Annotated in this window: 40 protein-coding genes and 1 pseudogene (1 of these 41 only partly in view); 22 read left to right on the plus strand and 19 right to left on the minus strand. The window is 72.0% G+C overall.

Going from position 1 to position 44,041, the window contains the following annotated elements; genetic code table 11:
- The 4 genes from Aau02nite_RS27115 to Aau02nite_RS27130 form a co-directional block, all read left to right on the plus strand.
- On the plus strand, nucleotides 1-820 hold the 3' portion of the coding sequence (locus tag Aau02nite_RS27115; RefSeq protein ID WP_212991398.1) for a carbohydrate ABC transporter permease. It extends 110 nt beyond the left edge of the window; 820 of the gene's 930 nt are visible here — the last part of the coding sequence; its start codon lies off the left edge, out of view; the stop codon is at nucleotides 818-820.
- Nucleotides 817-1,650 carry a carbohydrate ABC transporter permease gene (locus Aau02nite_RS27120; protein ID WP_212991399.1) on the plus strand — a complete coding sequence of 278 codons (834 nt, stop codon included), beginning with the start codon at nucleotides 817-819 and terminating at the stop codon, nucleotides 1,648-1,650. The genes Aau02nite_RS27115 and Aau02nite_RS27120 overlap by 4 nt, the downstream gene beginning before the upstream one ends.
- Complete coding sequence (locus Aau02nite_RS27125; RefSeq protein WP_212991400.1) at nucleotides 1,647-2,636, plus strand: zinc-dependent alcohol dehydrogenase family protein; 990 nt, start codon at nucleotides 1,647-1,649, stop codon at nucleotides 2,634-2,636. The genes Aau02nite_RS27120 and Aau02nite_RS27125 overlap by 4 nt, the downstream gene beginning before the upstream one ends.
- A gap of 80 nt (nucleotides 2,637-2,716) precedes the next feature.
- Nucleotides 2,717-4,057, plus strand: a complete 1,341-nt coding sequence (locus tag Aau02nite_RS27130) for an APC family permease (RefSeq protein ID WP_212991401.1) — start codon at nucleotides 2,717-2,719, stop codon at nucleotides 4,055-4,057.
- On the opposite strand, the gene Aau02nite_RS27135 is transcribed toward Aau02nite_RS27130, so the two are convergent.
- A complete protein-coding gene (locus Aau02nite_RS27135) occupies nucleotides 4,047-4,550 on the minus strand; it encodes a hypothetical protein (RefSeq protein WP_246595464.1) in 504 nt (167 codons plus the stop codon). The two genes, Aau02nite_RS27130 and Aau02nite_RS27135, sit on opposite strands and share 11 nt — an antisense overlap.
- Before the next feature lie 46 nt (nucleotides 4,551-4,596).
- Between Aau02nite_RS27135 and Aau02nite_RS27140 the strand changes: the two genes are divergently transcribed.
- Both Aau02nite_RS27140 and Aau02nite_RS27145 read left to right on the plus strand, forming a co-directional pair.
- Nucleotides 4,597-4,770: a hypothetical protein gene (locus Aau02nite_RS27140; protein ID WP_212991403.1), complete on the plus strand. Its 174-nt coding sequence runs from the start codon at nucleotides 4,597-4,599 to the stop codon at nucleotides 4,768-4,770.
- Between the two features lie 97 nt (nucleotides 4,771-4,867).
- A complete protein-coding gene (locus tag Aau02nite_RS27145) occupies nucleotides 4,868-6,469 on the plus strand; it encodes an alpha/beta hydrolase (RefSeq protein WP_212991404.1) in 1,602 nt (533 codons plus the stop codon).
- Here Aau02nite_RS27145 and Aau02nite_RS27150 read toward each other — a convergent pair.
- Nucleotides 6,466-7,401 (minus strand): NAD(+)/NADH kinase, encoded by a 936-nt coding sequence (locus Aau02nite_RS27150; protein ID WP_246595465.1) that lies wholly within the window; start codon nucleotides 7,399-7,401, stop codon nucleotides 6,466-6,468. The genes Aau02nite_RS27145 and Aau02nite_RS27150 overlap by 4 nt on opposite strands.
- A gap of 241 nt (nucleotides 7,402-7,642) precedes the next feature.
- Here Aau02nite_RS27150 and Aau02nite_RS27155 point away from each other — a divergent pair, with 241 nt between their 5' ends.
- From Aau02nite_RS27155 to Aau02nite_RS27170, 4 genes are read left to right on the plus strand one after another with little or no spacing between them, the layout of a single operon-like run.
- Nucleotides 7,643-8,230, plus strand: coding sequence for a TMEM165/GDT1 family protein (locus Aau02nite_RS27155; RefSeq protein ID WP_212991405.1), 588 nt, complete (start codon nucleotides 7,643-7,645; stop codon nucleotides 8,228-8,230).
- 14 nt (nucleotides 8,231-8,244) lie between these two features.
- Nucleotides 8,245-9,192 (plus strand): cyclase family protein, encoded by a 948-nt coding sequence (locus Aau02nite_RS27160; RefSeq protein ID WP_246595466.1) that lies wholly within the window; start codon nucleotides 8,245-8,247, stop codon nucleotides 9,190-9,192.
- Nucleotides 9,189-9,752, plus strand: coding sequence for a tetratricopeptide repeat protein (locus Aau02nite_RS27165; protein ID WP_212991406.1), 564 nt, complete (start codon nucleotides 9,189-9,191; stop codon nucleotides 9,750-9,752). The genes Aau02nite_RS27160 and Aau02nite_RS27165 overlap by 4 nt, the downstream gene beginning before the upstream one ends.
- Nucleotides 9,753-9,797: 45 nt before the next feature.
- Nucleotides 9,798-10,517: a tetratricopeptide repeat protein gene (locus Aau02nite_RS27170; RefSeq protein WP_212991407.1), complete on the plus strand. Its 720-nt coding sequence runs from the start codon at nucleotides 9,798-9,800 to the stop codon at nucleotides 10,515-10,517.
- Here the strand turns inward: Aau02nite_RS27170 and Aau02nite_RS27175 are convergent.
- Genes Aau02nite_RS27175 through Aau02nite_RS27185 form a run of 3 tightly spaced genes read right to left on the minus strand, consistent with a single transcriptional unit; the run spans nucleotide 10,483 to nucleotide 13,256 of the window.
- A complete protein-coding gene (locus Aau02nite_RS27175) occupies nucleotides 10,483-11,511 on the minus strand; it encodes a lysylphosphatidylglycerol synthase transmembrane domain-containing protein (protein ID WP_212991408.1) in 1,029 nt (342 codons plus the stop codon). The genes Aau02nite_RS27170 and Aau02nite_RS27175 overlap by 35 nt on opposite strands.
- Nucleotides 11,512-11,553: 42 nt before the next feature.
- Nucleotides 11,554-12,729: a TolB family protein gene (locus Aau02nite_RS27180; protein WP_212991409.1), complete on the minus strand. Its 1,176-nt coding sequence runs from the start codon at nucleotides 12,727-12,729 to the stop codon at nucleotides 11,554-11,556.
- Nucleotides 12,726-13,256, minus strand: a complete 531-nt coding sequence (locus tag Aau02nite_RS27185) for a SigE family RNA polymerase sigma factor (protein WP_212991410.1) — start codon at nucleotides 13,254-13,256, stop codon at nucleotides 12,726-12,728. The genes Aau02nite_RS27180 and Aau02nite_RS27185 overlap by 4 nt, the downstream gene beginning before the upstream one ends.
- A 328-nt stretch (nucleotides 13,257-13,584) precedes the next feature.
- On the opposite strand from Aau02nite_RS27185, the gene Aau02nite_RS27190 reads away from it, so the two are divergent.
- Nucleotides 13,585-14,535 (plus strand): sporulation protein, encoded by a 951-nt coding sequence (locus Aau02nite_RS27190; protein WP_212991411.1) that lies wholly within the window; start codon nucleotides 13,585-13,587, stop codon nucleotides 14,533-14,535.
- A gap of 5 nt (nucleotides 14,536-14,540) precedes the next feature.
- On the opposite strand, the gene Aau02nite_RS27195 is transcribed toward Aau02nite_RS27190, so the two are convergent.
- Entirely contained in the window at nucleotides 14,541-16,343 is a 1,803-nt protein-coding gene (locus Aau02nite_RS27195; RefSeq protein WP_212991412.1) for a glycoside hydrolase family 15 protein, read from the minus strand.
- A gap of 54 nt (nucleotides 16,344-16,397) precedes the next feature.
- Nucleotides 16,398-17,165 carry an NADPH-dependent F420 reductase gene (locus Aau02nite_RS27200; protein WP_212991413.1) on the minus strand — a complete coding sequence of 256 codons (768 nt, stop codon included), beginning with the start codon at nucleotides 17,163-17,165 and terminating at the stop codon, nucleotides 16,398-16,400.
- Nucleotides 17,166-17,329: 164 nt separating this feature from the next.
- Here Aau02nite_RS27200 and Aau02nite_RS27205 point away from each other — a divergent pair, with 164 nt between their 5' ends.
- On the plus strand, nucleotides 17,330-17,971 hold the full coding sequence (locus Aau02nite_RS27205) for a TetR/AcrR family transcriptional regulator (protein ID WP_212991414.1): 642 nt from the start codon (nucleotides 17,330-17,332) through the stop codon (nucleotides 17,969-17,971).
- Nucleotides 17,972-18,002: 31 nt separating this feature from the next.
- Here the strand turns inward: Aau02nite_RS27205 and Aau02nite_RS27210 are convergent, their stop codons facing one another.
- The gene (locus tag Aau02nite_RS27210) at nucleotides 18,003-18,629 is read right to left on the minus strand and encodes a TetR/AcrR family transcriptional regulator (RefSeq protein ID WP_212991415.1); all 627 of its coding nucleotides are present in this window, start codon (nucleotides 18,627-18,629) and stop codon (nucleotides 18,003-18,005) included.
- 48 nt (nucleotides 18,630-18,677) lie between these two features.
- Here Aau02nite_RS27210 and Aau02nite_RS27215 point away from each other — a divergent pair, with 48 nt between their 5' ends.
- The 4 genes from Aau02nite_RS27215 (at nucleotide 18,678) to Aau02nite_RS27230 (ending at nucleotide 23,686) form a co-directional block, all read left to right on the plus strand.
- Nucleotides 18,678-19,670 (plus strand): DUF2867 domain-containing protein, encoded by a 993-nt coding sequence (locus Aau02nite_RS27215; protein WP_212991416.1) that lies wholly within the window; start codon nucleotides 18,678-18,680, stop codon nucleotides 19,668-19,670.
- Nucleotides 19,671-19,767: 97 nt separating this feature from the next.
- On the plus strand, nucleotides 19,768-21,093 hold the full coding sequence (locus Aau02nite_RS27220; protein WP_212991417.1) for an NAD(P)/FAD-dependent oxidoreductase: 1,326 nt from the start codon (nucleotides 19,768-19,770) through the stop codon (nucleotides 21,091-21,093).
- Between the two features lie 134 nt (nucleotides 21,094-21,227).
- Nucleotides 21,228-22,736 (plus strand): MFS transporter, encoded by a 1,509-nt coding sequence (locus tag Aau02nite_RS27225; protein WP_212991418.1) that lies wholly within the window; start codon nucleotides 21,228-21,230, stop codon nucleotides 22,734-22,736.
- A gap of 149 nt (nucleotides 22,737-22,885) precedes the next feature.
- Nucleotides 22,886-23,686 carry a LamG-like jellyroll fold domain-containing protein gene (locus Aau02nite_RS27230; RefSeq protein ID WP_212991419.1) on the plus strand — a complete coding sequence of 267 codons (801 nt, stop codon included), beginning with the start codon at nucleotides 22,886-22,888 and terminating at the stop codon, nucleotides 23,684-23,686.
- On the opposite strand, the pseudogene Aau02nite_RS27235 reads toward Aau02nite_RS27230, so the two are convergent.
- Both Aau02nite_RS27235 and Aau02nite_RS27240 read right to left on the minus strand, forming a co-directional pair.
- A pseudogene (locus Aau02nite_RS27235) lies at nucleotides 23,683-24,843 on the minus strand (glycoside hydrolase family 18 protein); the annotation flags it as partial. The gene Aau02nite_RS27230 and the pseudogene Aau02nite_RS27235 sit on opposite strands and share 4 nt — an antisense overlap.
- 76 nt (nucleotides 24,844-24,919) lie before the next feature.
- The gene (locus Aau02nite_RS27240; protein WP_212991421.1) at nucleotides 24,920-25,408 is read right to left on the minus strand and encodes a DUF6174 domain-containing protein; all 489 of its coding nucleotides are present in this window, start codon (nucleotides 25,406-25,408) and stop codon (nucleotides 24,920-24,922) included.
- Nucleotides 25,409-25,561: 153 nt separating this feature from the next.
- Between Aau02nite_RS27240 and Aau02nite_RS27245 the strand changes: the two genes are divergently transcribed.
- From Aau02nite_RS27245 to Aau02nite_RS47475, 3 genes are all read left to right on the plus strand, one after another.
- Nucleotides 25,562-27,667 (plus strand): alkaline phosphatase family protein, encoded by a 2,106-nt coding sequence (locus tag Aau02nite_RS27245; protein WP_212991422.1) that lies wholly within the window; start codon nucleotides 25,562-25,564, stop codon nucleotides 27,665-27,667.
- 6 nt (nucleotides 27,668-27,673) lie between these two features.
- Nucleotides 27,674-28,837, plus strand: a complete 1,164-nt coding sequence (locus tag Aau02nite_RS27250; protein ID WP_246595467.1) for a PQQ-binding-like beta-propeller repeat protein — start codon at nucleotides 27,674-27,676, stop codon at nucleotides 28,835-28,837.
- Nucleotides 28,838-29,035: 198 nt separating this feature from the next.
- Nucleotides 29,036-32,170 carry an ATP-binding protein gene (locus tag Aau02nite_RS47475; protein ID WP_281421035.1) on the plus strand — a complete coding sequence of 1,045 codons (3,135 nt, stop codon included), beginning with the start codon at nucleotides 29,036-29,038 and terminating at the stop codon, nucleotides 32,168-32,170.
- On the opposite strand, the gene Aau02nite_RS27260 is transcribed toward Aau02nite_RS47475, so the two are convergent.
- From Aau02nite_RS27260 to Aau02nite_RS27280, 5 genes are all read right to left on the minus strand, one after another.
- Entirely contained in the window at nucleotides 32,167-33,159 is a 993-nt protein-coding gene (locus Aau02nite_RS27260; protein WP_212991448.1) for an IS481 family transposase, read from the minus strand. The genes Aau02nite_RS47475 and Aau02nite_RS27260 overlap by 4 nt on opposite strands.
- A gap of 138 nt (nucleotides 33,160-33,297) precedes the next feature.
- Nucleotides 33,298-34,128: an ABC transporter permease gene (locus Aau02nite_RS27265; protein WP_212991423.1), complete on the minus strand. Its 831-nt coding sequence runs from the start codon at nucleotides 34,126-34,128 to the stop codon at nucleotides 33,298-33,300.
- Nucleotides 34,125-35,150, minus strand: a complete 1,026-nt coding sequence (locus Aau02nite_RS27270; RefSeq protein ID WP_212991424.1) for an ATP-binding cassette domain-containing protein — start codon at nucleotides 35,148-35,150, stop codon at nucleotides 34,125-34,127. The genes Aau02nite_RS27265 and Aau02nite_RS27270 overlap by 4 nt, the downstream gene beginning before the upstream one ends.
- A 45-nt stretch (nucleotides 35,151-35,195) precedes the next feature.
- Nucleotides 35,196-36,035, minus strand: a complete 840-nt coding sequence (locus Aau02nite_RS27275; RefSeq protein WP_246595468.1) for an SDR family NAD(P)-dependent oxidoreductase — start codon at nucleotides 36,033-36,035, stop codon at nucleotides 35,196-35,198.
- Nucleotides 36,032-37,462 (minus strand): flavin-containing monooxygenase, encoded by a 1,431-nt coding sequence (locus tag Aau02nite_RS27280; protein ID WP_212991425.1) that lies wholly within the window; start codon nucleotides 37,460-37,462, stop codon nucleotides 36,032-36,034. Before Aau02nite_RS27280 ends, Aau02nite_RS27275 begins: the two co-directional genes overlap by 4 nt.
- Nucleotides 37,463-37,500: 38 nt before the next feature.
- Here Aau02nite_RS27280 and Aau02nite_RS27285 point away from each other — a divergent pair, with 38 nt between their 5' ends.
- Nucleotides 37,501-38,463 (plus strand): Dyp-type peroxidase, encoded by a 963-nt coding sequence (locus Aau02nite_RS27285; RefSeq protein WP_212991426.1) that lies wholly within the window; start codon nucleotides 37,501-37,503, stop codon nucleotides 38,461-38,463.
- Here Aau02nite_RS27285 and Aau02nite_RS27290 read toward each other — a convergent pair.
- The 3 genes from Aau02nite_RS27290 to Aau02nite_RS27300 form a co-directional block, all read right to left on the minus strand.
- On the minus strand, nucleotides 38,460-39,071 hold the full coding sequence (locus Aau02nite_RS27290) for a hypothetical protein (RefSeq protein ID WP_212991427.1): 612 nt from the start codon (nucleotides 39,069-39,071) through the stop codon (nucleotides 38,460-38,462). The genes Aau02nite_RS27285 and Aau02nite_RS27290 overlap by 4 nt on opposite strands.
- 44 nt (nucleotides 39,072-39,115) lie before the next feature.
- Complete coding sequence (locus tag Aau02nite_RS27295; protein ID WP_212991428.1) at nucleotides 39,116-39,787, minus strand: DedA family protein; 672 nt, start codon at nucleotides 39,785-39,787, stop codon at nucleotides 39,116-39,118.
- A 149-nt stretch (nucleotides 39,788-39,936) separates the two neighbouring features.
- The gene (locus Aau02nite_RS27300) at nucleotides 39,937-40,290 is read right to left on the minus strand and encodes a DNA polymerase ligase N-terminal domain-containing protein (RefSeq protein WP_246595469.1); all 354 of its coding nucleotides are present in this window, start codon (nucleotides 40,288-40,290) and stop codon (nucleotides 39,937-39,939) included.
- Between the two features lie 312 nt (nucleotides 40,291-40,602).
- Here Aau02nite_RS27300 and Aau02nite_RS27305 point away from each other — a divergent pair, with 312 nt between their 5' ends.
- Both Aau02nite_RS27305 and Aau02nite_RS27310 read left to right on the plus strand, forming a co-directional pair.
- Entirely contained in the window at nucleotides 40,603-42,291 is a 1,689-nt protein-coding gene (locus tag Aau02nite_RS27305; RefSeq protein ID WP_246595470.1) for a sulfatase-like hydrolase/transferase, read from the plus strand.
- An 84-nt stretch (nucleotides 42,292-42,375) separates the two neighbouring features.
- Nucleotides 42,376-42,531 (plus strand): hypothetical protein, encoded by a 156-nt coding sequence (locus tag Aau02nite_RS27310; RefSeq protein WP_203777291.1) that lies wholly within the window; start codon nucleotides 42,376-42,378, stop codon nucleotides 42,529-42,531.
- Between the two features lie 48 nt (nucleotides 42,532-42,579).
- Here the strand turns inward: Aau02nite_RS27310 and Aau02nite_RS27315 are convergent, their stop codons facing one another.
- Complete coding sequence (locus tag Aau02nite_RS27315) at nucleotides 42,580-43,893, minus strand: alpha-amylase family protein (RefSeq protein WP_212991430.1); 1,314 nt, start codon at nucleotides 43,891-43,893, stop codon at nucleotides 42,580-42,582.
- Between the last annotated feature and the right edge of the window lie 148 nt (nucleotides 43,894-44,041).

Below are 44,041 nucleotides of genomic sequence, written 5' to 3' on the forward strand. Positions count from 1 at the left end.
GATCTTCGCCATCGTCGTGACCCAGGTGCCGTTCCTGGTCACCATCTACTTCTCCACGCTGAGCTGGAACGCGCTGCGCCCGGGTTCGAAGAAGTTCGTCGGCATCGACAACTACGTCACCGTGCTCACCGACAACCGGCTGCGGGCCGCGCTGCTCAACACGGTCGTCCTGACCGCCGGGGCGGTCATCTTCTCGATGATCCTGGGGCTGGCCCTGGCCATCCTGCTGGACCGCAAGTTCTTCGGCCGGTCCATCGTGCGGACCATGCTGATCACGCCGTTCCTGATCATGCCGGTGGCGGCCGCGCTGCTGTGGAAGCACGGCATCTACAACCCGGACTACGGCCTGATCAACGGCATCTTCGGGGGCAGCACCGCCTGGGCGACGTCGTATCCCAAGACCGCCATCATCACCACCCTGGTGTGGCAGTGGACGCCGTTCATGATGCTGATCCTGCTGGCCGGCCTGCAGTCGCAGAGCAACGACGTGCTGGAGGCGGCCCGGATGGACGGCGCCAACGCCTGGCGCATCTTCACCCGGATGACCCTGCCGCACCTGCGCCAGTATCTCGAACTGGGCGCGCTGCTCGGCTCGATCTACCTGGTGAACACGTTCGACGCGATCTACACGATCACCCAGGGCGGTCCCGGCACGGCGACGACCAACCTGCCCTATGAGATCTACCAGACCATCTTCAGCAAGTTCGAGTACGGCGAGGCCTCCGCGGCCGGCGTGGTCGTGGTGATCCTGACGATCATCGTGGCGACCTTCGCCCTGCGGGTCATCTCGGGTCTGTTCAAGGTGGAGGAGGGTCGATGAGCACCGCTACCGCCGGCGGGCGCCGGCTGCAGAACGCGGCCTGGGGCGTGGTGGCCTGGATCGCCGGGATCATCTTCGTCTTCCCGGTCATCTGGATGCTGCTGACCAGCCTCAAGCAGTCCAAGGACGTCACCACCAACCCACCCGTCTGGTTCTTCACGCCCACCTTCGAGCACTTCTCCACCGTGTTCGACAGCAACATCACGCCCTTCCTGCTGAACTCGCTGATGGCCAGCGTGTTCTCCACGCTGATCGTGGTGATGCTGGCGACCCCGGCGGCGTACGCGCTCTCGCTGCGGCCGGTGGCCAGGTGGAGCGACGCGTTGTTCTTCTTCATCTCCACCAAGATGATGCCGGTGGTCGCCGCCGTGCTGCCGGTGTACCTGCTGACGGTGAAGATCGGCATGAAGGACAACATCTGGACGATGGTCATCCTCTACACCTCGATGAACCTGCCGCTGGCGATCTGGATGATGCGGTCGTTCCTGCTGGAGGTGCCGCGGGAGGTCCTGGAGGCGGGCGAGGTCGACGGTGCGGGCCTGATCACCTCGATCCGGCGGATCATCCTGCCGATGGTGTCGCCCGGCCTGGCCGCCACCGCGTTGATCTGCTTCATCTTCACCTGGAACGAGTTCTTCCTGGCGGTGAACCTGACCGACACGAATGCCAGCACGGCGCCGATCTTCCTGCTGGGCTTCATCTCCGGCCGCGGCCCGTTCCTCGCCGACCTGTCCGCCGCCGCCGTCCTGCTCTCGCTGCCGGTGCTGCTGGCCGGCTGGGTGGCCCAGAACAAGCTGGTCCGTGGACTCTCGATGGGAGCGGTCAAGTGAAGGCAGCCGTCGTCGTCACCCCCGGCACGATCGCGGTGCAGACCGTGCCGGATCCTGCCCCGGGCCCGTACGAGGTGGTGGTCCGGCCGGCCGCGGTCGGTATCTGCGGCACCGACCTGCACATCATGGACGGCGAATTCGCGCCGGCCTTCCCGATCGTGCCGGGCCACGAGTTCGCCGGCGAGATCGTGGAGATCGGTACGCAGGTCACCGGCTACGCGGTCGGTGACCAGGTCGCGGTGGACCCGTCGCTGTACTGCGGCTACTGCTACTACTGCAAGCGGGCGCGGGGCAACCAGTGCGAGAACTGGAACGCGATCGGGGTGACCCGCAGCGGGGGAGCGGCCGAGTTCGTGGCCGCCCCGATGGCGAACCTGTTCAAGCTGCCGTCGCACCTGGCCGCCCGGGACGCTGCGCTGATCGAGCCGCTGTCCTGCGCGGTCCGCGGCTTCGACGTGCTGCCCCGCCGGATGGCCGACACGTTCCTGATCTACGGCTCCGGCACCATGGGGCTGATGATGCTGGAGCTGGCCAAGCGGGCCGGCGCGGCCACGGTGTCCGTGGTGGACCTCAACCCCGAGCGTCTGGAGACGGCCAAGCAGCTCGGCTGCAGCGCGGCCGTGACCAGCGCCGACGAGCTGGACGCGCCCCGCGGCTGGGACGTCGTGATCGACTGCACCGGCGCGGCGCCGGCGATCCGCGACGGGCTGGCCCGGGTCGGCCGGGGCGGCACGTTCCTGCAGTTCGGGGTGTCCGGGTACGACGCCCGGGTGGAGATCGAGCCGTACGAGATCTACCGTCGCGAGATCACCATCACCGGCTCGATGGCGGTGCTGCACAGCTTCGACCGGGCCGGAGAGCTGATGGCGGCCGGCGTGCTGGCGCCCGAGGTCTTCGTCAGTCACCGGTTCCCGCTGGACAGTTACGCGCAGGCGCTGGACCAGTTCCGGGCCGGGGTGGGACGGAAGATCCTCATCGAGCCGTGACGTGCCAATCTTGTCACTTTTGGTTAGTGCTCAATCACTAGTGGTTGTCAACGGCGGCCGGTGCGGGCCTGAATGAAGCGGTGCCCCCGCCTCACCCACCGGCCGCCGGGCGCCTCGGCGGCGTGTCCGTCGTCCTGCTCGCCGTCGCCGTCGCGGCCCCGGCGGCCGTGGAGGTGTCGGCCCAGCCCGCGGTCTTTCTCGGGGTGGGACTGGTGCTGCTCGTCTTCGCCACCGACTGGGTCGCGATGGCCCGGCGGATGCCGCACCCGGGACCGCTGTACGGCCTCGTCGCCCGGGGCCTCGGCCGCCCGCTCGGTCTCGGTGCGGCCGCTCTGACGCTGCTCAGCTACACCGCGATGCAGCTCGCTCTCTACGCGACGGTGGGACCGGCCGCCGCACCGCTGCTGGCCGACGGGCCCGGGATCACGGTGGCGTGGTGGGTCGTCGCCCTGTCGTGCTGGGCGATCGTCGCGATCTGCGGAGTGCTCCCGGCCCGGTTCGTCTCCTGGCTGATCGGGACGCTGGTGCTGGCGGAGCTCGTGGTGATCGGTGGCTACGGCACGGCGAACGTGCTCGCGCCGGACGGCGGCGGAGCTGACTGGGCGGCGTTGTCGCCGGAGTCCCTCGCGGACGTGCCGCGCCCGGTGCTGGGCGGACTGCTGGTCGCCGCGGCGCTGGCCTTTGCCGGCTTCGAGATCACGGCGGTCCACGCCGGACAGGCCCGGCATCCGCGCCGGGTGATGCACGTCTGCGTCATGCTGCTCGCGTTGCTGTTCGCGGCGGCGAGCTGGGCGATCGGGGGCACCACGCCGGAGGGGGCGCTGGCGGAGCGGTGGGCGCCCTGGATGGTCACCGGGCTGCTCGCGGCGCTGATCGCCCTGCATCAGGTGATCGTCCGCCACCTGGTCGCGCTGGGCCGCGAGCGGGTGCTGCCCGCGGCGCTGGGCCGTCGCGTCCCGGCGTCAGCGGTGCTGACGGTGGTCGCGGGGGCGGTGATCGGCGGACACGCGTACGCGGGGGCCGGGATCAGCCGGTGGGCGGGGGTCGCGGGCGCCACGGGCATCCTGGTGCTGGTGGCGATGACCTCGCTGGCGGCGCTGCTGTTCCTCGGCCGCAGCCCGGCCGGCGAAGGGCTCGGGCGCCGGTTCCTCGCCCCGGGACTGTCCACGATCGCGCTGGGTGTACTCGCTCACCTGGCGGTGGCCGACCTGCGGGCCGTCCTCGCACCCGCCGCCGCCGCGATCCTGCTCGGCGCCGGGTACGGTCTCGCGCTGCGCCGGGCCGACCCCGTGCGCTACGCCGGCATCGGCCTGGGCGGTACCGCGGTGGTGGTGACCCCGTCGGTGCCCGCACTGCCCCGGCAGCGGATCCCCGGCGCCCACCGGCCGGAACGGGTGCACAGCGAGGAACTCACCGGCTGAGCGACTGTGGATCCTCGTCGCCGAAGAACTCCCGGATCTGGGTGAGCGTCAGATAGCCCTGCGCGTCCACCTCGCCGGTCTCCGGCACCACGGCCTTGCAGGTGACCTCGAGCTCGCGGGCGTGGTCCGGCAGGTCCGGCAGCGGCGGCACCGGGGGCAGGGCACCGAGGCCCATCGCCTCGCGGATCACCTCGAACATGCCGGTCACCTCGTGCACCGCCAGCGGGAACAACTCCGCCGGGCGCCGGGCGCCGGGTGCCGGTGCGGCACACGTGAAGTTGGCCCGCAGCTTGCCGCTGACCTTGCAGATGTCGGCGCTGGGACGCAGGTGGTCGAACGGGCCCTCGGCGACGATCCCGAGCTCGCACTCCGGTACGCCCGCCGCGTCCCACCAGCGTTGCCAGGCCGGGTCGCCGTCGAGAGTCATCACGACATGCTGCAACGCGACCATGTACGCCTGGGATGCCCGGCCGTCCACGGTGGTGGTCCCCATGAGGGGATGGAGCCAGTCCATACCGCATCGTTACATTACGGTCATAGTGCACGGTGCATTCCGGCCCCGCGCGTACGGGTGTTCGCGCTGCGGGCCTGGCCGACGCCGCGGGCTCGCCGCCACCTCGGTCGGCCTGCACCCCACCACGGTCGTGTACGCGCTGGTCGTGGTGGTGCTCGGGATCGTCGCGCTGGCCGCTCAGCGGCTGCGCCGGGCCTGACCGACCGGCTCTTTCGTGGTAACCCCCCGGCGTGGACGGCTGTTAAGCAGTCGTTCGCGCCGGAGCATATGGGGCGAATCCCAACGAAGGGCTGGGCATGACAAGACTTCTGGCGACTGCCGCCACGTTCGCGCTGGCGCTGGGCGGGGCGGCCGTCGCCTCCGGCGCGCACGCGGAGCCGCCGCGTGGCGCTCCCGGATACCCCACGATCTCCTGGGGCGAGTGCGAGAACGCCACCCTCAAGGCCCGCAAGGCCGAGTGCGGCTTCCTCACCGTCCCGCTGGACCACGCGGCGCCCGCCGGTCGCAAGATCCAGCTCGCCGTCTCCCGGATCAGGCACACCGTCCCGGACCGGGAGTACCAGGGCGTCATGCTGGTGAACCCGGGTGGGCCCGGCGGCTCGGGACTGCCCCTGGCGGTGCTCGGCGACCTCGTGCCGGAGCGGGCCGGGGCGGCCTACGACTGGATCGGCTTCGACCCGCGCGGCGTCGGGTCCAGCAAGCCGGCTCTGACCTGCGACGCCAAGTACGCCGGTTACAACCGGCCGCCGTATGTGCCCAGCACCCGGGCGATCGAGAAGGCCTGGCTGGCCCGGGCCAAGGGCTACGCCGCGGCCTGCGCCCGGAACGGCGGCGCGCTGCTCGACCACCTGCGGACCACCGACACCGTGCGGGATCTGGAGCGGCTGCGGGTCGCGCTCGGCGTGGAGCAGATCAACTTCTACGGCTTCTCGTACGGCACGTACCTCGGCCAGGTGTACGCCACCCGCTACCCCGACCGGGTCCGGCGCATGGTGCTCGACGGCAACGTGAACCCCGGCCGGGTCTGGTACGACGCCAACCTCGACCAGGACATCGCGTTCGACCGCAACATCAAGATCTACTTCCGCTGGCTGGCCGACCACGACGACGTCTACCACCTCGGCCGGTCCGCCCGGAAGGTCGAGAAGCTCTTCTACGCCGAGCAGGCGAAGCTGGCCCGCAAGCCGGCCGGTGGGGTCATCGGCCCGGATGAGCTGACCGACGTCTTCCTGCAGGCCGGGTACTACGTCTTCGGCTGGGAGACGGTGGCGTCGGCGTTCGCGAGCTGGGTCAACGACAAGGATCCGGCGGCGCTGCGCAAGCTCTACGACGACAACAACTCGCAGGAGCCGGGCTCCGACAACAACTACGCGATCTATCTCGGGGTGCAGTGCACCGACGCGCCGTGGCCGGCGTCGTGGCGGCGCTGGCAGACCGACAACTGGCGGGTGCACCGGATCGCGCCCTTCGAGACCTGGGGCAACGCCTGGTACAACGCGCCCTGCCGGCACTGGGCCGGTGAGCCCGGCAAGCCGGTCGCGGTGGACGGGAGCAAGGCCCCGCCGCTGCTGCTGCTCAGTGAGACCCTGGACGCGGCCACCCCGTTCTCGGGCAGCCTCGAGGTCCGCAAGCGCTTCCCGCGTTCGGCGCTGATCGAGGGGGTCGGCGGCACGACCCACGCCGGCTCACTGTTCGGCAACAGGTGCGTGGACAACACGATCGCCGACTACCTCGCGACGGGCGCGCTGCCCCGGCGGGTGAAGGCCGACCGGTCGGACAAGCAGTGCAAGCCCATCGCGCCCCCGGACCCGACGCCGGCCGCGACCACGACCACGACGGAGCGCACCGGGAGCCCGGCCGCGCAGACCCGGAGGGAACTGCAGAAGCTCATCCGTTAGTCGTCCGGCACGACCTTGTGCCGCAGCTCCGCCGGGATCAGCTCCAGCAGCTGGTCCCGGCGCAACGGCAGGTCCAGCAGGCTCAGCTTGACCTGGCTGCGGTTCTGGTGCCGGTCGGGGAACAGCCGGACCACCTCGGCGGCCTTCTCCCGCAGCCCGGCCGACAGGACGTTGCCGCTGGTGAGCTCGCCGGCCGCCGTACCGTCGACGTCCACCGCGACCGGTGCGCTGTCGGCGGCCACGGTCAGCGCCACCCGGTCACCCGCGCCGAGCACCACCGACCGCCCGATGCCCGCCATCGGTGCCACCGGGGTGATCACGATGGCGGCGGCCGAGGGGGACAGCACCGGACCGCCGGCCGCGTAGTTGTACGCCGTCGAGCCGTTCGGCGTCGAGATGACCACGGCGTCGCACTTGTAGTAGCCGTACTGCCGGCCGTTGACCGTCAGGTCCACCGAGACCGCGCCGGTGCGCCCGAGCCGGGCCAGCACCACGTCGTTGAAGCCGTAGCGGGTGGTCAGCGCGACCGGGCCGGCGTCGGCCACGAGGCAGCCGTACGACTCGACCGTGAAGTCCCCGCGGTGCAGCTGCTCCAGCGCCTCGCCCAGCGTCCCGGGTGTCACCTCGACCAGGAACCCCAGGTTGCCGTGGTTGACGCCGAGCACGGGCACCGGCCGGTCGGCCACCAGCCGCATCGCGCCCAGCATCGTGCCGTCGCCGCCCAGCGCCACCAGCCCGCCGACCCGCTCGAGGAACTCCTGCTCCGGAACGATCTCGACGTCCGCGGGCACCCGCGGTGCGTCGACCGTGCGGGCCAGCACCCGGCCCCGGTGGTCCCGCGCCCAGGCGGCCAGGGTGGCCACCGAATCGGCGACCGGCTTGGTGGGGTGCAGGACCAGACCGACCGTGTCCACCGCTGTTTCCAGGCTCACAGGCCAACCCTAACCAGATCCACCGGCCGGCCCGGTAGGCTTCGGGGCGCGAAGGGGAGTAGCTCCCAACGTCGTGGTCGACATACTGGCTCTGCGGTTCGAGAGCCCGGCCACGCGGCCTCGGATCGGCAGTTTCGGATCCTGAGGCGAGCGAGACCTTCGACTTGGCCGCGTACCTCTGTCGGCCGGGTCGAGGTCGCCCTGCGCCCGAACCCCGGTCCGCTGCTCACCGGGAGTTCTCATGGACGGGTTCCTCGTCGCCACCGCGCTCAGTTTCGCGGTGATCTTCGTTGCCGAGCTGGGCGACAAATCGCAGCTCATGGCGCTCACGTTCGCCACCCGCTTCAAGCCCGTGCCGGTGCTGATCGGCATCACCGTGGCCACCGCCGTGGTGCACGCGGTGTCCGTCGGCATCGGCTACGGTCTCGGCGCCACCCTGCCGACCGGCTGGATCTCGCTGGTCGCGGGCATCGCCTTCCTGGCGTTCGGCGCCTGGACGCTGCGCGGCGACAAGCTCACCGACGAGGAGAAGACCAAGGCCGAGCGGTCGACCGGCTCGGCGATCCTGGCCGTGGGTGGCGCGTTCTTCCTGGCCGAGCTGGGCGACAAGACGATGCTGGCCACCATCACGCTGGCCACCCAGCACGGCTGGTTCGGCACCTGGCTCGGCTCCACGCTCGGCATGGTGGCCGCCGACGCGCTCGCCATCCTGGTCGGCCGCATGCTCGGCCGGCACCTGCCGGAGAAGGCCATCAAGTACGGCGCCGCGGCGCTCTTCGCTATCTTCGGCATCTGGCTGCTCGTGGAAGCCCTCATCGAGCTCAACTGACCGAAGGAGACGCGGTGCTGCAGTACCGGGCCGAGTTCGACGCCACCGTCATGTTCAGCACCGGCGGCGGCCTGCACGCCCAGGGCTTCAAGGTCGACGTGCCGCATGCCGACCCGACCGAGGCGCAGATCGCGGCGCTCTTCGTCGCGGCGTGCCGGCTGAGCGACGTGGAACGGGTCGAGCTGCGCCACGTCCGGGTCCTCGCCGAGCCGCACCTGGGGATCCCGGCGGTGGAGGCGGCTCCGCGGCGCTGGGTCGAGCTCAGCCACGTCATCACCGAGGGGCTGATCACTCTGCCCGGGCTGCCGGCCCCGGAGTTCGCCCCGCACCTGACCCGGGAGGCCTCCCGCGCGGTGTACGCGCCGGGCACCGAGTTCGCCATCGACCTGATCACCATGGTCGGCAACACCGGCACCTACCTGGACAGCCCGTTCCACCGCTACCCGGACGGCACCGACCTGGCCGGGCTGCCCCTGGAACGGCTGGCTGACCTGCCCGCCGTCGTCGTGCGCACCGCGGGCAGCGGAGTCCGGACCGTCGACGTCGACGCTCTGGAGGGCCTGGAGGTCGCGGGCCGGGCGGTGCTGCTGCACACCGGCGGTGACGTCCACTGGGCCACCCCGCAGTACGTGGTGGACGCACCCCACCTCAGCGGGGCCGGAGCCCAGTGGCTGGTCGACCACGGTGCCGCGCTGGTCGGCATCGACGCGGCGAACATCGACGCCATGACCTCGGCCGGGGAGCGGCCTGCCCACACGCTCCTGCTGGCCGCGGGCATCCCGATCGTCGAGCACCTCACCGGGCTGGCAGAGCTACCGCCGACCGGTGCCCGGTTCACGGCCGCGCCGCCCCGGGTGTCCGCCTTCGGCACGTTCCCGGTCCGGGCGTACGCGTCGGTGCCCGCTGTCGAGCCGCACGACCACCTCAGGTCCGGAGGGTGGCTGCCGACGTCAGGCGGGTGACCCCCGATCCGGACGACCCCATCGGCGCGGACGACGACGCCGACACCCGCTGTGCCGGCCTCACCACGGCCGGCCGGCACGACGATGCGGTGCACCTCGCCGGGCAGACGGTGCGGGCCGCTCCCCGCCGCGCCGCGGGCTACGACCGGCTGGCCCGGGCCCTGCTCGGCGCCGGGCGGTTCGCGGAGGCCGAGGAGGCTGTCCGTACCGCCGCTCTGCTGGCGCCCGGCGGCCCGGAGCGGCTGCTCACCCTCGCCGCTGTCCAGGCCGGGCAGGGTCGCCGCGACCAGGCCCGCCGCACGCTGCTCGCGGTGCTCGAACAGGATCCCCGGCACGGCGTGGCGGCCCAGCAGCTGGCCGGGCTGGAGGCACCCGTCCGGCGCGGGGCCCGGCGCAGTTCCGGCAACCGCGCCATGGTGGTCCCCGCGCTGGTTATGGTGCTGATCGGAACCGTGTTGCTGCTGCTGCGCCAGGCGGCCGCGGCGGCGGTGACCTGCCTGGTGCTAGCGGCAGTGCTCCTGCTGGGTGGCTTTCCCGGAAACCGCTCAGAACAGCGCTGAGGGTGCCGATGATGGCGGTGTGAGCCTTAACTCCGGAGCAAGGCGATGACCGACCTGGACGCGGCGCGGGCAAGGGTGCAGCAGCCCGGCGGGCCGGGGCTGAGCACGCCCACGGAGATCGGGGTCGCGCGGGCCGCCGCCCTCTTCGAGCGGGTGGACCCGGCGGCCGCGGCGGCCCACCTCGAGCCGGTGCTGGCCGCCGACCCGCAGTCCGCGGCCGGCTGGATCCTGCTGGCCCGGGTGCGGCTCGTGCTGGACGAGGTGGACAAGGCCCTGGAGGCGGCGAACCGGGCGATCACGCTGGCCCCGGAGGATCCCCGGCCGCTGGCCATCGCCAGCCGTGCCCTCACCCTGCTCGGCCGGCACGAGGAGGCGGTGACCATGGCCTACCGGGCCGTCATCGTCGAGCCGAAGAACCCGCTCTGGCACGACCGGGTCGCCTGGTCCCTGCTGGCCGCCGACCGGCAGTACGCCGACGCCGAGCAGGCCGCCCGCACAGCCATCGGACTGGCCCCCGACGAGGCGCACTACTACTTCACCCACGGCGTGACGCTGGACGCGCTCGGGCATGCCGACCAGGCCCGCCAGGCGTTCCTGATCTCGCTGAAGCTGGAGCCGGAGAACCCCGTCGCCCAGCACCGGCTCGCGGTGCTCAACGGCGAGAACGTCCGCGCGCCGGAGAAGAAGAAGCGGGGCTGGAAGCTCTTCGGCAAGCGCGCGGGAGCCGCCGCTACGCCGGTACGCCCCGAGGAGTACCTGCCCTAGCCCGCATGATCAGCCAGACCAGCCAGCCCGTACCGATGATGAAGCCGAAGCTGATCAGCCGGTAGAGCACCACCGCGGCCAGCGCCGAGGCGCTGGTCAGGCCGCCCGCCACCAGGCCCAGCACCAGCGCGGCGTCGACCACGCCGAGCCCGCCGGGCACGATCGGCACGCTGGCCGCGGCCATCCCGGCGCAGTACGCGATCACCAGCGGTGCCGGATGGATGCCGGTGGCCCCGACGGCGATGCAGCACATCCACAGGCACAGCGCGTCCAGCAGCCAGTTCGCCACGGCCAGCAGCACCGCGAGGGTGAGGTCGGCCGGGCGCACCCGCACCGAACGCAACTGGTCCACGAAGGTCGTCAGCCGGGTGTGCCCGCTCTCCGCGGGGCGCCGCCGGGCCCGGTTGACCCCGCTCAGCAGCCGGCGGGCCGGGCCCATCAGCCACTGCGGATGCCGCGCCACCAGCCGCACCAGGAACGCGACGATCAGGGCCCCGGCCATGTAGCACAGCAGCGTCCGCCAGCTGCCCGTGCTCCGGGTCAGGATGCCGAAGACCGCGCCGATCAGCACCAGCGCGCCCGCCGACAGCACCCCGCTGAGCGCGATGCTCCAGGAGGCCACCGCCGAGGAGGCGCCGTAGCGGCGCAGAGTCCGGAAGTTGAAGGCGGTGGAGAAGACCGGGCCGCCGGGCAGCGTCGCGCTCAGCGAGTGGGCCGCGTACGCGAGCGCCACGTGCCGGCGGACCGGGATGCTGGTGCCGGCCCCGCGTAACAGGGCCTGCTGCATCCGGGCGTAGCTGCCCATCGAGGCGATCTCGGCGATGACCGCGCCGGCGACCCAGTTCCAGGCCGGGGTGCGCAGCTGCTGGAGGGCGCCGGCCAGCGCCGGCCAGCCGATCACCAGCTCGGTGCCGAGGATGAGGACGACGACCGCCACGACGGCCGGTGGGCGGCGCCACCAGGCCGGCGGTGCGGTCTCCTGCGCAACGGCCATCGCCGCTCATCGTCGCACCGTCGGTGCCGGTGGGCAGGGCGTTCAGCGGGTGTAGGCCACCAGCGAGAGGCCCTCGAGCGCGGCCGGCTCGCGGGCCCGCAACAGCAGGGTGAAGTCGGGGGCGAACAGGGAGAGCCGGCGCTTGCCGTCCTTGACCGAGCGGACCAGCAGGTTGCCGGCCGGGTCGAAGACGGCGCCGATGATCCGGCCGGAGACCGGCAGGTCGACGATGTCGCCGGTCACCGTGTCCAGCACCGCGTCCGCGGGTGCCGCGGCCGAGTCCGTCGCTCCGGCCGGGTCCGAGGTGCCCGGCGCGAGATGCACGGTCACCAGGTCCCCGGTGGCGTCGACGCTGACCGGGCGGCAGGCGGCGCGCCCGGCCGGGTCACCGCTGTCCGGCACCGGGGTGCCGGTCTGCGCGTTCGTCTCCGCCACCCCCAGTCCGCAGCCGGCGGTCGCGTAGACCAGCGTGGAACCGTCACCGGACCAGCGGAAGTGCTGCCCGTCCAGGCCGCTGGGCAGCGGGGTCAGGGCGCCCGTGGCCACGTCCAGCACGCCCGGCTCGGTGGCGTCGATCAGCAGCCGGGTGCCGTCCGGGGACCAGGCCGGGGCCTGGGCCGCCGAGGCAGTCCCCGCGTACGCCTGCTGGGGCTCGCCGCCACCGGTGTCCGTCACCATGAGGCTGCCGTCCGCCACGTAGGCCACCCGGGTGCCGTCGGGCGAGACGCCGACCGTCGCGTACGGCTTCGAGAGCACCGTCTCCGGCTGGTCTCCCGGGGTCAGCCGGACCAGCCGCCCGTCGTCACCGGTGTCGGCGTAGAAGATGTGTCCCGGCAGGTCCGCGATGGACGTCGAGCGCGGGGTGGACGTGGAGCCGGCCGGGCGCGGCCGGTCCGGCCGGCTCGCCCGCGGGGGCGTCACCGGCTTGGTCGTGGCCGAGCTGTTCATCCGCTGGCTCACGGCGGGGGCCGGGGCGGAAGGCGCCGGCGGGGCACCGGCGACCGGGGCGACCGGCTGGGGACCCGAGCGCGGCAGCTGCCACAGGCCGCTGCCCAGCAGGGCCAGGGCGACCACCGCCGCCGCCGTGCCCACCGCGGCCTCCCGGCGGCCGAGCCGGCGCGAGCGGGCCAGCGAGCGCTCGTACAGATCGGTCGCCGCGACGGAGTCGGCCAGCTCGCGCAGCTCTGCGCGCAACGGATCGGGATCGGGTCCGGTCATCGGCCGGCCTCGTGCACGTCGGCCAGGACGCGCAGGTCGGGCACGAGCGTCCGGAGCCGGTCCAGGGCCCGGCCGCACTGGGTCTTCACCGTGCTGACCGACACCCCGAGCATCTGGGCCGCCTCGACCTCGGTGTGGTCCTCGAAGTAGCGGAGCACGATCACCGCGCGCTGCTTCGGGCTCAGCGAGAGCAACGCCCGTTGCAGGGTGATCCGGCGGACCGCGGCCTCGGCGGGGTCGTCGGTGCTGCCACCGTGCCGCTCCAGGTCGTCGCCGGGCAGGGACTCGGCGACCTTCGGCCGCCGCCACAGGGAGACCTGGGCGTGATACATGACCTTGCGGGCGTACGCCTCGGCGTTGCTCGGTTTCTCCAGCCGGGACCAGGCGCGGTGGGTGCGGGCCAGTGCCTCCTGCACGAGATCCTCGGCGAGGTGCTGGTCGCCGGTCAGCAGGAAGGCCGAGCGCAACAGGGCATGGGAACGCTCACGGACGAAATCCGCATAGGCGCAGTCGCGAGCGTCATCCATCCCCAGCTGTCCGATCGCGGTCCGGAGGGATTGGTGAGCGTACAGCGGCTGGTCAAGCGCCGCGTCAGTGCTCACGTCTCGTCTCCGAACCCGGTTTCTCCGCGTAGGTCATGGATGCGCGCCGGCCGATGCCCCCCGTACCACCGGCATCGGCTCATGCGCGTACGCCAGGAAGACGCGTTCGAGTCGATCTCCGGGTGACAGGCCGTTCGGTTGGTTCGTTCTGACCGAATGGCCGGCGCGTTCCGGTGCCGGCGCCTTCTCAGCAAGCGTTCAGCCTGACTTGTTAGCTTCTGCCCGACCTGTCAGTCCTGGTTAAGGGGTGTTCGTGGGCTTCAAGAAGATGCTGGGTGCCTTCGGTGTGGGCGGGCCGAGTGTCGACACCGTGCTGGCCGAACCGTCCGGGCGCCCCGGCGGCACGCTGACCGGAACGGTCAACCTGGTCGGTGGCAGCCATGACGTCGAGATCGAGCACATCACCCTGGGACTGGTCACCCGGGTCGAGGTCGAGGGCGGCCAGGGCGAGTACGGCGCCACCGGCGAGTTCCACCGCGTCGGTGTCAGCGGACCGATGCGCCTGGCGGAGAAGCAGGAGCTGGCGCTGCCGTTCCAGCTCGTGCTGCCGTGGGAGACGCCGATCACCGCCGCCTACGGTCAGCACCTGCGGGGCATGACGATGGGCGTGCGCACCGAGGTGGCCATCGCCCGGGCCGTCGACAAGGGCGACCTGGACCCGATCGCGGTCCACCCGCTGCCGCTGCAGGAGCGCATCCTCGACGCGTTCGCCCGGCTCGGCTTCCAGTTCAAGAACGCCGACCTGGAGTACGGCCGGATCGCCGGCGTGCACCAGACCCTGCCGTTCTACCAGGAGATCGAGTACTACCCGCCGGCCCAGTACGCGCACGGCGTCAACGAGGTCGAGCTCACCTTCGTGACCAACCCGCACACCGTCGAGGTGGTGCTGGAGTTCGACAAGCGCGGCGGCATGTTCAGCGGCGGGCACGACTCGTACGGCCGTTACACCGTCCCGCACACCGACGCGGAGACCGCCGACTGGGTGCAGGTCGTCGACGGCTGGGTCCGCGAGGCCGTCTCCCAGCGCCAGAGCTACGGCGCTCCGGCGTACGGCGGTGGCTACGGCCACGGCGGCCACGGGCGCGGTCACGGTCCCGGGATGGGCGGCATGGTCGCCGGCGTCGCGGGTGGCATGGCCGCGGGCTACGTGGCCGGCGAGGTCATGGAAGAGGTCTTCGAGGACGACGGCGGCGGCGAGGAGTAGTAGTCCTACCGGCGACCCTCGCGGGCGCGGGCCTCGGTCGCCGCGACCGCGTCCGTGAGGGTCCGGGCGGTGTCGATCAGCGGCACGTGGCTGAACGCCTGCGGGAAGTTGCCGACCAGCCGCCCGGCCTCGGTGTCGTACTCCTCGGAGAGCAGCCCGACGTCGTTGCGCAGGGCGAGCAGCCGTTCGAAGACCTCCCGCGCCTCGTCGTGCCGGCCCATCAGCGCGTAGTTGTCGGCCAGCCAGAACGTGCAGGCCAGGAACGCGCCCTCACCGGGCGGCAGGCCGTCCACATCGGTGTCCGGGTGCTGGGTGTAACGCTGCACGAAGCCGTCCTTGAGCAGGTGCTGCTCGATCGCCGCGACCGTGCCGGCGACCCGCTCGTCGTCCGGCGGCAGGAAGCCGACCAGCGGCACCATGAGCAGGGCGGCGTCCAGTTCCTCGGAGCCGTAGAACTGGGTGAAGGTGCGGCGCTCGGGGTCGTAGCCTTTCTGCAGGATGTCGGCGCGGATGGCGTCGCGCAGCGCGGACCACTCGTCCACCGGACCGTCCAGATCGAACTCCTCGACCGCCTTGACCGCGCGGTCGGCGGCCACCCAGGCCATCAGCTTGGAGTGGACGAACTGCTTGGGCCCGCCGCGTACCTCCCAGATGCCCTCGTCCGGCTCGGTCCAGTGCTCCCGTACGAAGTTCATCAGCTTCACCTGCAGTCCCCAGGCCGGGTCGTCGGCCTTGAGCCCGGCCCGCCGGCCCTGGTGCAGGGCGTCCATGACCTCGCCGTACACGTCGAGCTGGAACTGCTCGGCGGCCGCGTTGCCGATCCGTACCGGGTTGCCGTCGTAGCCGGTCAGCCAGTCGGCGCGGTACTCGTCCAGGCGGCGCTCGCCGGCCACGCCGTACATGATCTGCAGCTCGGCCGGATCGCCGGCGATCGCCCGCAGCAGCCATTTGCGCCAGGCCTTGGCCTCGCTCTGGAAGCCCGAGTAGAGCAGCGACTGGAGGGTGATGGTCGCGTCGCGCAGCCAGCAGAAGCGGTAGTCCCAGTTGCGCACGCCGCCGAGCTTCTCGGGCAGGGAGGTGGTCGCCGCGGCGACGATGCCGCCGGTCGGCGCGTAGGTCAGCGCCTTGAGGGTGAGCAGCGAGCGGACCACCGCGTCGCGCCACTCGCCCTCGTAGGTGCACGCGGAGACCCAGCCGCGCCAGTAGCCCTCGGTGGCGCCCAGCTCCTCGACCGGATCGACCGGCTCGGGCGGCGGCAGGTGCGAGGGCCGCCAGGTGAGCACGAACGGGGTCCGGTCTCCGGCCGCCACGGTGAAGTCCGCGCGGGTGGCGAGGTTCTCACCGTGGGTCTCGACCGGCGTACGCAACCAGACCGCGTCCGGCCCGGCCACCGCGACCAGGTCACCCTGCTCCCGGTAGACCCAGGGCACCACGTGCCCGTAGTCGAAGCGCAGCCGCAGCCGCATGGTCATCGGTACCCGGCCGCGGACCCCCTCGACGATGCGGATCACGTCCGGTGCCTCGCCGCGCGGCGGCATGAAGTCGACGAGCCGGACCACACCCTCGTCGGTCTCGAACTCGGTCTCCAGCACCAGCGTCTCGCTGCGGTAGCGGCGCCGTACCGCGCGCACCTCGCCGGCCGGGGCGATCGTCCAGTGCCCGTTGTCCTCGGTGCCGAGCAGCGCGGCGAAGATGGCGCCGGAGTCGAACCGGGGCACGCACAGCCAGTCGATCGAGCCGTTGCGCCCGACCAGCGCGGCGGTCTGCGTGTCGGCGATGATCGCGTAGTCCTCGATCGGCAGGGCCATCTCCTGTCCATACCCGAAGTGACGGTGTCTCTACCCAGCGGGACTGTCCGTCGGTCAGGCGATCACGCGGTCGGCGGTGAGCTTGCGGGACGTGCCGGCGAGCAGGGTGCGCAGCCGGGCAGCGGACAGCGGGGCGCCCGGATCGGGGGCGGCCAGTTGCGGGGGATTGCCGGTGCGCAGGGCTTCTGCGAGCCGTGCCCAAGCGGCCCTGATGGCGTCGGGGTCGGAGGAGTACGGCGTGACGTAGGGGTCGGTCTCGGGTTCGAAGCGCCAGCTTTCGGCCAGGGGGCCGGCGTCGACGGTGTCGAAGCCGAGCCGGCTGATCAGCTCGGCGGCGCCGGCCTTGGCCTGCGGGTGGTCGCCGGCGATGGGTAGCGCGGTGCGGTCGGCCGCGCCGGCCGGGCGCGCCAATGCGGGGATGTGGTGGTCGCTGATGCTGTTGAAGGCCTTGACGAGATGGGCGCCGGCCAGGTGCTGTTGGACGAGTTCGCTGGTGGTGATCTCACCCGTGTCGAGGGCGGGGAGGTGACCGTCGCGGGCCGCGTAGTAGTTGCTCGTGTCGAGCACCACCTTGCCGGCCAATTCAGCGGCGGGGAGCAGCTTGTATGCGGCGAGCGGGATGCTCACCACCACCCAGTCGCCGGCTCGGGCGGCTACCCGGGGGGTTTCGGCACGGGCCCGTGCGCCGAGTTGCGCCACTGTGGCGGCGAGAGTTTCCGGGCCGCGGGAGTTGGCCAGGACGACGTCGATACCCGCTGCGGTTGCCTGGTGGGCGAGTCTGGTGCCGATGGCGCCGGCGCCGATGATGCCGAGGGTGGGCATGGAGGGTCTCCTCGTTTCGCGGATGGTGTCGTGGCTCCCGAGCCGACGAATCGGAGCAGGCGCTCCGCTTCAAGTTAGCATCAAGCGGAGCGGCCGCTCCTGTTGTACGAGTCACAAACGGAGCGCATGCTCCGGAACTCGAGTCGTGTCGTACGCTGGACGTCGTGACGCTCGCCGAGCACGCCACTCCCGCGCCCAGGCCCGGCCGCCGCGCCGACGCCGAGCGCAACCGTGCCGCCATCATCGAGGCGGCCGGTGCGGTCTTCGCGGAGTGCGGCGGTGGCGTGGACGTCCGGGAGATCGCCCGGCGCAGCGGTGTCGGCATGGGCACGCTCTACCGCCACTTCCCGACCAAGGACGAGTTGCTCGCCACCGTCCTGGAACGGCAGTTCAACGCGTGGCTCACCGATGCCTACCAGCGGGCGGTGGCCACTGAGGATCCTTGGCAGGCACTTGCCGGCTTCTTCGAACAGCTGCTCGGCACCCAGGCCGGCAATCGCGCCGTCGTCGAGAGCTACGCCAGCACCGGTGGCCCCAGCGCCTCCTGCATCCAGCGCTGCTACGCCCTCATCGACCAGCTACGCACCCGCTGCGTGGACGCCGGCGTTCTGCGCCCCGGCGTCACCACTGAGGACCTGTTCCTGCTCAGCGGCTCCCTGAGCCAGGCCGTCCTGACCACCGCCGAGAGCCACCCAGGGCAGTGGCGCCGCCTGCTGCGCATCTCCCTCGACGGCCTCAGTAGCCGGAACGCCGAACCGCTGCCCGTCCGCGGCATGGGCGCGGACACGCCGGCATCGACTGACTGAGCACCGCCGACGGCGGGGGCCAGCTCGCGGCTCAGGCCCGATCCGGTGCCGATGCGGCGGTGAGCAGGAGGATGACCTGGTCGACGTAGCGTTGCCGGTCCGCCTCGGCGGTGGGCAGGGACCCGGCCGCGACGTGCGCCATCTGCGCGTGACCCAGGTACGCGGTGACCGCGAGCAGTCCCCGGTGCCGAGCCTCCGCGGCCGGCCAGCCGAGCGCGGCGAACAAGCCTGCGGTGTACGCCACCCGCCGCTCGGTGACCCGGGCGAGCACCGGGGCGACGTGCGGGTGATCGGCCGTGGCCAGCATCGCCAGCTCGATGGAACCGTCCACCGGCCGCGCGGTGGAGTGCAGGACGAGGCCGATGAGCAGCCGGAGCCGGGCCAGCGGGTCGGGCTCGGCGTCGACGAGGCCGATGACGGCCTCGGTGTGATCACGCTCCCACCGCAGCACGGCCGCCTCGATCAACGCGTCCCGGTTGGCGAAGTGCCAGTAGAAGCTGCCTTTGGTGGCGCCGAGCCGGGCCGCGAGGGGCTCGACCGCGACCGCCGCCAGGCCACCGTCGGCCATCGCTTCCAGGGCCGCCGCTGTCCAGTCGTCGGCCGTCAGCCGGGGTGCCGTCCGCTTTCCGCCACTGCCCTTGACGCGTCGCTCACTCACCACTGTACGGTAGCGTACGGAAACATACGGTCCCGTATGGAGGCGACGATGGCGGCCCTGGTGCACAACATCCACGAACGGGAACTTCCGGTCGGAGCAACCGAGGTGGGTCGGCTGGTGGACCGGATCGGCGCTGCCGACGACCCGCTCTGGCCCGTACCGGCCTGGGTTCCGGTGCGGTTCGACCGGCCGCTCGCCGTCGGCGCCGACGGTGGGCACGGTCCCATCCGCTACCACGTCACCGGCTATGAGCCGGGCCGGCGGGTCGAGCTCACCTTCCACCCGCGGACCGGCCTGATCGGCGCCCACACCCTGGAGGTGGAGGAGCGCGGCCCGCACGCCTGCGTGCTGCGGCACCGACTGAGCGCCCGGCCGGTCGGCCGCATGCGCCTGCTCTGGCCGGCTCTGGTCCGGGTCTGCCACGACACCGTCATCGAGCACCTGCTCGACAACGCGGAACGCGCCGTGACCGGCACGGTCGTCCACCCGGTGCGCTACCCGTGGCGGGCCCGGCTCGCCGTCAGCATGGAGAGTGCCCGGGTCCGCGGCGTGCCGGTTCCGGCCGCCGCGACCCTGCTGCACGGCTCGGTCGACCGTCCCGATCTGGCCGACGCCTTCGCGCTGCGGGTGCCACCCGGCACCACCACCGACCCGCAGGACTGGGCGGACGCGGTCTTCCGCAACCCGCCCCGGATCGTGGTCGCGCTGCTGCGCCTGCGCAACCGGTTGGTCGGCCCGCTCGGCATCGAGCAGGGCGACGCGTCAGCCTTCGACACGATCGCCCGCAACGAGCGCGAGGTCCTGCTCGGCACCGACGCCGGCCACCTGAACTTCCGGGCGGGAGTCCTGGTCGAGCCGGACACCGACGGCACGACGATCACCGTGGCCACCCTGGCCGCGACCCGGTCCCGCACCGGCCGGGCCTACCTCGCCGTCGTACGGCTGGTGCACCCGCTGGTGGTCAGGGCGATGCTGCGCCACGCCGGCCGCACCACCGTCGCCCCGTGGCGGTCGACAGCTCCGGTCCGGACCGCCGCCTGATCGAGCGCCGCCCCCCGTCCCCGCGTCTCGGGCGTTTCTCGTCCCGGCCAGGTCGCCTAGCGTGGATCGGGTACCGGTCCCCACGGAAGGACTCGTCATGGCTCGACCCAGGATCGTCATCGTGGGAGCCGGCTTCGCCGGTTTCCAGGCCGCCCGCACGCTGTCCAAGCTGTCCCGGGGCGCCGCCGAGATCGTCATCGTCAACCCCACCGACTACTTCCTCTACCTGCCGTTGCTGCCCGAGGTGGCCGCCGGGATCCTCGAGCCGCGGCGGGTCTCCGTCTCGCTGGCCGCCACCCTGCCCGGGGTCGAGGTCGTCCTGGGCGAGGTCGACGGCTTCGACTTCGACGCCCGTACCGTCTCCTACGCCGACCCCGAGGGCGGCAAGGGCAGCCTCGGCTACCACCGGCTGGTCATCGCGGCCGGCAGCGTCAACAAGCTGCTCCCGGTGCCCGGGGTCACCGAGTACGCGCACGGCTTCCGCGGCATCCCGGAGGCGCTGTACCTGCGCGACCACATCACCCGGCAGATCGAGATGGCCGACACCACCACCGACGAGGCCGAGCGCGCGGCCCGGTCCACCTTCGTCGTGGTCGGCGCCGGCTACACCGGTACGGAGGTGGCGGCCCAGGGCGTGCTGTTCACCGAGGCGCTGACCAGGCGCCGCGACAGCCTCAGGGGACGGCCCCGCTGGTTGCTGATCGACACGGCCGACCGGGTGCTGCCCAGCCTGGACACCCGGCTCGCCACCGCCGCGGACCGGGTGCTGCGCGAGCGCGGCGTCGAGGTGCTGCTCAACAGCTCGGTCCACCAGGCGACGGGGAACGGCGTGCACCTCAGTGACGGCTCCTTCGTGCCCACCCGCTCACTGATCTGGTGTGTCGGCGTACGCCCGGACCCGCTGGTCGCCGACATCGGTCTGCCGACCGCGCACGGCCGCCTGGTGGTCGACGAGTTCCTCAACGTGCCGGGGCATCCGGACGTCTACGCCTGCGGGGACGCCGCGGCCGTGCCCGACCTGACCCGGCCGGGCGAGATCACCGGGATGACCGCCCAGCACGCCACCCGGCAGGGCGCCACGGTCGCGAAGAACATCGCCGCCTCGTACGGTCGGGGCCGGCGCCGGGCGTACAAGCACCACGACCTCGGCTTCGTGGTGGACCTCGGTGGGCTGGACTCGGCGGCCAACCCGCTCGGCGTGCCGCTGTCCGGCTTCCCCGCCAAGGTCGTCACCCGCGGCTACCACCTGCTGTCGATGCCGGGCAACCGGGTGCGCGTCGCCGCGGACTGGCTGCTCGACGCCGTGCTGCCCAGGCAGGGCGTCCAGCTCGGACTGGTGGCGGCGGGCGCGGTGCCGCTGGACAGCGCCCTCCCGCAGGCGATGCCGGAGACGGGGGTCACCGCGGGGCCGGCACCGTCCTGACCGGGGTGCGAGTCGCGTCTCATTTCCCAGCTCAACGGGCATGTGGCGGGGTTGATCTCAGTAGGCTTTCGGCTCCCGGGTCGGTGCGTGACGGCGTTCCTGCCGACTCCGCGTACCGATGAGAGGACCGAACGATGTCCGCTGCCGCAGAAGCGTCAGGCGTGCGGCCGGAGCACGCTCCCCAGCTGCATCCGCGGCGCTGGGCCGCGCTCGGCGTGATCGCCATCTCCCAGCTCATGGTGGTGCTCGACGCCACCATCGTGAACATCGCCCTGCCCAGTGCCCGGGTGGACCTGGGCATCACCGAGGCGGACCAGCAGTGGGTCGTCACGGCGTACACGCTGGCCTTCGGCGGCCTGCTGCTGCTGGGCGGCCGGATCGCCGACTACTGGGGCCGCAAGCGCACCTTCATGGTCGGTGCCGTCGGCTTCGCGGCCGCGTCCGCCATCGGCGGTCTCGCCACCACCGGTCCGCTCCTGTTCGGCGCGCGGGCCCTGCAGGGCGTCTTCGGCGCCCTGCTCGCCCCGGCCTCCCTGGCCCTGCTCACGGTGCTCTTCACCGAGGCCCGGGAGCGGGCCAAGGCCTTCGCGGTCTACGGCGCCATCGCCGGCGGTGGCTCCGCGGTCGGCCTGCTGCTGGGCGGTGTGCTCACCGAGTACGCGAGCTGGCGCTGGTGCCTGCTGGTCAACATCCCGATCGCGCTGCTGGCCCTGGCGCTGGCGATCCCCCTGGTGCCGGAGAGCAAGGCCGACGGCGACACGTCCTACGACGTGCCCGGGACGATCGTCGTCACGCTGGGCCTGGCCTCGCTGGTCTACGGCTTCACCGAGGCGGCCAAGCCGGACAAGGGCTGGGACTCGGGCACCACCTTGGCGTTCATCGGCGCCGGCCTGCTGCTGCTGGTGATCTTCGTGCTGATCGAGCGGTCCAGCCGGAATCCGCTGCTCCCGCTGCGCATCGTGCTCGACCGCAACCGCGGTGGCGCCTATCTGACCTCGATGCTGGTCGGCGCGGGCCTGTTCGGCGCGTTCCTGTTCCTGACGCTCTACCTGCAGAACGTGCTCGCCTACACCCCGCTGGAGGCGGGCTTCGCCTCGCTGCCGACGACGGTGGGTGTGCTGATCTCGGCCACCTTGGCGTCGAACCTGCTGCCCCGGATCGGTCCGAAGATCCTGATGCTGGTCGGCCCGGTGCTCGCCGCGGCCGGCATGATCTCGCTGCGCTTCATCGACCTGGACACGTCCTTCTGGGCCCACCTGATGCCGGCGCAGCTGCTGCTCGGCCTGGGTCTGGGTTTCACGTTCGTGCCGTTGTCGAGCCTCGCGCTGGTGGGGGTGCCGAGCCACGACGCCGGTGCGGCCAGCGCGGCGCTGAACGCGACCCAGCAGGTCGGCGGGTCGCTCGGCACTGCCCTGCTGAACACGATCGCCACCAGTGCCATCTCGGCGTACGTGGCCGGTCAGCTCACCCCGGGCCAGCCGCCCTCGCAGCGGGTGCTGCTCGAAGCGCAGGTGGACGGCTACGCCGACGCGTTCACCTGGGCCGCCGGGCTGATCCTGCTCGCCGGCGTCATCACCGCACTCCTCATCAAGGTCGGCAAGGAGGACCTGCCGTCCGGCGAGGCCGCGGTCCACGTCGGCTGATCGTCGTCCGGCACCACCCGCCCCGGCCCGCTCACGGCCGGGGCGATCGTGGTTACGGGGGGAAATTAGTCCGAAAAGTCACCATGACCGGCCGACCGTTGTAGGCGGTTGGGTGACCGGTCAAATGGTTCACAAGTAATAATTCGGACATGCGATCTCGTTCTCTCGTCGTCCCCGCGGTTCTCGCCGGCCTGCTCGCCGGCTCCGTGCCGGACGCGGCCTCGGCCCATGAGCAGGTCGGCACGCCCTCCGTCGCAGTGGCGGCGGCCCGTACCGCGGCAGTCGCGGCGACGGTGACCAGGGCGGCCACCGGGGGGACCCTGGTCGCGCGGTACGGCTTCAACGGCGGCCGCGCCACCTCGATCACCGACGAATCGGGCCACGGCCACACGCTGCGGCTGATCACCGGCAACGGCGGCACGGTCAGCATCGTCCGGCACGGCCAGGGCCACGCCCTGCGCTTCCCGGCCAAGTGCACCGGCCAGAAGCGCTGCCCGCACGCCGCGCTGCAGAGCTCCAGCGCCGCCAGGCTCAACCCGGGCACCAGACCCATCTCGTACGGCGCCAAGGTGCTGTTGTCGCGCAGCCAGACCAGCAAGGGCCAGAACGTCGTGCAGAAGGGCTACTCCGCCACCAGCAGCCAGTACAAGCTGCAGGTGGACGGGGCCGCCGGCCGGGCCAGCTGTGTGCTCGTCGGCTCCCGGCCCGGGATCAAGCTGGTCACCAGCACCGTCTCGGTCGCCGACGGCACCTGGCACGCGGTCGAGTGCCGGCGCACGGCGACCGCGCTGACGGTGCTCGTGGACGGTGCGGTGCGGGGCAACCGGGCGATCGCCGCCGGGCTGTCGGTCGCCAACGACCGCCCGCTGAGCATCGGCGGCAAGGGCGCCTACTCCGACAACGACCAGTTCCAGGGCACTCTGGACGACGTCTGGGTGCGGATCGGCTAGCCGTCCCGCAGGCCGGCGGCCATCGCGCCGACCAGCTGGGCGTCCTCGGTGTCGCCGGAGAGTTCCCAGGCGAACGCGCCACCGAGGCCCCGGCTGCGGGCGTACCCCATCTTGGCCCTGACGGTCTCCGGGGTGTCGTAGCCCCACCACTGGCCGCGGCAGAGCGCGTAGGCCGTCCCGCCGACCGTCCCGGTCGGCGGGCAGGTCTCGCGCAGCACCGCGTAGTCCTCCATGCCCTTCGTGGTGCTGCCCGGGGCCGGTCCGGTCGCCCGGCCGCCCGGCGCCGCGACGCTGACCCCTGCCCACCCCCGGCCGTAGAAACCCACGCCCAGCAGCACCTTCGCGGCCGGGACACCGATCTCGACCAGCTTGCTGATCGTGGCGTCGGTGGTCGCGGTGGCGCGCGGGATGCCCGGGTACGCCGTCAGCGGCGAATGCGGCGCCGTCGGTCCCGGGCCGGCCCCGGTGCCGAAGAAGTCGTAGGTCATGGCACTGAGCCAGTCGGCACCGCGCGCCGCGGCGGCATAGTCGGTGGCCGCCAGCTTGCCGAGGTCACCCGGCACCGCGGCGGTGATCAGCGACGCCGGACCCAGCTCGGCGCGTAGCGCTGTGATCAGCGCGGCCAGGGCTCCGGGCCCGCTCGTGTCACAGACCAGGCCGCACGCGTTCGGATACTCCCAGTCGATGTCGATGCCGTCGAAGACGCCGGCCCAGCGGGGATCGGTGAGCAGCTCGCGGCAGGACTCGGCGAAGGCCGCCGGGTCGCGGGCCGCCTCGCCGAAGCCCTTGGAGCCGGTCCAGCCGCCGAACGACCAGATCACTTTGAGCTCGGGATGGCGGGCCTTGAGCTTGCGGAGCTGACCGAAGTTGCCGCGCAACCCCTGGCCCGGCGCGTCGGCCACACCGTCGACGCTGTCCGCCGCGGCGAAGGGCTTCTCGTAGTCCGCCCACTTGTCGCCGGTGCGGCAGCCGCCGTCGGTGACCTTGCCGAACGCGTACACCAGATGGGTGAGCCGGGCGGCCGCGCCGCTGGCCTCCACCTTGCGCACCTGGAAGTTGCGGCCGTAGACGCCCCAGTCGGTGAAGTAGCCGACGACACGCTGCCCACCCGCAGCCGGCGCGGGCTTCTCCGGCGCAGGTGCGTCGCAGGCCCCGGTCAGCAGCAGTGCTGCCGCCAGGACGACGGGTACGACCCGCATGCGGGCCTCCCCAGTCCCTCGCCGAGCCCCGAACCTATCGCGACGGCGACGGCGAAGAGCCACCCGTTAACCCGATCGTGTACTCCTCGATCGTGTAACAGGCCTCGTCGTCCTCGGAGTCGCGGGACGGGTCGATCGTGATTCGGGTGGGGTGGGCGTCGCGGCTGTCCCGCTCGACCTCGACCACGTCGGCGCCCTCCCGGCGGGCCGTCTCCGCCTCGGCCTCCAGCTGCCGCAGCGTCGGGACCAGGTCGGCCATCCGCAGCATGAGCGCGCGGCGGGCGCTGTCGTCGAGACCCTCGGCGCGGACCACCTTGTCGTCCTGCACGGTCACCCGGAACCGGCCGATGAGCGCCCGCTCGCCGCACTGGGAGCTGAGGACGAAGCCGTACTTGGCCGGTGGGGTCCAGGCGGTGGCGGTCGGATCCGGCGTGACGCCGGCCTGCTGACCGGCACACCCGCCGGTCAGGGCGAGCACCACGAGGGCGGGCAGAACCGTCTTGACGCGCACAGGGTCCTCCACGGAAGTCGACGCTATCCGGTCCGACGGGCGGGCCGGGCGCCCGGTTCCGCCCGTTCGGGCGAGTGGCGTTCGCTACGCGGGCGGCCGGATCCGCACCCGTTGTGCGATCGTTTTCGGGTGGCCGTAAGCACAGGGAGCAGCCCACGGGATCCCGTGCCGGTTCCCGCTGCCCGCAACCGCCGGGCGGAACTGCGTGCCCTGTTCGCCTGGCCCCGGGTCATCGACCGGGCCCGCGCGGTCTTCCGCAGCGCACTCACCACCTTCGTCGTGCTCACCTTCACCCTGTGGCTGATGCCCGGGGTACGCAGCACCGACGTCGTCGACACCCTCGGCCTGGTGCTGCTGGTCGCGGCCGTCGGCGCGGTGCTGCGCCCGTTGCTGCTGGCCGGCGTCGTCGCGCTGGGCGGCTGGGGAGCGATGCTGCTCGGGGTCACCGCCCAGGTCATCGTGATGGCGGTGGCCCTGGAGCTGGACCCGTCCAAGCGGCTCAGCGGCTGGCCCACAGTGGGCGTCGCGGCGCTGCTGGCGGTGGTCTGCGCGGCGATCCTGGACTGGATGGCCGACAGCGGCACCGAGGACACCTTCGTCAAGGAGGCCCGCCGGCTCATGCGCGGCATCCGGCGGCGGCAGGCCCGGCAGAACGGCGGCCGGCTGCTCACCCTGCGGCGGCCCGCGCCGGGCACCGAACCGGGCCTGCTGATAGTGCAGCTCGACGGGGTGAGCGAGCCCGTGCTGCGCTGGGCCGTCCGCGCCGGCAACCTGCCGACCATCGGGCGCTGGCTGCGCAGCGGCACGCACGCCATGCGCGGCTGGCACACCGGCCTGCCGTCGACCACCCCCGCGGCGCAGGCCGGCATCCTGCACGGCGCCTCCCGGCAGATCCCGGCGTTCCGCTGGTACGAGAAGGCAACCGGCCGGTTGATGGTGTCGAACCGTCCGCGCGACGCGGCGATCATCGAGCCGCGGCTCTCCGACGGCCGGGGGCTGCTGCGCGACGGCGGCGTCAGCATCGGCAACGCGTTCTCCGGCGACGCGGCGATCAGCCTGCTCACGGTCAGCCACGCCGCGCTGCCCGGCCGCTCGGCCCGGGGCTGGGCGGCGTTCATGGCCAGCCCGTTCGGCTTCACCCGGGCCTTGGTCCTCGGCGTCGGCGAGGTCTTCACCGAGCTGCACCAGGCCCGGCTGCAGCGCCGCCGTAACCTGCAGCCCCGGGTGAGCCGGTCCGGCGCGTTCCTGGCGCTGCGACCGGCTTCGATGCTGCTGCGCGACGTCAACGTGTCGCTGATCGCCGAGCAGATGGCCCGTGGCGCCCCGGCCGTCTACTGCGACCTGGTCGACTACGACGAGGTGGCCCACCACGCCGGCCCGGCCCGCCCCGAGTCGATGCGGCAGCTGGAGAGCCTGGACCGGATGCTCGGCGTGATCGAGCGGCTGGAGCCCGAAGCGGCCCGCGAGTATCAGATCGTCGTGCTCTCCGACCACGGCCAGAGCCAGGGCGCCACCTTCCGCCAGCGGCACGGCGAGACGCTGGAGCAGACGGTCGCCCGCTTCTCGGCGTGCCCGGCCGACGCGCCCTCGACCCCGGCCGAGTCCGAGGCCACCGCGGAGCCCGGCTTCCCGCCGTCGCCGATCGCGCCGCTGCTCGTCGTCTCGTCCGGCAACCTGGCCCTGGTCTACCTCACCCGGTATCCCCGCCGGGTCGACCGGGCCGCCATCGACCAGGAATATCCGCAGCTCATTCCCGGTCTGGCCGGGCACCCGGGGATCGGGCTGGTGATTGTGGACGACGGTGGGCCGGTCGTGATCGGCGCCGCCGGCAGTCACCGGCTCGCCGACGGCACGGTGCAGGGGGTGGACCCGCTGCTGCCGTACGGGCCGCACGCCCGCGAGGACCTGCTGCGGCACCAGGAGGCCGAGCACATCGGCGACCTGGTGCTGATCAGCTCGGTCGACCCGGTCACCGACGAGGTGGCGGCCTTCGAGGAGCTCGTCGGCTCGCACGGCGGGCTGGGTGGCTGGCAGACCGACGCGATGCTCGTGCACCCGGCCGAGTGGCAGATCACCCAGGCCGATCTGGTGGGCCCGGACGCGGTGCACCGGCAGCTGGTCGAGTGGCTGGCGATGCTCGGCCTGCGCACCCGGACGGCGGCCCAGGACGAGCTCGTCGCCGGTGCCGCGCTCGAACTGGCCGACCTGGCCCCGCGTGGCGTGCAGCGCGACGGCGCGGCGGCGCGACTTTCACCCAGCCGCGACGGTTAAGCCTTTGTGCGTTTCTTCCAGTTCGTACGCAGTTCGCTGCGTACCACCTCCCGTCGTCTACTGACCGTCGGCGCGGCTACCGCCGTCGTCATCGCCTCCGGGGCGGCCCCGGCGCGAGCGGTCAGCGCCAGCCCGGGCAAAGCCCCGCTGTTCAACGGCTCCGTGTACGCGATCGCCTATCGCGGCAGCACCGTGTACGTCGGCGGATCCTTCACCAGCGTCGGCTGGGGCGGGCGGACCTACGAACGGCAGCGGCTCGCGGCCTTCGACGCGTCCTCCGGCGCGCTGCTGAGCTGGTCACCGGCCGCCGACGCCACCGTCCGGGCGCTGGCGGTCACCGGCTCCTCGGTGTACGCCGGCGGCGACTTCCACCGGGTCTCCGGCGTGCGGCGCGACGCGCTGGCCCGGATCGACGCGACCTCGGGCGAGGTGGGCACGTTCTCGCACTCGGTGGCCGGGGCGCCGTACGCCCTCGCGGCCGGCAACGGCCGGCTGTACGTCGGCGGCAGCTTCACCTCCGTCGACGGCACGGCCCGGCACAACCTGGCCGCGTTCTCGCTGACCGGCGGTGGCCTGGACCGCGGCTGGCGGGCCGGCGCCGACGACTCGGTGCACGCCCTGACTCTGGCCGGCTCGCGGCTCTACGCCGGTGGCGCGTTCCACAAGGTCAACGGGGTGAGCGGCACGCTGCGCATCGCCGCCCTGTCGGCCACCAGCGGCGGCGTGTTCAGCGCCTTCCGGCCCAGCGCGCCGGCCCAGGTCAACGCGCTCGCCACGGACGCGAACGGCGTCTACGCGGCCACCGGCGGCCAGGGTGGCAAGGTGCTCGCGTATTCCGCCGGCGGCGCGGTCCGCTGGGCCCGCACGTTCGACGGCGACACCGTGGCCGTCGCGGCGCTGGGCGGCGTCGTCTACGTGGGCGGGCACTTCGACCGGGCGTGCCTGACCAACCGCAACGGCAGCCAGGGGGCGTGCAGCGATGGCGCGGTGAACCGGGTCAAGCTGGCGGCGATCGACAGCCGGGGCGGCCTGACCCCGTGGGCCCCGCAGGCGAACGGGGTGATCGGCGTCCGTGCGCTGGCGGTGGACCGGCCGCAGAGCCGGATCGCGGCCGGCGGCGACTTCACGACCATCAACGGCCAGAACCGCAAACGCCTGACGTTCTTTTAGAGGTTGGGTTTGATGGCTGTGTTTGATGGCTGTGTTTGATGGCCTCGCTTCGCTCGGCGGGGATTGCGCCCCGGGAGGTCGTTGTCGAGGACACCAAAACAGACCACGGCAGAAGGCGCCTAGTCTGTTTTGGCGCCCTCGACAACGACGGGCGCAATCCGGGGTGGGTTGCGGTCGGGACAGTCGGGGGTGGTGGCGGTGCCGGCGATCACCACTCTGGGGGTGCTGGCTGTTGATGGGAAGCCGGTGCGGGGGGAGCGGCTGGCTGCGCTGCTGCGGGAGTTGATCGGGGCTCGGGGACGGGTCGTTTCCACTGTGGCTCTGGTCGAGGCCGTGTGGCAGGGGGATCCGCCGGACGATGTAGCCGGTGCGTTGCAGGCCCTGGTGTCCCGGGTGCGCCGGCTGGGTGTGCCGGTCGACGCGGTGGCCGGCGGTTACCGGGTGCCTGCCGAGCGGGTGGACGTCGACGCGGTCGCCGTACGGATGCTGATCGACAAGGCGCGCGCCGCGACCGATCCGACGGTCGCGCGGGCCGCGGCCGATGAGGCCCGGGCGCGGTTTCCCGAGGTTCCCGAGCTGGCCTCGGCCGCGGACCTCCGGCTCTTCGCCGAGCTGGCCGCGCTGCGGGCCGAGGCCGCGCTGGCCGGGGCCGGTGCGTTCGACGAGGCGGATCTGCGCCGGCTGGTGGGGCACACCCCGCCCGACGAGCCGGCCGCCGCCCTGCTGATCAGGGTCCTGGCTGCCCAGGGCCGGGACGCCGAGGCGCTGGAGGTGTTCGAGCGGCTCCGCGCGGAGCTGGCCGACCGGTACGGCGCCGACCCCTCCCCGGTGCTCGCCGAGGCCCACCTCGCCCTGTTACGCGGTGAGCTGACGGCGGCACCGCACCGGCCGGCCGGCACCCTGCCGCGCGGCTGGCGACGACCGGCGACCGCGCTGGTCGGGCGGGAAGACGACGTGCTCACGGTGACCACCGCGCTGGCCGAGGCGCCGCTGGTGACGATCGTCGCGACCGGTGGGGCGGGCAAGACCCGGCTGGCCGCCGAGATCGCGCGGCGCTCCGCCGGGCCGGTACGGGTGATCGAGCTGGCCGGTCTGCGCGCACCGGAGGAGGTGCTGGCGGCGGTGCTGGCCGTGCTCGGCGGGGCGGAGACGGCTGCCACCGGTCCCCGGCTCACGCTGGAACGGCGGGTGCTGAGCCCGGAGGAACGATGGCGGGCGGTGGCCACGGATCTCGACGGGCTGCTCGTGTTCGACAACTGCGAACACCTGCTCGACGCCGCCGCGGCGGTCGTCGCCGATCTGCTGGCGGCGGCCGGACCGGAGCTGGCGGTGCTGGCCACCAGCCGGGCCCCGCTGGCGCTGGCCGGCGAGGTCGTGCACCGGCTGCCGGTGCTGCCGGACCCCGAGGCGCTCCGGCTGCTGCAGACCCGGGCGCGGGCCGGTGGGGCCGTGCCGACCTGGGACGAGGACCGCGCACTCGCGCTCTGCCACCGGCTGGACAATCTGCCGCTGGCTCTGGAGCTGGCCGCGGCCCGGTTGCGGCACATGCCGATCGACGACGTCCTGGCCGGGCTGTCCGACCGGTTCGCGCTGCTCGACGACGCCCTGCGCGGTCTGCCGGAACGGCACGCCAGCCTGTGGGCGATGGTCGACTGGAGCCGGGAGCTGCTCCGCCCTGACGCCCGCGAACTGCTGCAACGCCTCGCGGTCATCCCGGCCGCGTTCACCGCCGAGCTCGCCGCCGCGGTCGCCGGCCGCCCGGACGTACGGCGCGGGCTGGCCGATCTCGTCGAGCAGTCCCTGGTGCTGCTGGACGGGGAAGGCGGCACCCCGCACTACCGGATGCTCGAGACCGTCCGCGAGTACGGCGAGGCCCGGCTCGGCGCCGACCGGCAGGAGGCCGCCGCCGGGCTGACCGGCTGGGCCCGGGCGCACGCGGTCCGGCTGAACGCGCACTATCTGGGCCCGGGGCAGCTCGACGCGTTCGCGGAGTGCGCGGCCGAGCAGGAGAACCTGCTGGCCGGCCTGCGTTTCGCGATGACACGCCCCGATCAGGCCGCGGCCGTCGACATCGCCGCCGCCCTGGTCCACCTCTGGACCGTGCGCGGACTCCACGTCGAGGTCAGCGCCTGGGGGCGCGAGCTGCTGCAGGCCGACGACCCGGTCGGCCGCCGCCACTCGCCGCTGCTGCACGGCCGGTCGGCCGGTCCGCCGCTGCCCGACGCCGACCGGCTGGCCTGGCTGTGCCTGCTGATCGGGGTCAACGGCGGCATCACCGGTCCGCCCCGCCTCATCGTGCTGGCCCGCCGGGCCCTGCGGCTCCTGCTGGCGGAACGCCCCGCCGAGGTCTCCGCACGGCAGCGCGCGCTGGCGGCGGCGTTGCCCGCGTTCGACTCCTTCGATCCGGAGGAGAGCCTGGCCGGTGCCGTCGCGCTGATCGACCACCCCGACCCGTACGTGCAGGCGATCGGCTACTTCGGCCGGGCGGCGATGCGGGAGAACGGGGGGATGTTCTCGGGCTCGGTCGAGGACGCCGAGCTGGCGTACCGGCGGTTCGAGCTGGCCGGTGACCACTGGGGGATGGCGCTGGCGGCCCAGGCCGCCGGCCACTGGGTCAGCTCCCGCGATGACGCGCGAGCCGCCGTCTGGCTGGCCCGCAGCGTGCGGCACATGGAGCTGCTGGGCGCGACGCAGGACGCCCGGTCCATCCGGGTGCTGCTGGACGTCCAGCAGGCGCTGGCCGGTGACCCGGATGCCGAGCACCGCCTGCGGGCGCTGGCGACCTCCAGGCAGGCCGACGACAACGACGCCGCGCAGGCCTACCTGGGCCTGGCACACCTCGCCTGGCAGCGGCAACGCTACGACGAGGCGCTCGCCTACGGTGACGCGGTCACCCGGACCGTGGCTGCCTCCGCCGATCCCGCGCCGCAGCCGCGGGTCATCTGCCGGGTCGCGGTGGCGGTGCTGCACCTGCGGGTGGCCGAGGCCCAGCCGGCGCCGGAGGCGGATGCGTACGCGGTGACACTGTTGCGGCTCGCCCGGGACGAGGCCCTGACCAACAACGACAATCCGCTGCTGGGGACCTGGGCGTTGGGCGGGGCTGAGCTCGCCGCCGGCCGTGGCGCCGACGAGACCGCGCGTGAACTGTGGGTCCTCGGGATGCGGATCGGCGCCAACATCGGCAACCTGTCCCCGCCCGGCGAGGGCGGTCGGCTCCGTGCGGTCCTCGGCGGGGAGGACGAGCGCCAGAAGATGCTGGCCGCAATGCCGGCGCGGCAGGCGACGACCATCAGCTCCCGGATCCGGGAGCTGATGGACACCCTGCTGGCCTAGATGTGATGTCCAGCCAGGTTGTTCAACCGGGTGATCGGTGGGATCTTGCCGATGGCGGTGTGCGGCCGGTGGTGGTTGTAGTCGTGCAGGAACGCTGGTAGGGCAGCGCGGCGGGCTTTTTCGCTGGTGTAGAGCTTGGCGAAGGCCCAACCGTCGGCCAGGGTGCGGTGGAACCGTTCGATTTTGCCGTTGGTCTGCGGGCGGTAGGGGCGGGTCTTCTTCACGACGATGCCCAGCTCGGTGCAGGTGTCACGCCACAGGTGTGATTTGTAGGCCGATCCGTTGTCCGTCAGCACCCGCCGGGTGCTGACGCCGCGGTCGGCGAACCAGGCAACCGCGCGACGCAGCACACCGGTTGCGGTGATAGCGGTTTCGTCGTCGTGGATCTCGGCGTAGGCCACGCGGGAATGATCGTCGATCACGGTGTGCACGAACGCGGTGCCGAGTACGGGGTTGCGGTACTTGCTGCGCTCGGCGCCGGCGGTCGCGGCTCGGTTCTTACGGCCTTGTTGCCGGCCGAGGTAGCGCCAGCCGCCGCCGTCGGGCACGTTGCCGAGCTTCTTGACGTCGACGTGCAGCATGTCGCCGGGTTGGGCGTGTTCGTAGCGGCGGATCGCCTCGCCGGTGGTGCGGTCGAGGTGACTGAGCCGGTTGGCCTGGTGGCGGGTCAGCACGGCGTGCACGGTCGAGGCGGCCAAGCCGAGCTGGTCGGCGATCGGGACCGGACCGAGGCGGCGCTTGCGGCGCAGATGCAGGATCTTGCGGACCAAGGGCGTGGGGGTGCGGTGGGGCTGGCGGTGCGGTCGTGACGAGCGGTCGTGCAGGCCGGCTTCGCCTTCGGCGCGGTAGCGATCGGCCCACTTTTTCGCGGTGCGCCAGGACACGTCGTAGCGTTCGGCTGCTCGTGCGGGTGACCAGCGGTCTTCGACGATCAGACGCGCCAGCCGCAATCTCGCCCGGACGGTCAGCGCGGCGTTAGCGTGGGACATGAAGGCCTCCAGCCTCGTGCGGTGCTGTCTTAGCAGCTCCACTGCACTGCTGGAGGCCTTCATCTGTTCACCAGATCGATCCAAGATCCTCAGATCGAGTGGTCACAACCCCTCGACCAACGTCCCCGGACATCACACCTAGACCTTCTTCCGGTACGCCCGCAGCGCCAGCGGCATGAACACCACCACGAAGCCGGCGCACCACGCGAGGGTCCACCACACGTGGTTGCCGACCGGTGCGCCGAGGAACAGTCCCCGCATCGCCCCGACCAGGTGGGTCAGCGGGTTGACCTCGACGAAACCCTGCATCCAGCCCGGCAGCGTGCCGGCCGAGACGAACACGTTGGACGCGAAGCTCAGCGGCATGATGAACGCGAACATCAGGCCCTGGACCGCCCCCGGGGTACGGACCTTCATCGACACGAAGACCGGCAGCCAGCTCAGGCACAGCGCGAAGAGCACCGCCAGCGCGCAGCCCGCGACGGCGCTCAGCGGGTCGGTGGTGATCCGGAAGCCCATCACGTAGCCGATCGCCAGCGTGGAGAGCGTGACGATCACGTACCGGACGATGTCGCCGAGCACCGCGCCCAGCAGCGGCGCCGAGCGTGGCACGGGCAGCGACCGGAAGCGGTCGAAGATGCCCTTGGCGATGTCGGTGTTGAGGTTGACCCCGATCGCGATGCAGCCCGTCGCGATCGTCTGCGCCAGGATGCCGGGCAGCAGGAACTGCAGGTAGTCGTGGGTGGAACCGGCGACCGCGCCGCCGAAGACGTACACGAAGATGACCAGGAACAGCACCGGCTGCAGCGTCACGTCGATGAGCGCCTCCGGGGTCCGGGCCGTCTTGATCAGGCTGCGTTTGGCGAGCGCGAAGGAGTGCCGCGCGAGCCGGAACGGCCGGGGGTGCGGCTGCACCGCCGCGGGCATGACCGGCCGGCTGGTGCGGGGTGCGGTGAGCGTCGTGGTCATGCCGCCACCTCTTCCTTGATCGTGGTGGTCGTGGTGTCGTCGTCGGAGGCGGTGCGCCCGGTGAGGGTGAAGAAGACCTCGTCGAGGCTCGGCAGGTGCAGCGAGAGCTCGGTGACCGCGACGCCCGCGGCGGCGAGCCGGGCGACCGCCTCGGTCAGCGCGCTGTCGTCGGTGACCGGCACGGCGAGCATGCCCTTGCGGATCTCGTCGGCGGTGGCCCCCGAGGACACCTCGGAGAGGATCGCGGCGGTCAGGTCGAGCTGGGTGGCGTCGGACGGGCGTACCTCCAGGGTCTGGCCGCCGACCACCCGCTTGAGCCCTTCGGGGGTGTCGTGCGCGATGACCCGGCCGTGGTCGATCACCGTGATGGCGTCGGCGAGCGCGTCGGCCTCCTCCAGGTACTGCGTGGTGAGCAGCACCGTCGAGCCCGCGGCCACCAGCGAGCGGACCACGTCCCACATGTCCTCGCGCTTGGCCGGGTCCAGGCCGGTGGTGGGCTCGTCCAGGAAGATCACGTCGGGGGAGCCGACCAGGCTCGCGGCCAGGTCGAGGCGCCGCCGCATGCCGCCGGAGTACGTCTTGGCCTGCCGGCCGGCGGCGTCGGCCAGGTCGAACCAGTCGAGCAGCTCGGCGGCGCGCCGGCGGGCACCGGCCCGGCCCAGATCGAGGAGCGTGCCGAAGAGCTCGAGGTTCTGCCGGCCGGTCAGGTCCTCGTCGACCGAGGCGTACTGGCCGGTCAGGCCGATCACCTGGCGGACCCGCTCCGCCTCGCGGACGACGTCGAAGCCGCTGATCCGGGCGCTGCCGGCGTCGGGCGTGAGCAGGGTGGAGAGGATGCGGACGGCGGTCGTCTTGCCCGCGCCGTTGGGGCCCAGGACACCGAGCACGGTCCCCCGGGGCACGGCGAGATCGACGCCCTGCAGGGCTTTCGTCGGCCCGAAGTGCTTGACGAGACCTTCGGCCTCGATCACGAGATCAGCTGTGCTTTGGTTCTTTGCTTTGCCGGCGGAGGAGACAGTCATGCAGCCAGGGTGCGCGTGCCCGCTGACACGGCACCGACACGGCGCCTACATGAGGCCGCGCTTGTCGAGCTGGCGCTGGATGACGTTCCAGTACCGGCCCGGGGCGACCCGGGCCAGCACGTCGGCCAGCTTGGCCACCCTGGTGATCACCAGGCGCGGCTTGCGGGCCTGGACGGCGGCCACGATCAGCTTGGCCGCCTCCTCGGGCGGCAGGGTGAGCGCCTTGCGGGTGAACTCGGCGGCCTGTTCGGCCTGCCTGCCGTCCACGTCCGGGCCGCTGAGCCGGGCGCTGGTGGCGATGTTGGTCCGGATGCCGCCGGGGTGCACCACCGTGACGCCGACCTGGCCGGCCAGCTCGTGCCGCAGCGCCTCGGAGAAGCCGCGCACGCCGTACTTGCTGGTCACGTAGGCGACCTGGGTCGGGGGCGCGATCAGGCCGAAGAGGCTGGAGATGTTCACCACGTGTGCGCCCGGCCGGCTGAGCAGCTGCGGCAGGAACGCCTTGGTCGTGCGGATCACGGCGTGCAGGTTGATCTCCATCAACCAGTCGAAGTCCTTCATGCTGACCTGCTCGAACGTGCCGTTAAGGGCCACTCCGGCGTTGTTGACCAGCAGGTCGGCGCCGCCGTGGCGCTCGGCGACCGCGGCGGCCAGATCGAGGCGGTCGCCACCGTCGGACAGGTCCACCACGTGCGTGCTGACCTCCTGCGCGCCGGCCTGGCGGGCCAGCGCGGCCACCCGGTCGAGGCCCTCGGCGTCCCGGTCGACCAGGGCCAGCACGGCCCGGCGCCGGGCCAGGTCGAGGGTGAGCGCGGCACCGATGCCGCTGGCCGCGCCTGTGATGACACACGTGCGCCCGGCGAAGGCGAAGCGTTCCACGGTCATTCTCCCGTCCTGGTCCGGACGAACATCATGTCACCGTCGTCGATCCGGCTCAGTCGCATCCGCGGCATATCGAGCAGATAGTTGTTGAGCATCCGCCAGGCGCGGCGGTCGCTCTGCCGGGGCAGCACGGCGGCGGCGCGCCGGACGTAGCCGGAGGAGAGGTTCATCAGCGGCTCGCCGATGTCGTGGGCGGCGGCGGGCAACCGCGGGGTGGCGATGTCGATCCGGTGCCGGTCCAGGTAGTTGAGCAGCCGGCACACGTAGGTGGAGGTCAGGTCGGCGCGCAGCGTCCAGGAGGCGTTGGTGTAGCCGACGCACCAGGCCAGATTGGGTACGCCGTCGAACATCATTCCCTTGTAGACGTGCAGGTCGTGGGCGTCGATCGGGCGCCCGTCGACGGTCAGCGCGATCTCGCCGAAGGCCACCATGGTCAGCCCGGTGGCGGTGACGATCACGTCGGCATCCAGATGCTCACCGCCGGTCAGCCGGATGCCGTGCGGGGTGAACGCGTCGATCGTCGCGGTCACCACCGAGGCCCGCCCGGCCCGCATCGCGGCGAACAGGTCGCCGTCCGGCACGACGCAGAGCCGCTGGTCCCAGGGGTCGTAGCGGGGGACGAAATGCGGATCCACGGGTACGTCCGCCGGCAGCTGCCGGGCCACGCCGTCGCGCAACACGTTGGCCACCCGGGCGGGCCAGCGCCGCGACGCCTGGAAGAGCGCCCAGGTCAGCAGGACGTTGCGGGCGCGGACCACCCGCGGACCGACCAGCCGCGCGCCGCCCTCCCGGGCCGGCAGGGAGAGCAGATAGCTGGGAGAGCGCTGCAGCATCGTGACGTGCGCGGCCTGCTCGGCCATCGCCGGCACCAGCGTCACCGCGGTCGCCCCGCTGCCGATGATCACCACCCGCCGGCCGGCGTAGTCGAGGTCTTCGGGCCAGTGCTGCGGGTGCACGATCGCACCGGTGAAGCTCTCCCGGCCGGGGAAGTCGGCCTCGTAGCCGCTGTCGTAACGGTAGTAACCGGTGCAGACGTACAGGAAGGAACAGGTCCATTCCTCACCGGTGTCGGTCCGGACGGTCCAGCGGGCTTCCGCGGTCGACCAGGACGCGCCGACCACCCGCCGCCCGTAGTGGATGTGCTTGTCGATGCCGTACTCGGCGGCGGTGTCGCGGAGGTACTCGAGGATGGTGGCGCCGGCCGCGATGGTCTTGGGCTCCCGCCAGGGTCGGAACGGATAGCCGAGGGTGAACATGTCGGAGTCGGACCGTACCCCCGGATAGCGGAACAGGTCCCAGGTCCCGCCGCTGGCCTCCCGGGCCTCGAGGATCGCGTAGCTGCGGCCCGGGCACCGGGTCTGCAGCCGGTAGGCCGCTCCGATACCGGACAGCCCCGCGCCTATGACGAGGACCTCCCTGTGCTCACTCATCTGTCGATTATCGGTGTGCAGGCCCTAGGCTGCGCTCTGTGACTGCGCCTCGATCAGTTGGACCCACCGTCAACCACCAGGCGGTACTCAGCCCGCTGACGGACGCGGCGATCTTTCTCGTCGCAACTGTGCGTGCGGAGGGTGTCCCGGCGGTCCGCGACCTGCTCGAGGATCTGAGCGCCCTGCAGCGGGCGGTCGGCTTCCGGGTGCCCGCAGCGCAGCTGTCCTGCGTCGCCGGGATCGGCTCGCAGTTGTGGGACCGGCTCTTCGCCGGTCCCCGGCCGGCGCAGCTGCACCCGTTCCGGCAGTGGAAGGGCCCCCGGCACACCGCCCCGGCCACCCCCGGTGACCTGCTCTTCCACCTGCGGGCCGGGCAGGTCGACGTCTGCTTCGAGCTGGCCGCCAAGATCGGTGAGCGGCTGCGCGGCGCCGCTGACATCGTCGACGAGACCCACGGCTTCAAGTACTTCGACGAGCGGGACCTGCTGGGCTTCGTGGACGGCACGGAGAATCCGGTCGGCCCGGCCGCCTCCGCCGCGGTCCTGGTCGGCGACGAGGATCCGGCGTTCGCCGGCGGCAGCTACGTCATGGTGCAGAAGTACGTGCACGACATGGCGGCCTGGAACGAGCTGAGCGTCGAGCAGCAGGAGGCGGTGATCGGGCGGACCAAGCTCGACAACATCGAGCTGGCCGACAAGCCGGCGAACTCGCACGTCGCGCTCAACACCGTCGAGGACCCGGACGGCAACGAGCTGAAGATCCTGCGGGACAACATGCCGTTCGGGTCGGTCGCGGCCGGTGAGTTCGGCACCTACTACATCGCGTACGCGGCCACCCCGGACGTGCCCGAGCTGATGCTGCGCCGGATGTTCCTCGGTGACCCGTACGGCAGCCACGACCGCATCCTGGACTTCTCGACGGCCCGGACCGGCTCGCTGTTCTTCGCGCCGACCGGCGATTTCCTCGACGACCTGCCGCCCGCCCCGGGCGTACCGGGCTAGCGGATCAGCCGGGCGGCCTTCGCGGTCTTGCGGGCTGCTGTGCGCCGCGCGGTCTGCGTGGCCTCGTCCGGCTTCTCCGGTGGCGGATCCGCCACCGGCGACCGCCGTGACGATCGGGCGGGCGCGGCGCCGTCGGCTGCCTTGCTGTCCGTGGTCCTGGTCTCGACCGGACGGGACGACGGCACGGCGGGCGCACGTTCGGGGGCGGGCTCGAGCTCCTTGCCGGCAGCCGGCCGGGACGCGGACCGGTCCTTCTCCTTCTCCCGGCGGACCAGCTCGGCCAGCACTTCCTTGTCGTACCTGGCTTCGGCGAGGTCGGCCTTGGCCCGTGCCCGTCCGGCCTTCGCAACGGCCCTCCGGCGGTCCTTGGCCAGCTCGGCGCGGCGCTGCTCGGCGGCCTTCAGGCTCCGCTTGAGCCTTTTCGCCTCCTCGGTAGCCCGGCGCAGTGCTTGCTGCTGTTGCTCGGCCAGGCTCGTCAGGGTCTCGAGCTGCCGATCGATGTCGGTCACCGCGGCCTCGGCCGCGGTGGCGGCGGCACTCGCGGTGCCGGCCTTGTCGCGGCGGCGGTCCAGTGGTTGGGCGGTCGTGGTCACATCCATCACTCCCATCCGGTGTCACCCTTCGACGTACCCGAACGGGTGTCCGGCAACCATCAGGCCGGGGCGTCCTCGACGGTGACCGGCGCGTCGGCCTCGCGGGCGCGGCGCCGGCGGATGCGCCGCATGTGCAGCCAGACGTACGTGCCGACCGCGATCACCCCCACCCCGATCGCCCAGTACAGGTATTTGTGCAGATGATTGATGATCTCGACCAGGTGGGTGCCGAGCAGGTACGACACCGTGCACCAGAAGCCCACCCAGAGCGCCGCACCGATCGCGTTGTAGATCAGGAACGTGCGCCAGGGCATCGCCGTGATGCCCGCGATGACGCCGTTGAGCTGGCGCAGGCCGTCGATGAAGCGGGCCACCACGACGATCCGGTTGCCCCGGCGGGCGAAGAACCTCTCCGCGCGTTCCAGGCGGGCCGGGGTGATGAAGATGTACTTGCCGAAGCGGTGCACGGCCTTGCGCCCACCGCGGACTCCGATCCAGTAGCCGACGTTGTCACCGAGCACGGCGGCGACGAAGGAGATGGCGGCGACGGCGAAGATGTCCAGCCGGCCCCAGCTGGAGTAGATCGCCGCGGCGACCATGATCGTCTGCCCGGGAGCGGGGACCCCGAAGCTCTCGACGCCGATCACACCAGCAATGGCCAGATAGCCCCACCGGTCCAGAATGGGAGCCACGCTGTGCAGGAAACTGGGCAGATCGTCGGCGGGGGGCATGGGTTGAGCGGTCTCCCGTCGTCGGCGTCGGGGCTTGCGGCCCCCGGCTCAACCGTATCCACCCGGGGGGATCACAAACCCGAGGGTGCCCCGGACGATGGTCGCACCGTGCTGTCCGGCCTGTGGACAACTTGTGGACAACTGTGGATTCAGGCCGCCGGCTGGTCTTTGGTGAGGTGGGCCAGCCAGCTCGTGCCACCCGTGTGGATCAGCGCGTAGCGCCGGGCCGGGCCGCGGCCGTGCAGCGTGAAGAGCAGCCGGCGGTCGTTGCTGTCCTCCGGCTGCCACCAGCCGATATCCGCGATGAACTTGTGCTCGTCGGTGTAGGTGAGGTGGTCCAGGGCGTGGTCCGGCACGGCGATGGCGAGCCGGTTGCGCGCCGGGTCGGTCGGCAGCCCGCGCGGCAGGGCCCAGGATCGCAGCACCCCGTCCTGCTCCAGGCGCAGGTCGAAGTGCGGCCGCGGCTTGCGGTGGTCGTGCAGGACGAAGGCCGGTTCGGTCACGGCCGGGGGCTCGTTCATCTCCTGGCGATTGAACTACATCCCGCCGAGATCCGTTCCCCTCTTCGGGATGTCCCGGAGGAGGGCCAAGTCTTGTCTGGTTCGGTACGCGAAGCACTCGCTTCCCGTTTTGGTCGCCCGGCTCGGGAGCCGGAGGTCACGGCATCCGCGGATCCCGTGGTGACCGCGGAGCCCGTGGTGACCGCAGATCCGGAAGCGACCGCAGGCCCGGAAGCGACCGCAGAACCGGAAGCGACCGCAGAACCGGAAGCGACCGCGGCTCCCGAAGCGACCGCGGATCCGGAAGCGGCCGCGGTGACCGACGGCGAGACCCCGGCCGCGGCCCAGCGTGGCCGGCTGCGCACGATCGCGGGGCACGTCCTGACCGTGTCGGCCATCGTCCTGATCTTCGGCGCGCTGATCATGCCGAACATCCTCAGCCGGTTCGAGCGGCCCGGCACCTACCTGCGCCTGCCCATCGAGGGTTTCGTCGCCGTCGGCCTGGTCATCCTGCTGCCCGGGCGATGGAAGCGGATCGCCGCGGCTGTCCTGGGTGCGGGCCTCGCCGTGATCACCATCGAGAAGATCACCGACATGGGGTTCTACGCGATCCTGTCCCGGCCCTTCGACCCGGTGCTCGACTGGGTGCTCTTCGACGACGCCAAGGCGTTCCTCGCGGACTCGGCCGGCGAGGCCGGCGCGACCGGCGCGCTGATCGGCGTGATCGTGCTGATCATCGCGATCGTCGCCCTGATGAGCCTGGCCGCCATGCGGATCACCCGAGTCGCCGCCCGGCACCGCCGGGCCACCTTCGGCACCGCCCTGACCGGTACGGCCGTCTGGGTGGTCCTGCTCGCCCTCGGCGTCCAGATCTTCGACGACATCCCGATCGCCGCCCGCAGCTCGGCGATGTACGTCTGGGACCGCGCCCACATGGTCAAGGGTGGCCTGAACAACGAGAAGGAGTTCAACCGGCTCGCCGCCACCGACGCGTTCGCCGGAACGCCCACTGATCAGCTCCTCACCGGCCTGCGGGGCAAGGACGTCATGGTCTTCTTCGTGGAGAGCTACGGGCGCTCGGCCATCGAGGATCCGGCGCTCAACCCGGGCACGACGGAACTGCTGGCCGAGAGCACCGACACCCTGAAGAAGGCCGGCTATGTCTCCAGGAGCGGCTGGCTCGGCTCACCCACGGCCGGCGGCGGCAGCTGGCTGGCGCACTCCACCCTGCTGTCCGGGCTGTGGATCGACAAGCAGAACCGTTACCGCAACCTCACGTCGAGCAACCGGTTGACCCTGACCAGCGCTTTCAAGAAGGCCGGCTTCGACACCATGAGCGTCATGCCGGGCGCCACGCGGGCCTGGCCCGAGGGCAACTTCTACGGCTACAACAAGGTCTACGACTCCCGCAACACCGGCTACCAGGGGCCGGCCTTCAGCTGGGCGCCCCAGCCGGACCAGTACACCCTGTCGTGGTTCGAGAAGAACGTGCACGGCCCGGACCACGATCCGCTGTTCGTCGAGATGCCGCTGGTCTCCAGCCACACGCCCTGGGCGCCGCTGCCGCAGTTCATCGACTGGGACGACGTCGGCGACGGCTCGGTCTACAAGCAGATCCATCAAGAGGGCAAGAAGGTCAAGCAGGTCTGGCGGGACCCGGTGAAGTTGAAGCGCGAGTACTCCCGTTCGATTCAGTACACCCTCACCACCCTGGTCTCCTGGCTCGAGGTCTACGGCGACGAGGACACCGTGATGGTCTTCCTCGGCGACCACCAACCGTCGGCCATGATCGTCGGCGACGGTGCCAGCCGGGACGTGCCGATCACCATCCTGGCCAAGGACCGGGCTGTCATGGCCAGGACGGCGGACTGGGGCTGGACCGACGGCGTCAAGCCGGACCCGAAGGCCCCGGTCTGGCGGATGGACGAATTCCGCGACCGGTTCCTGACCACCTTCGGCCCCTCGGGGGAGGTCAACCGGGGGCTCGCGCCGCCGCAGCGCTGAACCGGTTTTGGGGTGTGATTGGAAATCGAGCGCCCTGGGTATCTAGGGGTCGGCGGAAAGGCCGCCGATGAACGGAGTCCCCCCATGTTGATCCTCGGTCTCATCCTGCTCCTGCTGGGCATCTTCCTGAACGTTTCGATCCTGTACACGATCGGCGCTGTTCTGCTGGTCGTGGGCGCCGTCCTGTGGATCCTGGGCGCCGTCGGCCGGCCGGTCGGTGGACGCAAGGTCTGGTTCTGATCCCTCCGCAGCATTGACAAGAGCGCCCGCCGGAAGGCGGGCGCTCTTTCATGCCTCCAGCACGGCCCAGCCGTTGGCGGGCAGGATCACCGCGGCGTCGGCCGACCCGGCCCGGCGCAATTCGGCGGTGCCATTCAAAATCGATTTCCCGTACGGCACCGGCAGCTCCGCAGCCGCCGCACCGACACTCAGGGCCACGATGACTTTCCGGCTCCCGTCGGCGGCCTCGTAGGCGAACTGCTCGTTGGTCAGGTGCACCGCCCTGGTCCGGGCGTGATGCAGCCAGGGGTGCCGGCGGCGCAACCCGATCAGCTCCTGGTGCAGGTGGTAGAGCGGCCACCCGTACGGCGCCAGGCCGGCCGGCTCGGCGGGGAAGGCGGGCCGGACCGCGTCGTCGCCGTGCTCGCGGTCCTCCTTGACGCCCTGGAAGCCCTGCTCGTCCCCGGCGTAGATCGACGGCGTGCCGCCCACGGTGCACAGCAGCGCGAGGGCGAGCGGCACGTGCCGCTCGTCGGTGAGCTTGCTGGCCAGCCGGGTCACGTCGTGGTTGCCGACGAAGGTCTGCGGCACGAAGCTGTCCAGGAACGTGTTGTGCCGTTCCAGGGTCCAGCTCAGCTCGAAGAAGTTGGCGGCGTTCAGCGCGCTCCAGATGGCCTTCCACAGCTCGTACTGGGTCACCGAGTCCATCGTGGACTTCTGTACGAACTCCGCGTAGTCGCCGTGGATGACCTCGCCCACCACGTACGCGGCGGGGAACTCGGCGCGCACCCGGGGCAGCACCGTCGCCCAGAATTCGGCCGGCACGCCGTACGCCACGTCGAGCCGCCAGCCGTCGGCACCACGCCGCAGCCAATGGGTCATGACCTCGGTCACGTAGTCGGCGACGGCCGGTTCGGCGTGGTTCAGGGCGACGAGGGCATCGTGGCCCTCGAAGTTGTCGTAGCCGGGCCCGCTCCCGCCCGCCGGCCAGGTGAGCCGGAACCAGGAGGCGGTCGGCGCGTCGCGGCCCTGCTCCAGCACGGCCTGGAACGCGGCGTGCCCGCGCCCGACGTGGTTGAACACCCCGTCGAGCAGCACCCGCAGACCGCGGTCGTGCGCGGCGGCGATCAGCGCGTCGAAGTCGGCGTCGGTGCCGAGGCGCGGATCGATCCGGAAGTGGTCGAGCGTGTCGTAGCCGTGGGACTCGGAGGCGAAGACCGGCCCGAGCAGGAGGCCGGAGGCGCCGAGCTCGACGGCGTAGTCCAGCCAGGCGGTGAGTCGTTGCAGTCGGCCGTTCTCGCGGCCCTCGGGATGGGCACCGACGAAGCCCAGCGGATAGACCTGCCACCACACCGCGTGTTCAACCCAGTCCGGCTCGCTCACGACGTCACTCCCTCACGGGTCGAGGATACGCAGAAACGCCGGCCCGAACCGGGCCGGCGTTCAGTCTGCGGTTGCTCAGATGGTCTCGCTGGCGAGCTGCGTGCGCAGCTTCGTCAGGGCCTTGGTGAGCAGGCGGCTGACGTGCATC

The organism is Actinoplanes auranticolor (assembly GCF_018332655.1).
In the GTDB taxonomy this organism is placed as follows: domain Bacteria; phylum Actinomycetota; class Actinomycetes; order Mycobacteriales; family Micromonosporaceae; genus Actinoplanes; species Actinoplanes auranticolor.

Excerpts from the sequence above, each read along its gene's own strand:
- Aau02nite_RS27120 (WP_212991399.1), top strand. The coding sequence starts at position 817 with ATGAGCACCGCTACCGCCGGCGGGCGCCGGCTGCAGAACGCGGCCTGG.
- Aau02nite_RS27135 (WP_246595464.1), bottom strand. The coding sequence starts at position 4,550 with ATGGGGACCACCACCGTGGACGGCCGGGCATCCCAGGCGTACATGGTC.
- Aau02nite_RS27145 (WP_212991404.1), top strand. The coding sequence starts at position 4,868 with ATGACAAGACTTCTGGCGACTGCCGCCACGTTCGCGCTGGCGCTGGGC.
- Aau02nite_RS27155 (WP_212991405.1), top strand. The coding sequence starts at position 7,643 with ATGGACGGGTTCCTCGTCGCCACCGCGCTCAGTTTCGCGGTGATCTTC.
- Aau02nite_RS27170 (WP_212991407.1), top strand. The coding sequence starts at position 9,798 with ATGACCGACCTGGACGCGGCGCGGGCAAGGGTGCAGCAGCCCGGCGGG.
- Aau02nite_RS27175 (WP_212991408.1), bottom strand. The coding sequence starts at position 11,511 with ATGGCCGTTGCGCAGGAGACCGCACCGCCGGCCTGGTGGCGCCGCCCA.
- Aau02nite_RS27180 (WP_212991409.1), bottom strand. The coding sequence starts at position 12,729 with ATGACCGGACCCGATCCCGATCCGTTGCGCGCAGAGCTGCGCGAGCTG.
- Aau02nite_RS27185 (WP_212991410.1), bottom strand. The coding sequence starts at position 13,256 with ATGGATGACGCTCGCGACTGCGCCTATGCGGATTTCGTCCGTGAGCGT.
- Aau02nite_RS27195 (WP_212991412.1), bottom strand. The coding sequence starts at position 16,343 with ATGGCCCTGCCGATCGAGGACTACGCGATCATCGCCGACACGCAGACC.
- Aau02nite_RS27200 (WP_212991413.1), bottom strand. The coding sequence starts at position 17,165 with ATGCCCACCCTCGGCATCATCGGCGCCGGCGCCATCGGCACCAGACTC.
- Aau02nite_RS27215 (WP_212991416.1), top strand. The coding sequence starts at position 18,678 with ATGGCGGCCCTGGTGCACAACATCCACGAACGGGAACTTCCGGTCGGA.
- Aau02nite_RS27220 (WP_212991417.1), top strand. The coding sequence starts at position 19,768 with ATGGCTCGACCCAGGATCGTCATCGTGGGAGCCGGCTTCGCCGGTTTC.
- Aau02nite_RS27225 (WP_212991418.1), top strand. The coding sequence starts at position 21,228 with ATGTCCGCTGCCGCAGAAGCGTCAGGCGTGCGGCCGGAGCACGCTCCC.
- Aau02nite_RS27230 (WP_212991419.1), top strand. The coding sequence starts at position 22,886 with ATGCGATCTCGTTCTCTCGTCGTCCCCGCGGTTCTCGCCGGCCTGCTC.
- Aau02nite_RS27260 (WP_212991448.1), bottom strand. The coding sequence starts at position 33,159 with ATGTCCCACGCTAACGCCGCGCTGACCGTCCGGGCGAGATTGCGGCTG.
- Aau02nite_RS27265 (WP_212991423.1), bottom strand. The coding sequence starts at position 34,128 with ATGACCACGACGCTCACCGCACCCCGCACCAGCCGGCCGGTCATGCCC.
- Aau02nite_RS27270 (WP_212991424.1), bottom strand. The coding sequence starts at position 35,150 with ATGACTGTCTCCTCCGCCGGCAAAGCAAAGAACCAAAGCACAGCTGAT.
- Aau02nite_RS27275 (WP_246595468.1), bottom strand. The coding sequence starts at position 36,035 with ATGACCGTGGAACGCTTCGCCTTCGCCGGGCGCACGTGTGTCATCACA.
- Aau02nite_RS27280 (WP_212991425.1), bottom strand. The coding sequence starts at position 37,462 with ATGAGTGAGCACAGGGAGGTCCTCGTCATAGGCGCGGGGCTGTCCGGT.
- Aau02nite_RS27290 (WP_212991427.1), bottom strand. The coding sequence starts at position 39,071 with ATGGGAGTGATGGATGTGACCACGACCGCCCAACCACTGGACCGCCGC.
- Aau02nite_RS27295 (WP_212991428.1), bottom strand. The coding sequence starts at position 39,787 with ATGCCCCCCGCCGACGATCTGCCCAGTTTCCTGCACAGCGTGGCTCCC.
- Aau02nite_RS27310 (WP_203777291.1), top strand. The coding sequence starts at position 42,376 with ATGTTGATCCTCGGTCTCATCCTGCTCCTGCTGGGCATCTTCCTGAAC.